The organism is Tepidimonas fonticaldi (assembly GCF_007556755.1).
Taxonomy (GTDB): domain Bacteria; phylum Pseudomonadota; class Gammaproteobacteria; order Burkholderiales; family Burkholderiaceae_C; genus Tepidimonas; species Tepidimonas fonticaldi.
The window spans coordinates 1-55,617 of record NZ_VJOO01000002.1 but is presented as its reverse complement, the minus strand read 5'-3'; the positions used below and the strand labels follow the sequence as shown (position 1 = coordinate 55,617).

General features: G+C 69.3%; 48 protein-coding genes and 1 pseudogene (1 of these 49 only partly in view). 33 read left to right on the top strand and 16 right to left on the bottom strand.

Annotated features, from left to right (window positions below; all coding sequences use genetic code 11):
* The 9 genes in view from nuoI to Tfont_RS01350 are tightly spaced (at most 36 nt apart) and all read left to right on the top strand, a layout consistent with a single transcriptional unit that may run on beyond the window.
* Positions 1-353, top strand: partial view of an NADH-quinone oxidoreductase subunit NuoI gene (nuoI, locus tag Tfont_RS01390; RefSeq protein ID WP_068609894.1) — the 3' portion only. 157 nt of this gene lie to the left of the window's left edge; only the last 353 of its 510 coding nucleotides appear in the window; its start codon lies off the left edge, out of view; the stop codon is at positions 351-353.
* Positions 354-377: 24 nt separating this feature from the next.
* Positions 378-1,019 carry an NADH-quinone oxidoreductase subunit J gene (locus tag Tfont_RS01385; protein ID WP_068609179.1) on the top strand — a complete coding sequence of 214 codons (642 nt, stop codon included), beginning with the start codon at positions 378-380 and terminating at the stop codon, positions 1,017-1,019.
* Positions 1,016-1,336, top strand: coding sequence for an NADH-quinone oxidoreductase subunit NuoK (nuoK, locus tag Tfont_RS01380; RefSeq protein ID WP_068609181.1), 321 nt, complete (start codon positions 1,016-1,018; stop codon positions 1,334-1,336). The genes Tfont_RS01385 and nuoK overlap by 4 nt, the downstream gene beginning before the upstream one ends.
* 31 nt (positions 1,337-1,367) lie before the next feature.
* A complete protein-coding gene (gene nuoL / locus Tfont_RS01375; protein WP_260682228.1) occupies positions 1,368-3,398 on the top strand; it encodes an NADH-quinone oxidoreductase subunit L in 2,031 nt (676 codons plus the stop codon).
* Between the two features lie 13 nt (positions 3,399-3,411).
* The gene (locus tag Tfont_RS01370; RefSeq protein ID WP_143968178.1) at positions 3,412-4,887 is read left to right on the top strand and encodes an NADH-quinone oxidoreductase subunit M; all 1,476 of its coding nucleotides are present in this window, start codon (positions 3,412-3,414) and stop codon (positions 4,885-4,887) included.
* Between the two features lie 36 nt (positions 4,888-4,923).
* A complete protein-coding gene (gene nuoN / locus Tfont_RS01365) occupies positions 4,924-6,405 on the top strand; it encodes an NADH-quinone oxidoreductase subunit NuoN (RefSeq protein ID WP_143968177.1) in 1,482 nt (493 codons plus the stop codon).
* Positions 6,406-6,424: 19 nt separating this feature from the next.
* Positions 6,425-6,724, top strand: a complete 300-nt coding sequence (locus tag Tfont_RS01360) for a DUF2818 family protein (RefSeq protein WP_068609189.1) — start codon at positions 6,425-6,427, stop codon at positions 6,722-6,724.
* 18 nt (positions 6,725-6,742) lie between these two features.
* Positions 6,743-7,384, top strand: coding sequence for an NUDIX domain-containing protein (locus Tfont_RS01355; protein WP_260682227.1), 642 nt, complete (start codon positions 6,743-6,745; stop codon positions 7,382-7,384).
* Positions 7,381-7,848: a DUF1178 family protein gene (locus Tfont_RS01350; RefSeq protein ID WP_068609192.1), complete on the top strand. Its 468-nt coding sequence runs from the start codon at positions 7,381-7,383 to the stop codon at positions 7,846-7,848. Before Tfont_RS01355 ends, Tfont_RS01350 begins: the two co-directional genes overlap by 4 nt.
* A 30-nt stretch (positions 7,849-7,878) precedes the next feature.
* Here the strand turns inward: Tfont_RS01350 and Tfont_RS01345 are convergent, their stop codons facing one another.
* On the bottom strand, positions 7,879-9,183 hold the full coding sequence (locus tag Tfont_RS01345) for a Glu/Leu/Phe/Val family dehydrogenase (protein WP_143968176.1): 1,305 nt from the start codon (positions 9,181-9,183) through the stop codon (positions 7,879-7,881).
* A gap of 114 nt (positions 9,184-9,297) precedes the next feature.
* Here Tfont_RS01345 and Tfont_RS01340 point away from each other — a divergent pair, with 114 nt between their 5' ends.
* A complete protein-coding gene (locus Tfont_RS01340) occupies positions 9,298-10,020 on the top strand; it encodes a CoA pyrophosphatase (RefSeq protein ID WP_068609201.1) in 723 nt (240 codons plus the stop codon).
* On the top strand, positions 10,017-10,943 hold the full coding sequence (locus Tfont_RS01335; RefSeq protein ID WP_143968175.1) for a CobD/CbiB family protein: 927 nt from the start codon (positions 10,017-10,019) through the stop codon (positions 10,941-10,943). Before Tfont_RS01340 ends, Tfont_RS01335 begins: the two co-directional genes overlap by 4 nt.
* A gap of 45 nt (positions 10,944-10,988) precedes the next feature.
* On the opposite strand, the gene rsgA is transcribed toward Tfont_RS01335, so the two are convergent.
* Entirely contained in the window at positions 10,989-11,933 is a 945-nt protein-coding gene (gene rsgA, locus Tfont_RS01330; RefSeq protein ID WP_143968174.1) for a ribosome small subunit-dependent GTPase A, read from the bottom strand.
* Positions 11,930-13,213, bottom strand: coding sequence for a M48 family metallopeptidase (locus Tfont_RS01325; protein WP_143968173.1), 1,284 nt, complete (start codon positions 13,211-13,213; stop codon positions 11,930-11,932). Before Tfont_RS01325 ends, rsgA begins: the two co-directional genes overlap by 4 nt.
* A 50-nt stretch (positions 13,214-13,263) precedes the next feature.
* On the opposite strand from Tfont_RS01325, the gene orn reads away from it, so the two are divergent.
* From orn to Tfont_RS01305, 4 genes are all read left to right on the top strand, one after another.
* On the top strand, positions 13,264-13,866 hold the full coding sequence (gene orn / locus Tfont_RS01320) for an oligoribonuclease (RefSeq protein WP_185974446.1): 603 nt from the start codon (positions 13,264-13,266) through the stop codon (positions 13,864-13,866).
* A gap of 63 nt (positions 13,867-13,929) precedes the next feature.
* Entirely contained in the window at positions 13,930-15,537 is a 1,608-nt protein-coding gene (locus Tfont_RS01315) for an inorganic phosphate transporter (protein ID WP_143968171.1), read from the top strand.
* Between the two features lie 135 nt (positions 15,538-15,672).
* A complete protein-coding gene (locus Tfont_RS01310) occupies positions 15,673-17,028 on the top strand; it encodes a DEAD/DEAH box helicase (protein ID WP_068609214.1) in 1,356 nt (451 codons plus the stop codon).
* A 92-nt stretch (positions 17,029-17,120) separates the two neighbouring features.
* Positions 17,121-17,987, top strand: coding sequence for an alpha/beta hydrolase (locus Tfont_RS01305; RefSeq protein ID WP_068609217.1), 867 nt, complete (start codon positions 17,121-17,123; stop codon positions 17,985-17,987).
* Positions 17,988-18,026: 39 nt separating this feature from the next.
* On the opposite strand, the gene Tfont_RS01300 is transcribed toward Tfont_RS01305, so the two are convergent.
* Positions 18,027-19,004 (bottom strand): GMP reductase, encoded by a 978-nt coding sequence (locus Tfont_RS01300; protein WP_068609219.1) that lies wholly within the window; start codon positions 19,002-19,004, stop codon positions 18,027-18,029.
* 228 nt (positions 19,005-19,232) lie between these two features.
* Here Tfont_RS01300 and Tfont_RS14945 point away from each other — a divergent pair.
* The 4 genes and pseudogenes from Tfont_RS14945 to Tfont_RS01280 form a co-directional block, all read left to right on the top strand.
* Positions 19,233-19,835, top strand: a pseudogene (locus tag Tfont_RS14945) (motility protein A); the annotation flags it as partial.
* A 295-nt stretch (positions 19,836-20,130) separates the two neighbouring features.
* Complete coding sequence (locus Tfont_RS14620; protein WP_260682226.1) at positions 20,131-20,877, top strand: OmpA/MotB family protein; 747 nt, start codon at positions 20,131-20,133, stop codon at positions 20,875-20,877.
* Between the two features lie 49 nt (positions 20,878-20,926).
* On the top strand, positions 20,927-23,356 hold the full coding sequence (locus Tfont_RS01285) for a UvrD-helicase domain-containing protein (protein WP_068609224.1): 2,430 nt from the start codon (positions 20,927-20,929) through the stop codon (positions 23,354-23,356).
* A 26-nt stretch (positions 23,357-23,382) separates the two neighbouring features.
* Positions 23,383-24,639, top strand: a complete 1,257-nt coding sequence (locus Tfont_RS01280; protein ID WP_082955457.1) for an NAD(P)/FAD-dependent oxidoreductase — start codon at positions 23,383-23,385, stop codon at positions 24,637-24,639.
* Positions 24,640-24,643: 4 nt separating this feature from the next.
* On the opposite strand, the gene Tfont_RS01275 is transcribed toward Tfont_RS01280, so the two are convergent.
* The 3 genes from Tfont_RS01275 to Tfont_RS01265 are packed head-to-tail and all read right to left on the bottom strand — an operon-like array spanning position 24,644 to position 26,753.
* Positions 24,644-25,414 (bottom strand): BPSS1780 family membrane protein, encoded by a 771-nt coding sequence (locus tag Tfont_RS01275; protein WP_068609226.1) that lies wholly within the window; start codon positions 25,412-25,414, stop codon positions 24,644-24,646.
* A gap of 16 nt (positions 25,415-25,430) precedes the next feature.
* A complete protein-coding gene (locus tag Tfont_RS01270) occupies positions 25,431-26,384 on the bottom strand; it encodes a homoserine kinase (protein ID WP_068609228.1) in 954 nt (317 codons plus the stop codon).
* A gap of 6 nt (positions 26,385-26,390) precedes the next feature.
* The gene (locus Tfont_RS01265) at positions 26,391-26,753 is read right to left on the bottom strand and encodes a hypothetical protein (RefSeq protein ID WP_082955458.1); all 363 of its coding nucleotides are present in this window, start codon (positions 26,751-26,753) and stop codon (positions 26,391-26,393) included.
* Between the two features lie 41 nt (positions 26,754-26,794).
* Between Tfont_RS01265 and polA the strand changes: the two genes are divergently transcribed.
* Positions 26,795-29,569, top strand: a complete 2,775-nt coding sequence (gene polA, locus Tfont_RS01260; protein WP_143968168.1) for a DNA polymerase I — start codon at positions 26,795-26,797, stop codon at positions 29,567-29,569.
* Between the two features lie 18 nt (positions 29,570-29,587).
* Here the strand turns inward: polA and Tfont_RS01255 are convergent, their stop codons facing one another.
* Together Tfont_RS01255 and Tfont_RS14940 are read right to left on the bottom strand one after the other, a co-directional pair.
* A complete protein-coding gene (locus tag Tfont_RS01255) occupies positions 29,588-30,358 on the bottom strand; it encodes a hypothetical protein (RefSeq protein ID WP_143968167.1) in 771 nt (256 codons plus the stop codon).
* A 40-nt stretch (positions 30,359-30,398) separates the two neighbouring features.
* Positions 30,399-31,982: a methyl-accepting chemotaxis protein gene (locus tag Tfont_RS14940; RefSeq protein ID WP_143968166.1), complete on the bottom strand. Its 1,584-nt coding sequence runs from the start codon at positions 31,980-31,982 to the stop codon at positions 30,399-30,401.
* Positions 31,983-32,172: 190 nt separating this feature from the next.
* Here Tfont_RS14940 and Tfont_RS01245 point away from each other — a divergent pair, with 190 nt between their 5' ends.
* Complete coding sequence (locus tag Tfont_RS01245) at positions 32,173-33,081, top strand: dienelactone hydrolase family protein (protein WP_143968165.1); 909 nt, start codon at positions 32,173-32,175, stop codon at positions 33,079-33,081.
* Between the two features lie 7 nt (positions 33,082-33,088).
* Positions 33,089-33,883: an EAL domain-containing protein gene (locus Tfont_RS01240; protein ID WP_260682225.1), complete on the top strand. Its 795-nt coding sequence runs from the start codon at positions 33,089-33,091 to the stop codon at positions 33,881-33,883.
* A gap of 34 nt (positions 33,884-33,917) precedes the next feature.
* Here Tfont_RS01240 and Tfont_RS01235 read toward each other — a convergent pair whose 3' ends face one another.
* The 3 genes from Tfont_RS01235 to Tfont_RS01225 form a co-directional block, all read right to left on the bottom strand.
* Positions 33,918-34,796, bottom strand: coding sequence for a sulfurtransferase (locus tag Tfont_RS01235; protein ID WP_143968164.1), 879 nt, complete (start codon positions 34,794-34,796; stop codon positions 33,918-33,920).
* Positions 34,793-35,671: a DMT family transporter gene (locus Tfont_RS01230; RefSeq protein ID WP_143968163.1), complete on the bottom strand. Its 879-nt coding sequence runs from the start codon at positions 35,669-35,671 to the stop codon at positions 34,793-34,795. Before Tfont_RS01230 ends, Tfont_RS01235 begins: the two co-directional genes overlap by 4 nt.
* A gap of 109 nt (positions 35,672-35,780) precedes the next feature.
* Positions 35,781-36,944, bottom strand: coding sequence for an aromatic ring-hydroxylating oxygenase subunit alpha (locus Tfont_RS01225; protein ID WP_143968162.1), 1,164 nt, complete (start codon positions 36,942-36,944; stop codon positions 35,781-35,783).
* A gap of 271 nt (positions 36,945-37,215) precedes the next feature.
* Here Tfont_RS01225 and xseB point away from each other — a divergent pair, with 271 nt between their 5' ends.
* The 7 genes from xseB (at position 37,216) to dut (ending at position 44,722) form a co-directional block, all read left to right on the top strand.
* Positions 37,216-37,482 carry an exodeoxyribonuclease VII small subunit gene (gene xseB / locus Tfont_RS01220; RefSeq protein WP_068609246.1) on the top strand — a complete coding sequence of 89 codons (267 nt, stop codon included), beginning with the start codon at positions 37,216-37,218 and terminating at the stop codon, positions 37,480-37,482.
* Entirely contained in the window at positions 37,479-38,411 is a 933-nt protein-coding gene (locus Tfont_RS01215) for a polyprenyl synthetase family protein (RefSeq protein ID WP_143968161.1), read from the top strand. Before xseB ends, Tfont_RS01215 begins: the two co-directional genes overlap by 4 nt.
* A gap of 22 nt (positions 38,412-38,433) precedes the next feature.
* Positions 38,434-40,338: a 1-deoxy-D-xylulose-5-phosphate synthase gene (gene dxs / locus Tfont_RS01210; RefSeq protein WP_143968160.1), complete on the top strand. Its 1,905-nt coding sequence runs from the start codon at positions 38,434-38,436 to the stop codon at positions 40,336-40,338.
* Positions 40,339-40,567: 229 nt separating this feature from the next.
* On the top strand, positions 40,568-41,647 hold the full coding sequence (locus tag Tfont_RS01205) for a TRAP transporter substrate-binding protein (protein WP_143968159.1): 1,080 nt from the start codon (positions 40,568-40,570) through the stop codon (positions 41,645-41,647).
* A gap of 159 nt (positions 41,648-41,806) precedes the next feature.
* The gene (locus tag Tfont_RS01200) at positions 41,807-42,424 is read left to right on the top strand and encodes a TRAP transporter small permease subunit (RefSeq protein WP_068609254.1); all 618 of its coding nucleotides are present in this window, start codon (positions 41,807-41,809) and stop codon (positions 42,422-42,424) included.
* A gap of 14 nt (positions 42,425-42,438) precedes the next feature.
* Positions 42,439-44,223 (top strand): TRAP transporter large permease, encoded by a 1,785-nt coding sequence (locus Tfont_RS01195; RefSeq protein ID WP_143968158.1) that lies wholly within the window; start codon positions 42,439-42,441, stop codon positions 44,221-44,223.
* A gap of 49 nt (positions 44,224-44,272) precedes the next feature.
* On the top strand, positions 44,273-44,722 hold the full coding sequence (gene dut / locus Tfont_RS01190) for a dUTP diphosphatase (RefSeq protein ID WP_068609258.1): 450 nt from the start codon (positions 44,273-44,275) through the stop codon (positions 44,720-44,722).
* Between the two features lie 58 nt (positions 44,723-44,780).
* Here the strand turns inward: dut and Tfont_RS01185 are convergent, their stop codons facing one another.
* Positions 44,781-45,278, bottom strand: a complete 498-nt coding sequence (locus Tfont_RS01185) for an FKBP-type peptidyl-prolyl cis-trans isomerase (protein ID WP_143968157.1) — start codon at positions 45,276-45,278, stop codon at positions 44,781-44,783.
* 14 nt (positions 45,279-45,292) lie between these two features.
* Between Tfont_RS01185 and Tfont_RS01180 the strand changes: the two genes are divergently transcribed.
* Both Tfont_RS01180 and Tfont_RS01175 read left to right on the top strand, forming a co-directional pair.
* Positions 45,293-46,486, top strand: a complete 1,194-nt coding sequence (locus tag Tfont_RS01180) for a JmjC domain-containing protein (protein WP_143968156.1) — start codon at positions 45,293-45,295, stop codon at positions 46,484-46,486.
* 201 nt (positions 46,487-46,687) lie between these two features.
* Entirely contained in the window at positions 46,688-46,912 is a 225-nt protein-coding gene (locus Tfont_RS01175; protein WP_143968155.1) for a hypothetical protein, read from the top strand.
* A 115-nt stretch (positions 46,913-47,027) separates the two neighbouring features.
* Here Tfont_RS01175 and Tfont_RS01170 read toward each other — a convergent pair whose 3' ends face one another.
* Positions 47,028-47,915 carry a LysR family transcriptional regulator gene (locus tag Tfont_RS01170; protein ID WP_068609264.1) on the bottom strand — a complete coding sequence of 296 codons (888 nt, stop codon included), beginning with the start codon at positions 47,913-47,915 and terminating at the stop codon, positions 47,028-47,030.
* A gap of 103 nt (positions 47,916-48,018) precedes the next feature.
* Between Tfont_RS01170 and Tfont_RS01165 the strand changes: the two genes are divergently transcribed.
* Positions 48,019-49,023 carry a TerC family protein gene (locus Tfont_RS01165; protein WP_143968154.1) on the top strand — a complete coding sequence of 335 codons (1,005 nt, stop codon included), beginning with the start codon at positions 48,019-48,021 and terminating at the stop codon, positions 49,021-49,023.
* Between the two features lie 15 nt (positions 49,024-49,038).
* Here the strand turns inward: Tfont_RS01165 and argA are convergent, their stop codons facing one another.
* Positions 49,039-50,388, bottom strand: coding sequence for an amino-acid N-acetyltransferase (gene argA / locus Tfont_RS01160; protein WP_143968153.1), 1,350 nt, complete (start codon positions 50,386-50,388; stop codon positions 49,039-49,041).
* A 68-nt stretch (positions 50,389-50,456) separates the two neighbouring features.
* Here argA and hrpA point away from each other — a divergent pair, with 68 nt between their 5' ends.
* Positions 50,457-54,398, top strand: coding sequence for an ATP-dependent RNA helicase HrpA (gene hrpA / locus Tfont_RS01155; RefSeq protein ID WP_143968152.1), 3,942 nt, complete (start codon positions 50,457-50,459; stop codon positions 54,396-54,398).
* Between the two features lie 12 nt (positions 54,399-54,410).
* Here hrpA and Tfont_RS01150 read toward each other — a convergent pair whose 3' ends face one another.
* On the bottom strand, positions 54,411-55,589 hold the full coding sequence (locus tag Tfont_RS01150; RefSeq protein ID WP_143968210.1) for a pyridoxal phosphate-dependent aminotransferase: 1,179 nt from the start codon (positions 55,587-55,589) through the stop codon (positions 54,411-54,413).
* Positions 55,590-55,617: the final 28 nt, after the last annotated feature.

Sequence of the window (55,617 nt, the reverse complement as noted above, 5' to 3'; positions counted from 1 at the left end):
GCTTTCGCGGGCTGCACGCGCAGCGCCGTTATGAGAACGGCGAAGAGCGCTGCATCGCATGCAAACTGTGCGAAGCGGTCTGCCCCGCGATGGCCATCACCATCGAATCGGCCCAGCGCGAGGACGGCACCCGCCGCACGACGCGCTACGACATCGACCTGACCAAGTGCATCTTCTGCGGCTTTTGCGAAGAGGCTTGCCCGGTCGATGCGATCGTCGAGACGCACATCTTCGAATACCACGGCGAGAAGCGCGGCGACCTGTACTTCACGAAGGACATGCTGCTGGCCGTCGGTGATCGCTACGAGAAGGAGATCGCGGCGGCCAAGGCGGCCGACGCGAAGTACCGCTGATCACCGCCACCGCACGAGCACATCATGGACTTCGTCTCCGGTTTCTTCTACTTCTTCTCGGCGGTGCTGCTGTTTGCCGGGTTTCGCGTCATCACGGCGCGCAACCCGGTGCATGCGGTGCTGTATCTGATGCTGGCCTTCTCGCAGGCGGCGGCGCTGTGGCTGCTGCTCAAGGCCGAGTTCCTGGGCATCGCGCTGGTGCTCGTGTACCTCGGCGCGGTGATGGTGCTGTTCCTCTTCGTCGTGATGATGCTCGACATCAATGTCGATGCCTTGCGCGCCGGCTTCTGGAAACACCTGCCGCTGGCACTGGTGCTGGGGGCGCTGGTCAGCGTCGAGCTGATCGCGGTGCTGTGGGCCGGCTTCCCCACCGCCACGGCCAGCCCGTCGGTCACCGGGGCCATGCATGCGGCGGACCACCGCAACACCTACGAGCTGGGGCGCCTGCTCTACAGCGAGTATCTGTATCCGATCCAGGCGGCGGCCGTCATCCTGCTGGTGGCGATGATCGCCGCCATCGCCTTGACCCTGCGCAGGCGCAAAGACACCAAGACCGTCGATCCGGGGGTGCAGGTGCGCGTGAAGGCCGCCGACCGCCTGCAGGTGCTCAACGTGCCCGCGACGCGCACGGCCGCGCCCGAGGCCGCCAAGGAGGAGCAAGCATGAACGCACTCGGATCCCTCGGGGTCGGGCACTTTCTGTCGGTGGGCGCGATTCTGTTCGCGCTGTCGGTGGTGGGCATCTTCCTCAACCGCAAGAACCTGATCGTGCTGCTGATGGCCATCGAGCTGATGCTGCTGGCCGTCAACACCAACTTCGTCGCGTTTGCGCACTACCTGGGCGATCTGCACGGGCAGGTGTTCGTGTTCTTCATCCTGACCGTGGCAGCGGCGGAGTCGGCCATTGGCCTGGCGATCCTGGTGCTGCTGTTCCGCAACAAGTCGTCGATCGACGTCGAGACGCTCAACACCCTCAAGGGTTGAGGCGCATCCCGGATACCACGCGACCCTCACCATGACGACACTCTCTGCAAGCATGCTGCTGGCCGTGCCGCTGGCCCCGTTGATCGGGGCGGCCGCCGCCGGCATTCTGGGCACGAAGTTTGGCGGCAACTGGATCGGCCGGCGCTGGTCGCACAGCTTGACCATTCTGGGTGTGCTGGTTTCGTTCATCCTCTCGGCGATCACGCTCAAGCGCGTGGCGCTGGACGGCGCCTACTTCGAGCAGACGATCTACGAGTGGATGGTCATCGGCGGCCTGAAGATGGAGGTCGGCTTCCTGGTCGACGGCCTGACCGCGATGATGATGTGCGTGGTGACCTTCGTGTCGCTGATGGTGCACATCTACACCATCGGCTACATGGAGGACGACCCGGGCTACAACCGCTTCTTCGCCTACATCTCGCTGTTCACCTTCTCGATGCTCATGCTGGTCATGAGCAACAACCTGCTGCAGCTGTTCTTCGGCTGGGAGGCGGTGGGCCTGGTGTCGTACCTGCTGATCGGCTTCTGGTTCAACAAGCCGACGGCCATCTTCGCCAACATGAAGGCCTTCCTCGTCAACCGGGTCGGCGACTTCGGCTTCATCCTCGGCATCGGGTTGCTGGCGGCCTACACCGGCACGCTGAACTACAACGAGATCTTCGACCAGGCGCCCAAGCTCGCGACGATCGAGTTCCCGTGGTATGTCTTCGGGCAGGAGGCGATGCTGGTGACGGTGATCGGCATCTGCCTGTTCATCGGCGCGATGGGCAAGAGCGCCCAGTTCCCGCTGCACGTCTGGCTGCCGGATTCGATGGAAGGCCCCACGCCGATCTCGGCGCTGATCCACGCCGCGACGATGGTGACGGCCGGCATCTTCATGGTCGCGCGCATGTCGCCGATCTACGAGCTGTCGGATGCGGCGCTGAACTTCATCCTCGTCATCGGCGCCATCACCGCGCTGTTCATGGGGTTCCTCGGCATCATCCAGAACGACATCAAGCGCGTGGTGGCGTACTCGACGCTGTCGCAGCTGGGCTACATGACGGTGGCGCTGGGCGCGTCGGCTTACTCGGTGGCGGTGTTCCACCTGATGACGCACGCGTTCTTCAAGGCGCTGCTGTTCCTGGCGGCCGGCTCGGTCATCATCGGCATGCACCACAACCAGGACATTCGCTGGATGGGCGGCGTGCGCAAGTACATGCCGATCACCTGGATCACCTTCCTGCTCGGCACGCTGGCGCTCATCGGCACGCCGCTGTTCTCCGGCTTCTACTCCAAGGACGCGATCATCGAGGCGGTGCATTTCAGCAACCTGCCGGCCTCGGGCTTCGCGTATTTCGCCGTGCTGGCCGGGGTGTTCGTGACGGCGTTCTACTCGTTCCGCGTGTACTTCCTGGTCTTCCACGGCGCCGAGCGCTACGACCAGAACCCGGACGCGCACCATGGCCACCATGGTGACCATGACGACCACGGCGACGGCAAGCCGCACGAGTCGCCGTGGGTGGTGACCGCGCCGCTGCTGCTGCTGGCGGTGCCGTCGGTGGTGATCGGTTACTTGACCATCCAGCCGATGCTGTTCGGCGAGTTCCTCGCCGCCTCGATCGAGGTGCACGCCGACAAGCACCCGGCGATGGCCAAGTTCGCGGAGATCTTCCACGGCCCGCTGGCGATGGCGCTGCACGCCTTCAGCACGCCGCCGTTCTACCTGGCGCTGGCCGGGGCGGTGTCGGCCTGGTACCTGTATATGGTGCGGCCCGAGCTGCCCGGCCGCATCGCGCAGGCGCTGCGGCCGCTGGTGGTGGTGCTGGAAAACAAGTACTACATGGACTGGATCAACGAGAACGTGATCGCGCGCGCGGCGCGCGGCATCGGGGTCGGCTTGTGGAAGGGGGGCGATCGCGGCGTGATCGAGGCCGGGATCGTCAATCTGAGCTGGAAGGTCGTCGGGGCGGTCGCGGGACTGGTGCGCCGTGTGCAGACCGGCTACCTGTACCACTACGCCTTCGTGATGATTCTTGGCGTCCTGGCCTTCATGACCTATTTCGTCTGGCTCGCCAAATAAGGAGAACGACAGCATGGGTTTGTTGAGCCTTGCGATTTGGACGCCGATCTTTTTTGGCGTCGTGCTGCTCGCGATCGGTCGCGATGAGCACGCCAACGCGGTGCGCTGGCTGGCGCTCGTCGGCGCGCTGTTGGGGCTGGCCGTGACCGTGCCGCTCTACACGGGCTTCGAGGTCGGCTCCGCCGCGATGCAGTTCGTCGAGAAGGCGCCGTGGATCGAGCGCTTCAATGTCCACTACCACCTGGGGGTGGACGGGATTTCGCTCTGGCTGATCCTGTTGACGGCTTTCATCACGGTTGTCGTCGTGATCGCGGGCTGGGAGGTGATCACCGAGCGCGTGAACCAGTACATGGGGGCGTTCCTGATCCTGTCCGGCCTGATGATCGGGGTGTTTGCGTCGCTGGATGCGATGCTGTTCTACATCTTCTTCGAGGCGACGCTGATCCCGATGTACATCATCATTGGCATCTGGGGCGGGCCGAACAAGATTTACGCGGCGTTCAAGTTCTTCCTTTACACGCTGCTGGGTTCGCTGCTGATGCTGGTGGCGTTGGTGTATCTGTACAACGCCTCGGGCGGCAGTTTCGATCTGGCGACTTGGCACAAGCTGCCGCTGGCCGGTGGTGTGCAGACGGCGCTGTTCTTTGCCTTCCTGGCGGCGTTTGCGGTCAAGGTGCCGATGTGGCCGGTGCACACCTGGCTGCCGGACGTGCACGTCGAGGCGCCCACCGGCGGCTCGGCCGTGCTGGCGGCGATCATGCTCAAGCTCGGCGCCTACGGCTTCCTGCGCTTTTCGCTGCCGATCACGCCGGATGCTGCCCACCAGTGGGCGGGTCTGATGATCGCGCTGTCCCTGGTCGCGGTCATCTACGTCGGCCTGGTGGCGATGGTGCAGCAGGACATGAAGAAACTCGTGGCCTATTCGTCGGTGGCGCACATGGGCTTCGTGACGCTGGGCTTTTTCGTCTTCAACGATCTGGGGCTGTCGGGCGCCATCGTGCAGATGATCGCCCACGGCTTCGTGTCGGCGGCGATGTTCCTGTGCATCGGCGTGTTGTACGACCGGGTGCATTCGCGCGAGATCAAGGACTATGGCGGCGTGCTCAACACCATGCCGGCCTTTGGGGCCTTCGCCCTGCTGTTCGTGATGGCCAACGCCGGCCTGCCGGGCACGGCCGGATTCGTCGGCGAGTGGATGGTGATCCTGGCGGCGGTCAAGGCCAATTTCTGGGTCGGGCTGCTGGCGGCGACGTCGCTGATCTTCGGGGCCGCCTACTCCCTGTGGATGTTCAAGCGGGTCTACATGGGCGCGCCCGTGCATGAGCACGTCAAGGCCCTGAAGGACATCAACGCGCGCGAGTTTCTGATGCTGGCCCTGCTGGCGATCATGGTGCTGTACTTCGGTATCCACCCCAAGCCGTTCACCGACGCGATGGATCCGGCGGTGCAGCAGCTTCTCCAGCACGTGGCCGTGTCCAAGTTGGGCTGACCGTGCTGGCCAACCATTCGAGAAAGCGTTCGTCACATGTTTGATGCTGTCAGCTGGGCCACGGCCACCCCCGAGCTGCTGTTGCTCGGGATGGCGTGTGTGATCGCCCTTTTCGATCTGTTCGTCGATACCCCGCTGCGCGATGCGACGTTCCGCCTCACGCAGCTCACGCTGGCCGTGGTCGCGGTGCTGGAGGGCTATCTGGCCCTGAGCGGGCAGACCCTCACGGGCTTTGGCGGGATGATCGTCAGCGACCCCATGGCCGCGTGGCTGAAGTGCTTTGCCACCGTGGCGCTGATGGTGACGCTGGTCTATGCGCGGCCCTACGCGGGGGCGCGCGACATGCTGCGCGGTGGCGAGCTGTTCACGCTGTCCATGTTTGCGCTGCTGGGCATGTTCATCATGATCAGCGGCCACCACTTCCTGGTGATCTATCTGGGCCTGGAGCTGTTGACGCTCTCCAGCTATGCGCTGGTGGCGTTGCGGCGCGACGATGTGCGGGCCACCGAAGCGGCGATGAAGTACTTCGTGCTCGGCGCGCTGGCCAGCGGCTTTTTGCTCTACGGTCTGTCGCTGGTGTATGGCGCCACGGGCAGCCTGGGCATTGCCGATGTGGCGCGTGCCGTCGAGGCGGGGGTGGCGCAGCCGCAGGTGCTGATGCTGGGCGTGGTGTTCGTGGTGGCGGGGCTGGCGTTCAAGCTGGGCGTGGTGCCTTTCCACATGTGGGTGCCGGACATCTACCACGGCGCGCCCACGTCGATCACGCTGTTGATCGGCGGTGCGCCGAAGCTGGCCGCGTTTGCCATCCTGGTGCGGCTGCTGGCCGAGGGCCTGCCCGCGGTGGCGGTCGATTGGCAGCAGATGCTGGCCTTCCTGGCCGTGGCGTCGCTGCTGGTGGGCAACCTGGCGGCGGTGGCGCAGCGCAACTTCAAGCGGATGCTGGCGTTTTCCACCATCGCGCAGATGGGCTTCATGCTGTTGGCGCTGGTCGGCGGCGTGGTCGGCGGGGACCGCACCGGCATGGGCGGGGCGTTCGGCGCCGCTATGTTCTATGTCGTGACCTACGTGCTGACGACGCTGGCGACCTTTGGCGTGATGCTGCTGCTGGCGCGCGAAGGTTTCGAGTCGGAGGAGATTGCCGACTTCGCCGGACTCAACCAGCGCAGCCCGCTGTATGCCGGGGTGCTGGCGGCGTGCATGTTCTCGCTGGCGGGGGTGCCGCCGCTGGTTGGCTTCTACGCCAAGCTGGCCGTGCTGCAGGCGCTGCTGGCGGCGGGGGGCGGGCTCTACGTCGGACTGGCGGTGTTTGCCGTGCTGGCGTCGCTGGTCGGCGCGTTCTACTACCTGCGCGTGGTCAAGGTGATGTATTTCGATGCGCCGGCGCAGACCGCACCGATCCAGGCACCGCTGCAGGTGCGCGCGGTGTTGTCCGTCAACGGGGCGTTGGTCCTGATCCTGGGCTTGCTGCCCGGGGGACTGATGACGCTGTGTATCCAGGCCGTGCGCGCGGTCTTCTGAGGCGCGCTAGAGTCCGCGCATGAGTTTGGATTTGGCCGTCGGCCTGGTGATCGCCCTGGCGCTCGTGGGCGCCAACCTGCCTTTCGTCAACGAGCGCTGGATGGCCGTATGGCCCGCCCGCGGCGGCGTCAAGCCGCTGTGGGGGCGGGTGGGTGAGCTGACGGTGCTGTATTTCGTCGTCGGCGCCGCGGCCCTGGGGCTGGAGCAGAACCTCGGGCAGATCTACCCGCAGGGCTGGGAGTTCTATGCCGTGACGGCATCGATGTTCCTGACCCTGGCCTTTCCGGGGTTCGTGTTCCGCTACCTGATGCGCCGCTGAGGGCTCTGGAGGGCCGCCGTGTCCGATGCCGCGCTCGTGCCCGAGCGACATCCTGCGCACCTGGTCGAAGTCTGCCGCGAGACATCGACCGTGTGGCAGGGGCACTTTCTGTCGCTGTGCCGGGACCGTGTCCAATTGCCCGATGGCCGCGAGGCTGGGCGTGAGTATCTGCGGCATCCGGGCGCAGTGCTGGTCGTGCCGATGCTGGCGGACGGGCGGCTGGTGCTCGAGCGGCAGTATCGCTATCCGGTGCGGCGCGCGATGATCGAGTTCCCCGCCGGCAAGCGGGATGCGGGGGAGCCGTCGTTTGTCTGTGCCGAGCGCGAGTTGCGCGAGGAAACGGGCTACCAAGCCGGTGAGTGGGCGCGCGCGGGCGTGCTGCATCCCGCCATCGGATATTCGGACGAGGTGATCGAGATCTGGTTTGCCCGCGCCCTGTGCGAGGGGGAGCGCCGGCTCGACGAGGGGGAGTTTTTGGACGTGTTGGCGGTTAGCCCCGCGGCGCTGCTGCAAGCGGTGTGGCGCGGCGAAGTCACCGACGGCAAGACGCTGGCCGCGCTGCTGTGGTGGCAGAATGTGACAATGGGTGCCTGCCCGCTGGAGTGGCGGGCGGCCGAGGCCTGGCGCGACGCGCAGGCGGTGGAGCAGGAGCGCCCATGAAGGTGCTCGATCTGGCCTGCGCCCATGGGCACCGCTTCGAGGGCTGGTTTGCGTCGGAAGAGGACTTTCGCGACCAGTCGGCGCGCGGCCTGCTCGAATGCCCGGTGTGCGGCGATCAGGCGATCGAAAAGCAACTGAGCGCGCCGTATGTGCAGACCCGGCGCGCCGAGTCGCCCGAGGGGCAGCGGCCCTCGCCCCCCCAAGTCGCGCCAGCGGAAGGATCGACGCCCCTGTCGCCCGAACAGCAGGCCCGCGTCTTGCGGGTGCTGCGCGCTTGGGTGCAGGACAGCGAGGACGTGGGCGAGCGTTTCGCCGCCGAGGCGCGGGCCATCCACCATGGCGAGGCCGAGGCGCGCAGCATCCGCGGTGTCGCGACGCCGGACGAGGCCGCGGCCTTGCTGGAGGAGGGCGTTCCCGTGCTGCCGCTGCCGGATCTGCCGCTGCTCAAGGGGCCGCTGCAGTAGCGCGGTCCCGGGCGGAGTGAGCAGGGGGTTTCAGGGGTAGAGCCCACGCAGATCGCGCGCGCGCAGGATGCGCTCGCACGCCACGATGAAGGTGGCGGTGCGCAGGCTCACGCCTTTGTCTTCGGCCACTTGCCACACGGCGTCCAGCGCGCCTTTCATGATGCGGATCAGGCGCTCGTTGATCTCTTCCTCGCTCCAGAAGTAGCTGGAGAAATCCTGCACCCACTCGAAGTAGCTGACCGTCACGCCCCCGGCGTTGGCGACCACGTCCGGCACGACGAGCACGCCCCGGTCGCGCAGGATGTCGTCGGCGTCCGGGGTGGTCGGGCCGTTGGCGCCTTCGATGATGAGGCGGGCCGTGATGCGGTGGGCGTTGGCGGCAGTGATTTGCTGCTCCAGGGCGGCCGGGATCAGGATGTCGCAGGGCACGTCCCAGAAGCGGTCGCGCTCCAGGGCCTCGGCCGCTTCGAAGCCGGCGACACTGCCCGTGCGCTTGACGTGGGCGAGCAGCGCCGGCACGTCCAGGCCGGATTCGCGGTACACGCAGCCGGCGTGGTCCTGCACGGCGACCACGCGGGCGCCGGCCTCGGCAAACAGCTTGGCCGCGATGCCGCCCACGTTGCCGAAGCCCTGGACCGCCACCCGCGCACCGGCCACGTCCAGCCCGATGCGCCGCGCCGACTCCGCCCCGACCGTGAAGACGCCGCGGCCGGTTGCCTCGTGGCGGCCGAGCGAGCCGCCCAGGCTGATCGGCTTGCCAGTGACGACCCCTGTGGCCGTCTCCCCCACGTTCATCGAGTAGGTGTCCATCATCCAGGCCATGACGCGTTCGTTGGTGTTCACGTCCGGCGCAGGGATGTCCTTGGTCGGGCCGATGATGAGACCGATCTCACTCGTGTAGCGGCGGGTCAGGCGCTCCAGCTCGCCCATGGACATCTGCTTGGGATCGACGCGCACCCCCCCTTTGGCGCCGCCAAAGGGCACGTTGACGGCGGCGTTCTTGATCGACATCCAGGCCGCGAGCGCCATCACCTCGGAGAGCGTGACGTCCTGGTGAAAGCGCACGCCCCCCTTGCCCGGCCCGCGTGAGGTGTTGTGCTGCACCCGATAGCCCTCGAAGTGCGCGATGGAGCCGTCGTCCATTTGGATCGGCACGTCCACGACCAGGATGCGCTTGGGGCGTTTGAGCGTTTCCACCCAGCGCGCGAGGTTGCCCAGGTGCGGGGTGACGCGATCCACCTGTTGCAAAAAGATGCCCCAGGGGCCCAGGTGGTGCGGATCCAGGTAGGACGGCAAGGCGTGCCGGGGGGCGGTGGTGTCGGGATGCAAGCTCATGTCATCCGGTGCAAGAGTTGAACATGGCGCGCAGCATAGGCGTGCCCGCCGGGCTTGTCCAAAGCCGGTTTCCCATGCGGCCATGCAATTCATGCATGAGCGGGCCGCGGCACAATGGGGCCCCCAACGGAGACGACCTTGACCCTCCCCGCGTTCGATCCTCGCCAGGTGCCCGTCGTTGCCCGGGACGACGGGTTGCCCCGCGTGCCCGTGGAGCGACTGGGTGAGCAGGACTTGCGCGGCTGGTTCGCCCGGCCGCCGGTGTGGACGCCCGAGATTCGCGCGGAGCCGCGCTGGGTCGATGGGCCGCCCAAGCCCGCGGCGGTGCTGGTGCCCCTGGTCTGGCGCGCGCGGCCGACGGTGCTGCTGACGCAGCGCACCGCGCACCTGCCCACGCACGCCGGACAGGTGGCCTTCCCGGGGGGCAAGCTGGATGCCGGCGATGCGGGCGACCCGGTGCGCTGCGCCTTGCGCGAGGCGGCGGAGGAGGTCGGCGTGGCCCCGGAGTGGGTGGAGCCGCTCGGCACCCTGCCGGTGTATGCGACCGGCTCGGGCTTCGAGATCACGCCAGTGGTCGGTCTGGTGCGCCCGAGCGGACCGTGGCGCCCGAATCCACAGGAGGTGGCCGAGGCCTTCGAGGTGCCGCTGGATTTTCTGATGGACCCCCGCCACCATCGCCACCACGAGGTCGATTGGGGCGGCGTGACGCGGCGCTGGCTGTCCATGCCCTACGACGATCCGCAGGGCCAGCGCTTCATCTGGGGCGCGACCGCGGGCATGCTGCGCAACCTGTATCGGTTCCTTCTGGCCGGGGCGGCCGCTATGATCCGCGCATGACATTTTTCGCGGTCCTGATCGCCCTCGTGCTCGACCAGGCGCGGCGCCCCGGGCCGCAGGCGCCGTGGCTGGGCGCCGCCGGGGCCTGGGCGGCGTGGGTGCAGCGCCAGTTCGACGCCGGGCATGCGGTGCATGGCTGGCTGGTCTGGACGGTGGCGCTGGGGGTGCCGGTGCTGGCGACCGCCCTCGTCCATGCTCTGTTGGCGCGGGCCAGCGGCTTGCTGGCGTTCGTGTGGACGGTGGCTGTGCTGTATGTCACCCTGGGCTTTCGTCAGTTCAGCCACCACTTCACGGCGATTCGCGCGGCGCTGGAGTCGGGCGACGAGGCGCGCGCGCGGGCCCTGTTCGCGCAGTGGCAAGGGGGCGATGCCGTCGAGTGGCCACGCGAGGAGTTGCTGCGGCGCGTCATCGCTCATGCCATCCTGTCGTCGCACCGACATGTGTTTGGGGTGTTCGTCTGGTTCGTGGTGCTGGCGGCATTCGGCCTGGGGCCGGCGGGGGCGGTGCTGTACCGCTTGGCCGCGTGGCTGGCACAGGCTTGGGGCGGCACGCGGCGTCCGGATGCCCCGGTGAGCGAGCCGGTGGCCCGGTTAGCCCAGCGGGCGTGGTGCTGGATCGACGCCGGGCCGGCGCGGGTGACCGTCCTGGGGTTTGCCGTCGTGGGCCACTTCGAGGATGCGCTGGAGCGTTGGCGGCAGCAGCGCCGGCCTTGGCAGGAGCCCAGCGACGACCTGCTGCTGTCGGTGGCCGAGGGCGCCATCCAGGTGCGCCTGTCCCGCGGCGTCGTGGGGGAGGAGCCCCTGACCGCCGATTTGCCCGAGCCGCAGCTCGCCCACCTGGCCAGTGTGGTGGGGCTGGTGTGGCGCAGTGTCGTGCTGTGGTTGCTGCTGCTGGCGCTTGCGCTGCTGGCACGCATCTTTTGACCTGCCGCCTGTCGGTTCAGGCGGTCAAGGGGCGGGGGCCAAGGGTCAGGGCGTGCGCGCCGCGGCCAATTCCTCGTACAGGTTATGGTACATCCGCCAGCGGTGCGGGGCGATCGGCCCGTGCGGGGCGATGGCCGCCTGAATCGCGCAGCCGGGTTCGCGCCGGTGGGTGCAGTTGTGAAAGCGGCACTGCCCGACGTAGGGGGCCAGGTCGGGCATCCATCGCGCCAGGGCCTCGGGGGCGATGTGGTGCAGCCCAAACTCGTGGAACCCCGGCGAGTCGATCAGGGCGCCGCCGTGCCCGTCATCCAGCCAGTACCAGCTCGTTCGGGTGGTCGTGTGCCGGCCGGTCCCCAGCGCGCGCGAAATGGCCTGGGTGTCGGCCTGCGCATGGGGCACCAGCCGGTTGACCAGGGTGCTCTTGCCCACGCCGGAGGCCCCCATCACGAGGGTCACCCGTCCGCGCAGCCGCTCGGTCAATGCGGCCAGGTCCGCGTCGGCACTCGCATCGTCCCCTTGCAGTTGCAGCGGCAGCACGGTTTCGCCCATGGCGCGGTAGGGCGCCAGACGCGCCCATGCCTCGGCGAAGGCGGGCTGCACATCGCGTTTGTTCAGGGCGATCAACGGCTCGATTCCGGCCTGCCGGGCTGCGATCAGCGCGCGGGCCAGCTGGGGTTCGGCAAACGTCGGCTCTGCCGCCAGCAGCACCAGCACCTGATCCAGGTTGGCGGCGAACACCTTGGTGCGCAGCGCGTCCTGGCGGAACAGCACGTTGCGGCGCGGCAGCACGGCATCGACGACGCCCTCGTCACCGGAGGGCGTCCAGCGCACCCGGTCGCCGACCACGGCCTCTTGCCGTTTGCCGCGCGGGTGGCAGCGCGTGCGGGTGCGGTCGTCTGCTTCGACCAGCAGGTGTCGGCCATAGGTGGCAACGACCAGGCCGTCGTGCGCACCTGGCAGGGGGGCGGTGGCGTCGCGGCGCCGGTTCATGCGGGCTCCCTGACCGGTCCCAGGCGCGCCAGCCGGTCCGCCGCCGGGGGGTGGGAATAAAAGAAGCGCACGAACCAGGGGTCCGGCGTCAACGTGCTGGCGTTGTCGCGGTACAGCGTGAGCAGGGCGCCCGCCAGCGCACTCGGGCCCGTCTGCTGCACGGCGTAGCGGTCGGCCTGGTATTCATCGCGGCGGGACAGGGCACTGAACAGCGGCGCGACGAACACCCCCGCCAGGGGCAACACCATCCCGAACAGCAACAGGGCCAGGGCGGCGTTGCTGCCGGTCAGGCTGGGCGTCACCCCCAGACCAAAGTAAAACCACAGCTGTTGCGACAGCCAGCCCAGCAGCGCCAGCGCGGCCCCGCTGCCCAGCCCCATCCACACCAGGCGCTTGAGCACATGCCGGTGGTGGGCATGCCCCAGCTCATGCGCGAGCACGGCATCGATCTGGGCCGCTTCCAGGCGTTGCAGCAGGGTGTCGAACAACACCACGCGCTTGGCGGGGCCAAACCCGGTGAAGTAGGCGTTGGCGTGCGCGCTGCGCCGGCTGCCGTCCATCACATACACCCCCGCGGCGCGAAAGCCGCAGCGGGCCAGCAGGGACTCGACGCGCTCGCGCAGGTGGGCGTCGGTCAGCGGCTCGAAGCGGTTGAACAGGGGCGCGATGACGCGGGGATAGAGCAGCAACAGCGTGGTGTTGAAGGCCATCCAGGCCAGCCAGGCCCACAGCCACCAGGTGGGGCCCGCGGCGTCGTAGAGCCACAGGACCAAAGCCGCCAGCGGCAGGCCCAGGGCCGCTGCCACGGCCGCGCCCTTGAGCCCGTCGGCCACCCACAGACCCGGCGTCATCTGGTTGAACCCGTGGGCGGCTTCCAGCCGGAAGGTGCGCCACCACGCTAGCGGCAGCTCCAGCAGCGCGCCGATGGCAAAGAAGGCCCCCACGAGCGCGACCTGCTGCGGCAGCCCGTCCCCCAGCCACTGCAACAGCGCCTGATTGAGCCGGTCGAGCCCGCCGAGCAGGGTCCAGCCAACCAGGATGGCTGCGCTCCAGACCGCCTCGGTCAACGCCAGCCGCGTCTTGTCGATCGTGTAGGCGGCGGCCTTGGCGTGCTGCTCGGCGCTGACGTGGGGCGCAAACGCTGCGGGCACCCGGTTGCGGTGGCGCGCGACGTGCCGGATTTGGCGGGCGTACAGCCAGCCCCGCAGCAGCAGGCCGGCCACCAGCAGGGCCACGAAAGTCCAGGTCCAGAGCAGGTGCGCGGGCAGGGCGGTGTCCATGCGCGCAGTCTAGCCAATGTCGTGCCCGCGCGTCGGCGACAATGGGCGCCATGACGAGCTCCAACACCCTGCCTGAACCGCTGTCCGCCGAGGCCCTGACCTTGCCCAAGAGCGACCAGAATCTGGTCTGGATCGACTGCGAGATGTCCGGCCTGGACCCCGAGGCCGAGCGCCTGCTGGAGGTGGCCGTGGTGGTCACCGGCCCGCACCTGCATCCGCGCATCGAGGGACCGGTGCTGGTGATCCACCAAAGCGACGCCGTGCTCGACGCCATGGACGCCTGGAACAAGGGCACGCACGGGCGCAGCGGCCTGATCGACAAGGTCAAGGCCAGCCGCGTGACCGAGGCGGAGGCCGAACAGCAGTTGCTCGACTTCATCGGGCGCTACGTGCCCAAGGGCGCATCGCCCATGTGCGGCAACAGCGTCGGGCAGGACCGCCGTTTTCTGGTCCGCTACATGCCCCGGCTGGAGGCCTATTTCCATTACCGCAATTTGGACGTGAGCACCCTCAAGGAACTGGCGCGGCGCTGGCGGCCGGAGGTCTATGGCGCGTTCAAGAAGCAGCAGCGCCACACGGCACTGGCCGACGTGCACGAATCCATCGACGAGCTGGCGCACTACCGCGAACACTTCCTGCGCCTGTCGGCCTGAGCGGGCGGGCCCGGCGGCCCGGTGTATGCTCGCGGAATTTTGACTATTCCGTGACACGTCATCATGTCCGCCATCCTGTCCCCCGTTACCCGGTCGGGCCGTGAGCAGCTCGAGCAGTCGCTGCGGCTGGCCGCGGCCGTCGCCGGTCTGGTTGCGGCCGGTTTGTACGCCGCCGTCTCGGTCAAAGCCGTGGCGGGGCTGTCCACCCAGGCCCTGTGGTTTTTGATCATCGCCGCGGCCATCGGCGCCTACATGGCGATGAACATCGGCGCCAACGACGTGGCCAACAACATGGGGCCGCCGGTCGGCTCCGGCGCCATTGGCCTCGGCGGGGCGATCCTCGTGGCGGCCCTGTTCGAGGCGCTGGGCGCCATCGTGGCGGGGGCCGACGTCGTCGGCACCATCAAGGGCGGCATCATCGATATGCGCTCCTTCGCCGAACCCCAGCGCTTCACCTGGCTGATGCTCGCCGCCTTGCTGGCGGGGGCGTTGTGGCTGAACCTGGCCACGGTGCTCGGCGCGCCGGTGTCGACCACCCATTCCATCATCGGGGCGGTGGCCGGCGCGGGGATCGCGGCCGGCGGCTGGACGGTCATCAACTGGGGCACCATCGGCGCCATCGTGGCGAGCTGGGTCATCTCGCCCCTGTTCGGTGGGGCCGTCGCGGCGGCCGTCCTGTACTTCATCAAGCGCTCGATCACCTACCAGGCCGACATGGCAACGGCGGCCGGGCGCCGCGTGCCGCTGCTGATTGCGGCCATGGCGTGGGCCTTTGCGACCTACATGCTGCTCAAGGGCCTCAACAACGTCATGAAGATCGGGTTCTGGCAGGCGGTGCTGGCCGGCTTCGTGGCCGCCGCGCTGACCTATGCGGTCATCCGCGGGCCCATCGCACGCCGTGCGGCCGCGCTGCCCGGGACCAAGTCCGCGGTCAACGAGCTGTTCACATGGCCGCTGGTGTTTGCCGCGGCGTTGCTGAGCTTTGCGCACGGCGCCAACGATGTGGCCAATGCGATCGGACCGCTGGCGGCGATTTACGAGGCGGTCCTGCACGGGGCCGTGGTGGCCACGGCGGCGACGCCGCTGTGGATCCTGGTGCTGGGGGCGCTGGGCCTGTCGCTCGGGCTGGCGCTGTACGGCGGCAAGTTGATCATGACCGTGGGCAAGGAGATCACCGAGCTGGACCGCATGCGCGCCTACGCTATCGCGATGGCGGCGACGTTGACGGTGATCGTCGCGTCCCAGCTCGGCATGCCCGTGTCCACCACCCATGTCTCGATCGGTGCGGTGTTCGGGGTGGGCTTTCTGCGGGAGTTGCTCAAGGTCAACTACGCCAAGATGGAGGCCGTCGTCCGCGCCGCCCACCAGGGCGAGGACCGCGAGGCGGTCGAGGCGTATCTGAACCGCTTCGAAGCCGCGCCCGTGGACGAGAAAAAGCGCATGTTGGCGGAGATGAAGCGCCGCGCCAAGGATCTGGAGCGCCGCGGCGAGCTGGCGCCGGACTGGTTCAGCAAGAAGGAGCGCAAGGCCTTCAAGAAGGCGTACAAGCAGGAGATCGTCAAGCGCTCGGTGGTGCTGCGCATCGTCGCGGCGTGGATCGTCACGGTGCCCGCGACGGCGATGCTGGCGGCGGTGCTGTTCCGGGTGGTGGAGCTGCTGCTGACCCGCTGACACCGAATCTGTGCCATAATGCGGTCATCCGGCGCTACTCGGCGCCGGTTTTTTGTTGCATCTGCTGCTTGCCGGTCCCGTGGAAGGATTGATTCGTTGGTAGTCGATGTGATGACAACCTGACGGATCCCAACCATGAACCCTTCGACCCCTGCAGCCACCGGCTGCGACGGCGGCTTTGCCGCGCTCGGCCTGGCCGAACCCCTGCTGCGTGCCGTGGCCGACCTCGGCTACGTTAAGCCCACCCCCGTACAACAGGCGGCCATCCCGCCAGCCCTGGCCCGCGATGCGGACGGTGCCGACCTGATGGTGTCCAGCCAGACCGGCAGCGGCAAGACCGCCGCTTATTTGCTTCCCGTGCTGGACGCCCTGTGCCGACAGGCCGTGGCCGAGCCCGTGCGCGAGTCCGCCCGCCGCGGCCGCGGACCGGGGCGCGGTCGCTTCGAGCCGGCGGCGCCGCAGGCGCTGGTGCTGTGCCCCACGCGGGAGCTGGCCCAACAGGTGGCGCACGACGCCGTGGACCTGCTGCGCCACACGCGCGGCCTGCGCGTGGCGACCGTGGTGGGCGGCATGCCCTATGCGGTGCAACTGCAGCGCCTGGCCGGCGCGGCCGTGGTGGTGGCGACCCCGGGGCGCCTGCTCGACCTGCACCGCGGCGGCCATCTGAGGCTGGATGCGGTGCAGCACGTCGTCCTCGACGAGGCCGACCGCATGCTGGACCTGGGCTTTGCCGAGGATCTGGCCGAGATCCACCGCCTGACCGAAGGCCGCCGCCAGACGCTGATGTTCAGCGCCACCTTCGCGCCGCGCATCCAGGCGCTGGCCGCGCGCATCATGCGCGAGCCGCAGCGCGTCGCGCTGGAGACGGCGCAGGACCGCCACACCCACATCGAGCAGCGCCTGTACTGGTGCGACAGCCCTTCGCACAAGCGCCGGGTGCTGGACCACTGGCTGCGTGACGAGGCGATCGAGCAGGCCATCGTGTTTGCCAGCACGCAAATCGAGTGCGATGAGCTGGCGCAAGATCTGCAGCATGCGGGCTTTGCCGCCGTGGCCCTGCACGGGGCCCTCAGCCAGGGGCTGCGCAACCGCCGGCTGCAGGCGCTGCGGCAAGGACAGGTGCAGATCCTGGTGGCCACCGATGTGGCTGCCCGCGGCATCGACGTGCCCACCATCACCCATGTCTTCAACTACGGCTTGCCGATGAAGGCCGAGGACTATGTGCACCGCATCGGGCGCACCGGTCGGGCCGGGCGCCGCGGTCTGGCCGTCACCATGGCCGAGCCGCGCGACCGCCGCCGCATTGGTGCCATCGAGGCCTTCAGCCGCCAGCCGATCCCGGCCCTGACGATCCCGGGCCTGGAGCCGCAGCGGCCCATCGACACGCCGCGCCACGCGCGCCGTCCCGACGGCCACCGCGGCTGGGGCGGGCGCCCCGGGGCGCCGCGCGGACGGCGCCCGGAATCGGCCCCGCGCCGCGCGCCGCGCTGAGCCGCTGCCGCGCAGTTTTGCGGCCGATCCGGAGGCCGGCGCCGCCGGGTGTGCGAACATTGCGGGCATCACCGCCCGCAAGAGGAGACACCATGGCGCGCCGAAGCCCCGAATGGCTGGACCGCATGTACAACAACCGGGCGCTGGTGCCCGAGCACGCGATGCACTTTGCGCGCTGGGCCGAGGCGTCCGAGGACGCCCGGGAGGCGCACCCCTGCGTGCTGGATGTGCCCTATGGCAGCGGCCCGCAGGAGACGCTGGACATCTTCCCCGCGCGCGCGGCCGGCTCCCCCGTGGTGGTTTTCATCCACGGGGGCTATTGGCGCTCGCTCGACAAATCCGAGCATTCGTTTCTGGCCGTGCCCTTTCGCAACCAGGGCGCATGCGTCGTGGTGCCCAACTACGCCCTGTGCCCCGCGGTGACGATCCCGGACATCGTGATGCAGATGGTGCGGGCCGTGGACTGGGTGCACGCCCATGCGGCCGAGCACGGGGGCGACCCCGCGCGGGTGTATCTGGTGGGCCACTCGGCCGGTGGCCATCTGGCCACACAGCTGATGCTGTGTGAGTGGCCGCGCGTGCGCCGCGGTCTGCCGGCGGATCTGGTCAAGGGCGCGTTGTCCATCTCCGGGTTGTACGACCTGGAGCCCGTGAGTCGGGTGCCGTTTTTGCAGGCGTCGCTGCGCCTGACCCCCGAGCAGGTCCAGCGGGTCAGCCCGGCCCGGCTGCCCGCGCCCGCCACCGGCACGCTCTACACTGTGGTCGGCGGGGACGAGAGTGCGGAGTTCCTGCGCCAAAACGGCGTGATGCGCAAGGCCTGGGGCGCGCGCCGCGTACCGGTGGTCGAGCGCATCGCGGGGCGCAACCACTTCAGCGTGCTGGAGGACCTGAGTCTGCCCGGCACCCGGCTGCACGCCCTGGCGATGCAGCTGGTCTTTGGCATCCCCGCCGGCGGTTGAGGGGCGGGGACGAGTGGGGGCGCGGCGCGCGCCCTGCCGTCACATCAGCAGGTGCTCGCCGGCGTTTTCGCCGCCGAGGATCACGTAGTTCACCTTGCGCAGATCGGCCAGGGTGCGCCCGCCGGCGTAGCTGATGGAGCTTTGCAGGTCCTCCTGCATCTCGCGCAGGGTGTCGGCGAGTTTGCCCTTGAGCGGCTCCAGGATGCGCTTGCCTTCGACGTGCTTGTACTCGCCCTTGTTGAAGTCGCTGGCCGAGCCGTAGTACTCCTTGTAGAGTTTGCCGTCCACCTCCACCGTCTGGCCGGGGGATTCCTCGTGGCCGGCGAAGAGCGAGCCGATCATCACCATCGCGGCGCCAAAGCGCACGCTTTTGGCGATGTCGCCATGGTGGCGGATGCCCCCGTCGGCGATGATGGGCTTGGTCGCCACCCGCGCGCACCACTTGAGCGCCGAGAGCTGCCAGCCGCCGGTGCCAAAGCCCGTCTTGAGCCGCGTGATGCACACCTTGCCTGGCCCGATGCCGACCTTGGTGGCGTCCGCGCCCCAGTTTTCCAGGTCGATCACGGCCTCGGGCGTGCCCACGTTGCCGGCAATCACGAAGGTCTGCGGCAGCTTGTGCTTGATGTGCTCGATCATCTTGCGCACGCTGTCCGCGTGGCCATGGGCGATGTCGATGGTGATGTAGTCGGCCCCCACGCCCTCGGCGGCGAGCCGGTCGATCACCGCGTAGTCGGCCGCCTTGACGCCGGAGCTGATGGAGACGAACAGGCCCTGCTCGCGCATGCGCTTGGCAAAGGCCACGCTGTCCAGGTCGAAGCGGTGCATGACGTAAAAGTAGCCGTTGGCGGCCAGGTATTCGCTGATGCGCTCGTCCAGCACCGTCTTCATGTTGGCCGGCACCACCGGCAGCTTGAAGCGCCGGCCGCCAAACTCCACCGAGGTGTCGCATTCGCTGCGGCTTTCCACGCGGCATTTGCGCGGCAGCAGCAGGACGTTGTCGTAGTCGAAGATTTCCATGGTCAAGGCTCCGGGGTTGCAGTGGGGGCGGGCGGCGCGTTGTGGCAGTGCGCGGCCCAATGGCTGCGAGCGCTTGATTTGGAGCCGGCCGGGTCCGAAGCCGCCAGCACGGGGCGGTGGACACAAAAACCGGGCTCCAACGTTTGGGCCCGGTGCTTGATTCTATGCCAGTTGGCTGGGGCACAATAGCCCGCATGGGGCGATGCCGCCCCCTTGGAGCGCGTGCGGATGAATCCCTCCACCCTGATCGGCATGGTCGCCAGCGTCGTCCTGCTGGGCGTCCTGATCCTGTTTGCGGCCGACGATCCCTGGCTGTTCATCGACTGGCCGAGCATCGGCATCGTCCTGGTGGGCACCATGGCCGCCACCTTCCTGAGCTACCCGATGGGCGAGGTGCTGCGGGTTTTCAAGCTCATTGGCACCGTCATGCGCAACGAGCGCCTGTACACCGAGCGCGACATCGAGGAGCTGGTGGACGTCTCGCGCCTGTGGATGCGCGACGACCCGGTGATGGTCGAGAAGGCGCTGCCGCGCATCTCCAATCCCTTCCTGCGCACGGGGGTGCAGCTGGTCATCGACCGCATCCCGGAAGAGGACATCCTGGACCTGCTGCAGTGGCGGATTTCGCGCATGAAAGCCAAGGAGGCGGCCGAGGCGCAGCTCTTTCGCGTCATGGCCAGCTACGCGCCCGCCTTCGGCATGATCGGCACCCTGGTCGGCCTGATCAACCTGATGGACGTGATCGCCAGCGGGGACCTGGTCGTGATCGGCAAACACCTGGCCGTGGCCCTGATGACGACGTTCTACGGCATTCTGTTGGCCAACCTGGTGTTCAAACCCGTGGCCGTCAAGCTGGAGCGCCGCACCGAGCAGCGCATCGTGCTCATGAATATGGTGCTGCAGGGCATTTCGATGATGTGCGCGCGCCGCAGCCCGTCGCTGATGCGCGAGACGCTCAACTCCTTCGTCGCGCACCGCGAGGATGAAATCCGCGACACCGCCTCCGGCCCGACAGTGCCCGGCGGCGGGGCCGGGGCGGGCGCCGGCCCCCGTGTCGGCTGCGCCCGCGAGGCCCGGCCCCCTGCAAAAAGGGCGCTACCAGCGCTGGCATGCCGACCCCGACCCCGTGCCGGAGGAGGAGACCTGGCTGCTCACCTATCTGGATGTGGTGACGCTGCTGCTCGTCATGCTCGTGGTGATGCTGGCGTTTTCCGAGCCGATCAAGCGCAAGCCGCCGCTGGGCCGGCCCGAGGCGCAGGGACAGGTGCCCGCCGTGGCCGGGCAGGTGCTGCCGGGCGGCGGGGGCAGCATCGTGCCGCCGGTCGAGCGACCATCGGCCACGCCTGGGCCGGGGACGCATCCCACCGAGCAACGCCAGCCCGATGCGCTCGAACCGCGGCCGGGCACCGATGCGCCGCCCGCGAGTGAGCCCGCGCCGTCCCCGTCCCTCGCCCTGGGGGACCTGGGCAAGGACATCCAGGTGCTGGTGCGCGACGAGGGGGTGAGCTTTCGCATCCCGTCCGAGGTGTTGTTCCCCTCCGGCGAGGCGGTGCTGACGCCGGCGGGGCAGGCCATCATCGACCGGCTGCTGCCCGCCTTCAACCGCGTGCCGGACTACACCATCGTGGTGGAGGGGCACACGGACAACGTCCCCATCCAGACCGCCCGTTTCCCCTCCAACTGGGAGCTGTCCGCCGCGCGGGCCAGCAGCGTCGTGCGCCAGCTTGAGGCCCGGGGCCTGAATCCGACGCGCCTGCGCGCGACCGGCCTGGCGGACACGCGGCCGCTTGCCTCCAACGACACCCCGCAGGGACGCGCGCAAAACCGGCGCGTGGAAATCACGCTGGAGCCGCCGCAGCGCCCGCGCAACTGAGGCCGCCGGCTGGGGGCGTTGGACTGGGGCCGCTGCCTACAATCGCCGCATGACCGATTTGTTCGCCGACGGGGCCACCCCCCACCGGGCCCCGCCGTCCCTGCCGCCCGATCATCCGCTGCTGCGCGCCCTCAACCCGGAACAGCTCGCCGCCGTCACGCTGCCGCCGGTGCATGCGCTGGTGCTGGCCGGCGCCGGCTCTGGCAAGACGCGGGTGCTGACCACCCGCATCGCGTGGCTGCTGGCCACGGGGCAGGCCTCGCCCGGCGCCATTCTGGCGGTGACCTTCACCAACAAGGCCGCCAAGGAGATGCTGGCGCGTCTGTCGGCCCTGCTGCCGCTCAACGTGCGCGGCATGTGGATCGGCACCTTCCACGGCCTGTGCCACCGGCTGCTGCGGGCCCACCATGCGTTGGCGGGTTTGCCGGCGACCTTCCAGATCCTGGACACGCAGGATCAGCTCAGCGCGATCAAGCGGCTGCTCAAGGCCCTGGGCGTCGATGAGGAACGCGTCAAACCCAAGGAGCTGCAGTGGTTCATCGCCGGCGCCAAGGAGGACGGGCTGCGCCCGCGGGACATGGCCGCGCGCGACGAGGACACGCGGCAGAAAATCGAGCTCTACCGCCGCTACGAGGAGCAGTGTCAGCGCGAGGGGGTGGTGGACTTCGGGGAGCTGATGCTGCGCTCCTACGAGCTGCTGCGCGACCACGAGCCTCTGCGGGTGCACTACCAGCGGCGCTTTCGCCACCTGCTGATCGACGAGTTCCAGGACACCAACCGGCTGCAGTACGCGTGGATCAAACTGCTGGCCGGTGACGAGTCGGGCGGGCGCTTCGTCCCATGCGGCAATGCGGTGATGGCGGTCGGCGACGACGACCAGAGCATCTACGCCTTTCGCGGTGCGCGCGTGGGCAATATGAGCGACTTCGTGCGCGAGTTTGGCATCGACGCGCCCATCAAGCTGGAGCAAAACTACCGCAGCGTCGGGCACATCCTGCACGCGGCCAACCACCTGATCGACCACAACCGCCAGCGCCTGGGCAAAAACCTGCGCACCGAGCAGGGCGAGGGCGACCGCCTGCGCGTCGTGGAGCTGCCCAGCGACTTCGAGGAGGCGCAGTGGGTGATCGACGAGATCCGCCAGCTCACCCGCCAGGACGGCTTGCCGCCGCAGGAGATTGCGCTGCTCTACCGCAGCAACGCCCAGAGCCGGGCGCTGGAGGGCGCGCTGTTCAACGCCGGCATTCCATATCGCGTTTATGGGGGGCTGCGCTTTTTCGAGCGGGCCGAGATCAAGCATGCGCTGGCCTACTTGCGCCTGCTGGAGAATCCGCACGACGACACCAGTTTTTTGCGCGTGGTCAACTTCCCGCCACGCGGCATCGGGGCGCGCACCATCGAGCAGCTGCAGCAGGCCGCGCGCGAGGGCGGCTGCTCGCTGCACGACGCCGTCACGGCCGTGGGGGGCAAGGGCGGCGCCCATCTGGTGGCGTTCGTTGCCAAGCTGGACGTGATGCGTGAGCGCAGCGTCGGCCGACCGCTGCGGGAGATCATCGAAGGCGTGCTGGCCGACAGCGGGTTGGTCGAGCACTACCGCGCCGAGCGCGAGGGGGCCGAGCGCATCGAAAACCTGGAAGAGCTGGTCAACGCCGCCGAGAGCTTCGTCAGCCAGGAGGGCTTTGGCCGCGAGGCCGTGGCGCTGCCGCTGGACGAGACCGGGCCGGCGGCGCCGGTGTCCGCCGGGGTGGAGACCGAGACGGGCGAGACCGTGAGCCCGCTGGTCGCCTTCCTGACCCATGCGGCGCTGGAGGCCGGGGACCACCAGGCGCAGGCCGGTCAGGCGGCGGTGCAGCTGATGACGGTGCATGCGGCCAAGGGGCTGGAGTTCGACGCTGTCTTCATCACCGGGCTGGAGGAGGGGCTGTTTCCACACGAGAACAGCCTGTCCAGCCTGGATGGGCTGGAAGAGGAGCGCCGGCTGATGTACGTCGCCATCACGCGGGCGCGCCGGCGGCTCTACCTCACGCATGCGCAGACCCGCATGCTGCACGGGCAGACCCGCTACCACATTCCCAGCCGGTTTCTGGACGAGTTGCCGGAAGACAGCCTGCAATGGCTCAGCCCGCGCCGCGCGCGCGCGGCGGGGGGCTGGGGCGGTGGCTGGGCCGCCGGGGGCGCCGGGGCCGCAGCGATGCCCGTCGCGCAGCCCGCCTGGGGCCGCAGCGCCCTGGGCGATGATCGGCCCGCCGGCATGGCGGGCATTCCGGTGGCGCGGGCGCCGGCCCGCAGCGAGCCGGCCGTCAGCGCCAGCGGGGCCGAGATCCGCACCGGCATGGCGGTCTTCCACACCAAGTTTGGCGAAGGCCGGGTGCTGGCCATCGAAGGGCAGGGGGCCGATGCCCGGGCCCAGGTGGATTTTCGGCGCCACGGCACCAAATGGCTGGCGCTGGCCGTCGCCAAGCTCACCCCCGTGGCCTGATCCCCCGATTACTGCCCACCGAATCCATGACGAACGCTGCTGCCGCCGACCGACAGGCCCTCGTGCTGGGGGCCGGCATGATTGGCACCTGCACCGCGCTGCATCTGCAGCAGCGCGGCTACGACGTCGTGCTGGTCGATCGCCGCGAGCCGGGGCAGGAGACGTCGCTGGGCAACGCCGGCCTGATCCAGCGCGAGGCGGTAGAGCCCTACCCATTCCCGCGCCAGTGGGGCAAGCTGCTGCAGGCTGCCCTGGGCCTGGGGGTGGATGTGCACTACCACCTGTCGGCGCTGCCGTCCCTGGTGCGCCCGCTGTGGCGCTATTTCGTCGACTCCGGGCCGGCGCGGTATCCGCGGCAGGTGCAGGCCTATGCCCGCTTGATCGAGCATTGCCTGGACGAGCACCGGCCGTTGATCGAGCAGGCCGGCGCGGCCGAGGCGGTCCGGCCGGTCGGCTACCTGGACGTGTACCGCACGGGGCGCGTGTGGGAGGCGGCCGCGCGCGACGCCGAGCGGCTGGCGCTGGCGTTTGGCCTGCGTTGTACTGTGCTCGATGCCGCCGGTCTGGCCCAGGCCGAGCCGGCGTTGCGCCACCCGCTGGCGGGGGCCGTGCATTGGCAGGATCCCTGGTCCGTGCGCGATCCAGCGGAGCTGGTCAGCGCCTACGCGCGGCTGTTCGTGCAGCGTGGCGGCCGTCTGGTCCGGGGCGACGCCACGGCCCTGACCCCGCATGGGCGGGGGTGGCGCCTGCCCTTGCCGGACGGGGCCATCGAGGCCCCGGTCGCCGTGGTGGCGCTCGGGCCGTGGTCCGACACCCTGTTGCAACGCTTGGGCTACCGGCTGCCGCTGTTCGTCAAACGCGGCTACCACCAGCACTACACCGGGGGCGGGGTCTTGCAGCGGCCGGCGCTGGACGCCGAGCGGGGCTTCGTCCTGGTGCCCATGCGCCGGGGACTGCGCCTGACCACGGGTGCCGAATTTGCCCACCGCGATGCGCCCGCCACGCCGGTTCAGGTGCGCCGGGCCGAGGCGGCCGCGCGCGAGCTCATGGATCTGGGCCGGGCGCTGGATGAACCGCCCTGGCTGGGGGCGCGCCCCTGCACGCCGGACATGCTCCCCATCATGGGGGCGGCGCCGCGCCACCCGGGCCTGTGGTTCAACTTCGGGCATTCGCACCAGGGCTTCACCTTGGGTCCGGTGGCCGGCCGGTTGCTGGCGGAGATGATCGCGGGCGAGCCGCCCTTCGTCGATCCGGCGCCGTACCGCCCCGAGCGGTGGGGCTGACGGTTCAGGCCGGGGGCTCGCCCTCGTCGGTCAGAAAGCTGTCGCGGAAGGTGAAATACAGCGACGTGAAGAACGCCGCGCTCAGCAGCGACGCGGCCGGGAACACCAGCACCTGCATCGCCGACGCCCCGCCCAGTGCGGACGCCAGCAGCACGAGCACGAGCGACACCCCAAAGAACACCGCCGACCAGCCGAGCATGAACACCAGCAGCGCCCCTTTGTTGGTCCAGCAGGCCACCAGACTGAAAAACAGGCTCTTGACCGGGTGGATGCCGTGCCAGTGGACCAGGGCCGGCGCATGCCAGAACAGCAGCCCCAGCGGAATGTAGAGGACCGCCTGCCAGGCCAGATTGCGCAGCACGGCCGGCTCGGTCAGCGCCGTCTCGGCCCCTTCGAGGGCCGCATCGGCCGGCGCGCCGGACAGCCACGCGGCCAGCGTCATCACGACGACCGACCCCAGGGCGTACAGCCCGCCGAGCAGCAGCATCGCCCGCACGCGCTCGCGCCCGGCGCGAAAGGCGCTCGCCAGCACCGTCGGCATCGGGAAGCGGCCGCTGTCGGCCTCTTTGGTCGCGGCCATCAGGCCCAGGGTGGCTGCCGGCAGCAGCGCCAGGGCCAGGGGCGCGCCCAGCACCGGTACCATGGCGAGCACACTCACCCCCATGATGAACAGGAAGAACAGCCCGGCCATGGCCAGGGGCTGGCGAAAAAAGGTGCGCAGGCCCAGCCGGACCCAGAGCAGGCCGGTGCGGGCGGGGACGCGGTGCAGCTTCATCGGGGGTGGGCGCGGGTCAACACTCGGCGAGGCGGGCGCGCAGCACCCGCTCGAAGTGGGTGGGGTCGTGCGGCTTGAGCACGGCCGCCTGCCGCGGCAGGTACCAGTCCCACAGGCGCGAGATCCAGAACCGCAGCGCACCGGCACGGCGCATCGCGGGCAGCAGCTCGCGCTCGGCGGCGGTCAGCGGGCGGACCGACTGGTAGGCGTCGAGCAGGGCCTGTGTGCGCACGGGGTCTGTCGCACCATCGGCCAGGTCGATGCACCAGTCGTTCAGACACACCGCAATGTCAAACAGCCAGGTGTCGCAGCCCGCGAAGTAAAAATCGAACAGACCGCTGAGGCGCCCGTCCTCGAACATGGCGTTGTCGCGGAACAGGTCGGCATGAATGGGGCCGCGCGGCAGTCCCTGGTACGCGGGGGTGGCGGCGATGTGGTTTTGATAGGCCAGCTCGGCCGTCAGCAGCGCCGTTTGCTCCGGGGCCAGGTGGGGCAGGATCACGGGCACCGTCTCGTTCCACCACGCCAGCCCGCGCAGATTGGGCTGCTCGCGGTCGTAGTCCCGCCCCGCCAGGTGCATGCGCGCCAGCATCGCGCCGAGCTGGGCGCAGTGCTCGGGGCCGGGGGCCAGCTCGTGGTGGCCGCGCAGCCGGTTGACCACGGCGGCGGGCTTGCCCCGCACCGTGTGCAGGATGGCGCCGCTCGCATCGGCCTGCGGATCGGGCACGGGGATGCCTTTGCCGGCCAGATGCTTCATCAGGTACAGATAGAAGGGGAGCTGTTGCGCGGTCAGCCGCTCGAACAGGGTCAGCACCCATTCGTGCCGCTGGCCGTCGCGCTCGGTGCTGACGAAGTAGTTGGTGTTTTCGATGCCCCCGGCGCAGCCCGCCATGTCGACCAGGCGGCCCAGGCCGAGCCGCTGCATCAGGTCCGCGGCCTCGTCGCGGCCCACCTCGGTGAAGACGGCCATGGCGGATCAGAACGCAAGCACGCGCCAGCGGCGCGATCCGGCCCCCGAGCGCTCATCCCCGACGCCGGGGTCGATCGGCCGCACCTCGTAGCCCGGCAGGGCGGAGCGGGTGCGCACGTCGATCGTGCGGGTCTGGCCGCCCACGCGCAGTTCCTCGATGCGGCTGTGGCCGTCCTGATGCACCAGGCGTTCGACCTTGGGCTCCGGCGCCGTGGCGGCCGCCGGGGCGCTGTCGGCGGGTTGAGCCGTGGCCGAGCAGGCGAACAGCACGGCGGCCACGCCGAGGGCGTGGCGCAGGGGCTGGGCGTATCCGGCGGCCGCGGCGTGGCGCCGGCCGTCGCGGGCGGTGGGGCGGGGCGGTTGGAGCATGACGCCCCGATTGTAGGCAATCGGCCATGCACAATAGCGCGATGACCGACCGCGACCCCGACGCCCCGCTGCTCGTGCTGGTGGATGGCTCCAGCTACCTGTACCGCGCCTACCACGCCATGCCCGACCTGAGGGCTGTGCCTGGCGATCCCACCAGCCCCGCGACCGGGGCGATCCGCGGCATGATCAACATGCTGCAGGCGCTGCAGAAGGAGCATCCCTCCGACCACATCGCCGTCGTATTTGACGCGGCCGGGCCGACGTTTCGCGACGCCCTGTATCCGGAGTACAAGGCGCACCGCTCGCCGATGCCGGACGACCTGCGCGCCCAGATCGCCCCCATCCACGAGGTCATCCGGCTGCTCGGCCTGCCCGTGCTCGACGTGCCCGAGGTGGAGGCCGACGACGTGATCGGCACCCTGGCGAAGACGGCCGCGTCCCAGGGCTGGCGCGTGATCGTCTCCAGCGGCGACAAGGACCTGAGCCAACTGGTGGACGAGCGCATCACCATCATCGACACGATGACGGGCAAGGTGCGCGACGTCGCCGGGGTGGAGGCGGAGTTTGGCGTGCCGCCCCGGCTGATGGTGGATTTTCAGACCCTGGTCGGCGACGCGATCGACAACGTGCCCGGCGTGGACAAGGTCGGCCCCAAGACGGCCGCCAAGTGGCTGCAGACCTATGGCTCGCTGGATGCCATCGTGGCGCGCGCCCACGAAATCAAGGGGGCGGCCGGCGACCATCTGCGGCGTGCCCTGGACTGGCTGCCCACCGGCCGTCAACTGCTGACGATACGCACCGACTGCGACCTGGATGGCCATGTGCCCGGCCTGCCCTCGCTGGAGGCGTTGCGCAAGCGAGCCCCCGACACCGAGGCGCTGCGGGCGTTCTATCAGCGCTATGGCTTCAAGGGGCTGGCCCGGGCGCTGGGCGGCGAAGGCGACGCGGCCGCCGCCCCCACCCCCGCGGCGGCGGCGCAGGGCACGCTGTTTGGCGATCCGCCGCCCGCGCCCGCCCTGCGCTACGAGACGGTGCTCGACTGGGCCACGCTCGATGCGTGGCTGGCCCGCCTGCGCACTGCGCCCCTGGTGGCGCTGGACACCGAAACGACCTCGCTGGATGCGATGCGCGCCCGCCTCGTGGGCCTGTCGGTCAGCGTCGCACCCGGGGAGGCGGCGTACATCCCCCTCGCCCACGACTATCCGGGCGCGCCGGCGCAGTTGCCCCTCGACGCGGTGCTGGAGCGGCTGCGGCCCTGGCTGGAGGATGCCGCCGCTCCCAAGTGCGGCCAGCATGTCAAGTACGACCGGCATGTGTGGGCCAACCACGGCATCGCCGTGCGCGGCTACGTCCACGACACACTGCTGCAGAGCTATGTGTTGGAGGTGCACAAGCCCCACAACCTGGAAAGCCTGGCCGAACGCCATCTGGGGCGCCGCGGCCTGAGCTACGAGGATCTGTGCGGCAAGGGGGCGGCGCAAATCCCGTTTGCGCAGGTGCCGCTGGAGCGCGCCGCCCCCTACGCCTGCGAGGATGCGGAAATGTGCCTGGCCGTGCATCAGGTGCTGTGGCCCCGGCTGCAGGCCGAGCCGGCCTTGCAGCGCATCTACGAGTTGGAGGTGGCCGTCTCCGACGTGCTGTTCCGCATGGAGCGCCAGGGCGTGCTGATCGATGCCGAGGCGCTGCGACGGCAAAGCCAAGTCCTGGGTGAGCGCATCGCCGCGCTGGAGGCCGAGGCGCACGCGCTGGCGGGCCAGCCCTTCAACCTGGGTTCGCCCAAACAAATCGGCGAGATTTTCTTTGGCAAGCTGGGCCTGCCCGTGGTCAAAAAGACCGCCACCGGCGCGCCAAGCACCGACGAGGAGGTCCTGGAAAAACTGGCCGAGGACTATCCGCTGCCGGCGCGCATCCTGGAGCATCGCAGCCTCTCCAAGCTCAAGGGCACCTACACCGACAAGCTGCCCGGCATGATCCACCCCGTCACGGGGCGGGTGCACACCCACTATGCGCAGGCCGTCGCCGTCACCGGGCGGCTGGCCAGCAACGATCCCAATCTGCAGAACATCCCCATCCGCACGCCCGAGGGGCGGCGCATTCGCGAGGCCTTCGTGGCGCCCCCGGGCTGGTCCATCGCCAGCGCCGACTATTCGCAGATCGAGCTGCGCATCATGGCCCACCTGAGCGAGGACGCGGCCTTGCTGCGCGCGTTTGCCGAAGGGCAGGATGTGCACCGCGCCACGGCGGCCGAGGTGTTTGGCCTGCCGCCGGAGCTGGTCAGTCCCGAGCAGCGCCGCTATGCCAAGGTGATCAACTTTGGCCTCATTTATGGCATGAGCGCCTACGGCTTGGCCAAGGCGCTGGGCATCGACGCGACGGCGGCCAAGAACTACATCGAGCGCTATTTCGAGCGGTTTGCCGGGGTGCGCCACTACATGGACCGCACGCGGGCCCAGGCCAAGGCGCGCGGCTATGTGGAGACCGTGTTCGGCCGCCGCCTGGTGCTGCCCGAAATCAATTCCCCCAACGGGCCGCGGCGGGCTGCAGCGGAGCGCGCGGCCATCAACGCGCCGATGCAGGGCACGGCCGCCGACCTGATCAAGATGAGCATGGTCGCGGTGCAGCGCGCGTTGGACGAGCAGCAGCGCCGCACGCGCATGGTGCTGCAGGTGCACGACGAACTGGTGTTCGAGGTGCCGCCGGAAGAGATCGACTGGGTGCGCACCGAGGTGCCGCGCCTGATGGCCGGCGTCGCGACCCTGCGCGTGCCGCTGGTGGCCGAGGTGGGCGTCGGCGCCAACTGGGAGCAGGCGCACTGAAGGCGCGCTGCCCACGGGTCAGGGCAGGCTGCCGCCCGGCCCGGTGGCCAACCCGATCAGCCGGGCCTGCTGTGGCCCGTACGCCTCGGCGCTGCGGCAGTCGGCCGCCAGCAGCTTCTGGTACACGGCGGTCGCGGTCGGTGGCGGCAGCATGGCGCGCAGGTAGCGCGTCAGCGTCAACTGCTGCGCGCGGCTGAGTTCGGTGGCGCAAGTCTGGTGGCCAAAGTCCGCGTCGGGCGGAATCTGGCTGAACACCACCCGCGCCGGCGTCGGGCCATCGGCCATGTGCCTCTGGGCGCCGGCGGCAAACACCAGCCAGCAGGGGGAGCGGCACAGACCCCCGGGCGCAATCGCCGTGTCCCAGCCCCGGTTGCGCACCATCGCGCCGATGGTGATGGCTTCGCCCACGGCCCCGTCCACGGCGCCGAGCACGAGCGTGCGGCGTTCGCAGCGCTGCCGGTCCACCGCATCCAGAGCCTGGCGCAACCGGGGCACGGCGCCGGCATGGAGCGCACCCTGCCAGCGCAGCTCGCAGGCCGCACCCGTCTGCGTGGCCGTCACCGACCCTCCGTCGTAGCCGAAGTCGCGGTCCGACGTGGCCGGTGCCGAGGCGGCGCCGGGGCGCGGTGCCGGCGTGCCACAGCCCGCCAGCGCGGCGAGCACCGCCAAGCCCGCCCCCCAAACCGACCACCGCCACCACGGGCGAAGGGCGGTACGGGCGGCGAACCGCCCGTCCGTGAGGGGCGGCGGGGCGGACGCGCGGACCGGGCGCGGCTGTTGCAGGGACATGGCGCCAGCCTACCAGATCCCGACCCGCATCCGTCCCCTCTCAACGCAGGCGGAAGCGCCCCACCTGCTGCGTCAGTTGCTGCGCTTGCTCGCGCAGGGCAGCCGCGGCGGCCGATGCCTCTTCCACCAAGGCGGCGTTTTGCTGCGTCACCCCGTCCATGAGCGCGACGGCCTGGTTGATTTGCCCCAGCCCATCCGCCTGCTCGGCGCTGGAGGTGGCGATCTGGCGCATCAGCTCCGTGACGCGCTCGATGCTGTGGACGATCTCGGCCATCGTCGCGCCGGCGGCATCGACCTGGTCCTTGCCTGTCCCCACCTTGGTCACCGAGTCGCTGATCAAGGCCTTGATTTCGCGCGCGGCCTCGGCGCTGCGGCTGGCCAGATTGCGCACCTCGGAGGCCACGACGGCAAAGCCGCGCCCGGCCTCGCCGGCGCGCGCGGCTTCCACCGCGGCGTTGAGCGCCAGGATGTTGGTCTGGAACGCGATGCCGTCGATCACGCCGATGATGTTGGCGATGCGCTGCGACGACTCGTTGATGTCGTTCATGGTCTGCACCACCTGGCGTACCACGTCCCCGCCGCGCTCGGCGATGGCCGACGCCTTTTCGGCCATGTCGTCCGCCTGCCGCGCATTGGCCGCGTTCTGGTGCACGGTGCTGTTGAGCTGCTCGGTGGCCGACGCGGTCTGCTCCAGCGAGCTGGCCTGCTGCTCGGTGCGCTGCGACAGGTCCAGTGTGCCGCTGGCGACCTGGCTGGCGGCACTGGCGATGCTGTCCGCGGCCGACACCACATTGCCGATCAGTTCGCGCAGCCCCTGGCGCATCTGCTCCAGTTGTTGCAGCACATGGGCGATCTCGTCGCGGCCGTCGGGGACGATGGCGCGCGACAGGTCGCCCGCCGCGATTGCGGTGGCCGTCTCGTCGGCGATGCGAAAACCCTTGGACATGCGCCGCTGGGTCGCCACCATCAGCACCGTCATGGGCAGCGCACCCAGCAACAGCACCGCCACCACCAGCGCCAGGTTGAAGTGGTAGCGCCGCTCGGCGGCATTCGCTTCCTCGTCGGCGCGCCGGTGCTGCAGATCGCGGAGCTTTTGCATCGCGGCTTCGAACGCCGCGCCTTCGGTGCGGCCGGCCACCAGAAAGGCCTGCATGACCTCGGCGCCAAAGTTCTCGGCCCGAAGGGCCTCCAGCGCCTGGTCGCGCTTGGCCTGCCAGGCCTTGCGCGCGTCCATCACGGCTTGATAGAGGCGCTGCTCCTCGTCGTCCATCTGCGGCAGCATCGATTCGATGGTTTTCAGCGCCTGGTTGTTCGATTCACGTTGCTGTTTCACCACGTCCAAGTGCATCGACGTGGGATGGTCATGCAGCGCGCGGGTTGGGCTGTCCGGCGCGTGCTGGAACGCCAAGAGGATGTGCAAGCGGTTGTCGTAGTAGTTGCGCAGCAGCGTGGCCAGTGCTTCGCTGATCGCCATGCGGTGGGCATGCACCTCGCGCAGGCTGGTCTTGGCCGTGTACAGCCCCCACAGCCCGGCACTGACCACGAGGGCGAGCACGACCAGATAGCCGACGATGACGGCAAAGACCCGCTGGGTCAGGCGCAGACGGTTCAGCAAAGCGTTCATGGATGGGTGAGTCAGGGGGAGGCCGAGCCGGATGGGCCGCAAAACCCGCTTTGCACCCGGGTTATCCCCCGTGCGCCGATGCGTGGCGGCCAGACCAGACAATAGCACTGTCAGGATATCGAAGGCCCAGGCGCCGATTCTGACCTGCGTCAAACCCTCGCGCCGCACGTATCGTTTTGGAGGCCATGCCATGCCCGTCACCGACACCCCTGCCGACCACGAACGCGATCTGCGTGCCCTGCTCGACGCCCGTCCCGGCGCGGGTGTGCCACGGCGGGCCGTCCTGCGCGGTGCGCTGGGCGTGGGGTATGCCGCGGCCGCGGCCCCCATCGTCGCGTCGGCTGCCATCAAGACGCCGGCCGACGGGCTGGTGGCCGGTGAGGTGCAGGTGCCGGTGGGTGGCGAGCACATTCCCGTCTACCGCGCCGCACCCGCCGGGCGCACGGGCCTGCCCGTCGTGCTGGTGCTGTCCGAGATTTTTGGCGTCCACGAGTACATTGCCGACACGGCCCGGCGCTTTGCGCGGGCGGGCTACCTGGCGCTGGCGCCGGAGCTGTTCGTGCGCCAGGGGGACCCCCAGAGCTATGGCGAGATGGCGCGGCTGATCGCCGAGGTCGTCTCCCAGGTGCCCGATGCGCAGGTGGCGCGCGACCTGGACGCCTGTCTGGTGTGGGCGGGCGCCCATGGCGGAGATCTGTCGAAGGCTGCCGTCACCGGGTTTTGCTGGGGCGGGCGCCAGACGTGGCTGTATGCCGCGCACAGCCCGCGCCTGAAGGCCGCCGTGGCCTGGTACGGCCGCCTGGAGGGCGAGCGCACGCCCCTGCAGCCCCAGCATCCGATCGATCGGGTGGGGGAGCTGAAAGCGCCCGTGCTCGGGCTCTACGGCGGGGCCGACACGGGTATCCCGCTGGCTTCGGTCGAGCGCATGCAGGCCGCCCTGGCGCAGGGCAGCCCGGCGGCGCGGGCCTCCACCTTCGTGGTCTATCCCGATGCGCCGCACGCCTTCCACGCCGACTACCGCCCCAGCTACCGCCAGGCAGCCGCCGAGGATGGCTGGAAGCGCTGCCTCGATTGGTTGGCGCGACACGGCGTCGTATGATGCCCCCATGCATGCCGAAACCTACCTTCAGCGGTTCTTTCAGGGGGCGCCGGGCGACGTCGCGGGCTGCGTGCGGTGCCGGGGCTCTGGCGAATACGCGGGCGAGCTGCGCATGGCGTTTCAGCCGATCGTCGACGTGGCGCGGCGCGAAGTTTTTGCCTACGAGGCCCTGGTCCGGGGGGCCGATGGGCGTTCTGCCGGGCAGGTGTTGGCCAACGTCGGGCCCGACCAGATGTACGGGTTCGATCAGACCTGCCGGGTGCTGGCGATCGACACCGCCCAGCGCCTGGGCATGCAAACGCGCCTGTCGATCAATTTTTTGCCCAACGCGGTTTACGAGCCGGCCACCTGCATCCGGCTGACGCTGGCCGCGGCGCACAAGGTCGGCTTCGACCCCCAGCGCCTCATTTTCGAGATGACGGAGGCGGAGAAAATCCGCGATCCGCAGCACGCGCTGTCCATCGTGCGCGATTACCAGGACCGGGGCTTTTTGACGGCCATCGACGACTTCGGCGCCGGCTACTCGGGGCTGAATCTGCTGGCGGAGTTCCAGCCCCAGTTGGTCAAGCTGGACATGGCGCTGGTGCGCGGCATCGACCGCAACCGGGCCCGGCAGGCCATCGTCGGCGGCGTGCTGGGCACCTGTGCCGCCCTGGGGGTGCAGGTGATTGCCGAGGGGGTGGAAACCCGCGCGGAGTACGACCAGCTCCGCGCCATGGGCGTGGCGCTGTTCCAGGGTTATCTGATCGCGCGGCCCGAGGCCGAAGCGCTGCCCGAGCCGGACTGGGCCGCGTTGGGCTGACGGCCCAGCGTCCCCGCGCCTGGGGCCGCGTCCTTCAGCACGACCGGGCGCAGGGCAGGCCCGGCGTGTTGCACCACTCGCTCCAACTGCCGGCAAACAGGGGCGGCGTGCCCAGTCCCGCGATCGTCATCGCCAGCACATTCGGGACGGCACTGACCCCACTGCCGCAGTGGTGCACCACCGTGGCCGGATCGCGCCCCGCCAGCAAGGCGTCGAATTCCGCCCGCAGACGGTCGGGGGCTTTGTAGCGGCCGTCGGCGTCGAAGTTTTCGGTGAACGGCCGGTTCAGCGCCCCCGGGATGTGGCCCGCCACGGGGTCCAGCGGCTCCACCTCCCCGCGGTGGCGCGGCGTGGCGCGGGCATCGATCAGCGTCTGCCCGGGCGTGCCGAGGGCGGCCGCCACCTCGTCGGCGCGGCGCAGAGCCACCAACTCTGGGCCGAGGGCAAAGTCCCCGGCCGTTGTAGGGGCGGCGTCGCCGGTTTCGACGGCACCGCCCGCCGCCACCCAGGCCGCCCAGCCCCCGTCCAGCACGGCGACCGGCGCATGCCCGCACCAGCGCAGCATCCACCACAAGCGCCCGCACACCATGCCGCCCTGGCGGTCGTAGACCACCACGGCCTCGTCCCGGTTCAGGCCCCAGGCGCGCAGTCGCCGGGCGAACACCTCGCGCGCGGGCAGGGGGTGGCGCCCGCCGCTGGCGGCAGGCGCCTCGTCGTCCGCTCTGGCGCTCAGGTCGTCGTCCAGGTGCACATACCGCGCCCCGGGGATGTGCCCGGCCCGGTACTGGGCTCGCCCCGCCGTCGGGTCGGCCAGGTCGAAGCTGCAGTCGAACACCCGCGTCGTGGGGCCGTGCGCCAGCCGCTCGCGCAGGGTGGCGGCATCGATGAGGGGGAAGGGCAGATCGGTGGTCATGCGTGTTCCTCGGCCGGCAGCTTGGGGACGGCGCGTTCGCGCAAAAAGGTGGCCGCAATGCCGCTCGCGACGATCAGCGCCATGCCCAGCCAGCCGGTCAGCGGCAGGCGGTCGCCAAACACCGCCAAGCCGTACAGTGCGGCAAAGGCAATGCCAAAGTATTGCAGGTTGGCCACGACCAGCGTCGCCCCGCTGGCGTAGGCGCGCGTCATGCACAACTGCCCCAGCACCGCCAGCAGCCCGATGGGTATCAGCCACAGGGCCTGGGGCGTGGCGAGCGGGCTGGGCCCGATCACGGCCGTGCCCGCAAAGCCGACCAGCGTCGCCCCCACCGAGAAGTAGAACACCGTCCGGCTCTCCGGCTCGCCCGCGCGGGACAAGGCGGCGACCTGCAGATAGGCCAGCGCCGACGTCAGCCCGGACAGCAAGCCGGACAGGCCCCCCAGTGCCGCCGTCCCGTCGAAGGTGGGCCGCAGCACCAGCGCCACCCCGCCAAAACCCACCAGCACTGTCAGGAACAGCGGCGTCTGGTCCCGCAGCGGCTGGCTGCCGCGCTGCAGCAGCAATGCGCCGCCGAGCAGGAAGGCCGCCACCCACACGCTGCTCATGTAGTTGAGCGTCATCGCGGTGGCCAGCGGCAATTGCGCGATGGCGTAGAACCACGCCAGCAGCGAGGCGGTGCCGACGATGGTGCGCCACAGGTGCATCATCGGCACGCGCGTCGCGAGCGACACCCCGCGCGAACGCGTCAGCACCAGCAAAAAGAGCATGCCGATCAGGCCTCGGTAGCCCACCACCTCGAAGCTGTGGAAGTGGCTGGACGCGAACTTGATGCACACCCCCATGGAGGCGAACAGGAACGCGCCCACGACCATCCACAGGGCCTGGGCGGGGCGCTCGCGGCGCGGGGGCGCGGCCGGGGGGGAGCCGACCGTCGTGGTCCTGGCGGCCCCGGCGGCCTTGGCGGAATCGTGGCGCAGGGGGTCAGCCTCCGGCGCCGCCGACCGGCATCCCCATGCGGGCCCGGTACCACTCGTGGAAGTGCTGCATGCCGTCTTCCATCGGGCTCTGGTAGGGGCCGACCTCGCTGGTGCCGCGCTGCAGCAGCGCCTTGCGGCCGGCGTCCATGCGCTCGGCGATTTCGTCGTCTTCGATGGCCGTCTCCATGTAGGCGGCGCGCTGCGCTTCCATGAACTCGGGCTCGAAGGCGGCGATCTCTTCCGGATAGTAGAACTCCACCAGGTTGAGCGTCTTGTCCACCGCGATCGGGTGCAGCGTGGAGACCGTCAGCACGTGCGGATACCACTCGACCATGATGTGCGGGTAGTAGGTCAGCCACACCGCGCCGTGCTCGGGCAGGCGGCCCTCGCGGTGGCGCATCAGCACCTCGTGCCAGCGTTCGTACACCGGGCTGCCGGCCTTCGCGGCCAGGTTTTGCACGCCCACGGTCTGCACCGAAAACTCGGGTGCAAACTGCCAGCGCAGATCGTCGCAGGTGACGAAATTGCCCAGCCCCGGGTGGAAAGGCACGACGTGGTAGTCCTCCAGATAGACCTCGATGAAGGTCTTCCAGTTGTAGTTGCACTCGTGCAGCTCGACGTGGCCGAGCACCATGCCGTCGAAGTTGAACACATCGGCCACCTGCATCGCGCGCAGGTCGGCGGCGATGTCGCGGCCGTTGTCCTCGAACAGCAGGCCGTTCCATTCGCGCAGCTTCCAGCGCTGCAGGTTCAGGCACGGATCCTGCGCGAAGTGGGGCGCCCCGATCAGCGTGCCCGTGGGCAGGTTCTGGCCCAGGCCGCCGCTGTAGGTCCAGCGGTGCAGCGGGCAGACGATGTGCCCGCCCGCGTGCGCCTGGCCCTCGTGGTTGAGGTTGCCGCGGCCTTTGAGCATCACGGCCTGCCGGTGGCGGCAGACGTTGCTGACCAGCTCCACGCCGCGCTCGGTGCGCACCAGCGCGCGGCCCTCACCCTCCTGCGGCAGCGCAAAATAATCCCCGACGTTTGGAACCGCATTGGCGTGCCCCACGTAGCGGGGCCCGGACTGAAAGATCGTCTCCAGCTCGCGCCGGAACAGCGCCTCGTCGAAATACACGGACACCGGCAGTTGGCTTTTCGCCTGCTGCAATGGAAGACTCAAATCGGACATGATGATCCTGACCTCAGACTCCCCCGATGACGGGGCGTACAAGCGCTACAGAAACGTGGGGACGGTTCGGCGCGGGGTTGGGGAAACACACCTCCTTGTGGGGTGAAAGCACTGTCCCCCGCCAGTCTGGACATATCCAGGCCGCGGGGGACGGCGGATTCTACCCCCACCCCCGTCGGCGGGGCAACCCACTACAATGATTGGCTTTTTGAGCCGGATCAAAAAACGGCGTCACTCCCCCATGACGCGCCCCGACGCAACGGATCCCGATATGCCACGCGCCAAATCCTCCCCCGCCGTTGCCGACAGCGACGCGGCCCCCGAGCCGCTGCCCAGCACCTACGAGGCGGCGGTGCAGGAGCTCGAAGCCCTGCTGGCGCGGCTGGAGTCCGGGCAAATGCCGCTGGACGATTTGCTCGGGGCGTACCAGCGCGCCTCGGCCCTGCTGGCGTATTGCCGCTCGCGGCTGGAGGCGGTCGAGCAACAGATCCGCGTGGTGGATGGCCAGCAGACCCGGCCGTGGGAGCCCGGGGCATGACGGACGTGGCGCTGCCGGCCGCGCCCGCGGCCGGATTGGGGGAGTGGATGGCGCGGCGCCTGGAGCAGATGGAGGCGTTTTTGGACGCGCACCTGCCCGCCGATGCGCCGGCCGGGCTCGGCGATGCCATGCGGTATGCCGTGCTGGACGGGGGCAAGCGGTTGCGCCCGCTGCTGGCCCTGGCGGCCTGGGAGGCGGTGTCCGGCGATGTCGACCCGGCGGTGGACGCCCCCGTGTGGTCGGTGGCGGGGGCGGTCGAGCTCATCCACGCCTATTCGCTGGTGCACGACGACCTGCCTTGCATGGACGACGATGTCCTGCGGCGGGGCAAGCCGACCGTCCATGTGCGCTACGGCGAGGCCCAGGCCTTGCTGGCGGGGGATGCGCTGCAGGCGCTGGCCTTCGAGTGGCTGGTCGCGCCGCCCTGGGCGCAGGCACGGCCCGCGCTGGCCGTGGCGCTGACGCGGGAGCTGGCCGTGGCGTCCGGCGCGGCGGGCATGGCGGGCGGGCAGGCCATCGATCTGGCCGGGGTCGGGCAGCGCCTGGACCAGCCGGCGCTGGAGGACATGCACCGCCGCAAGACGGGTGCGCTGTTGCTGGCCAGCGTGCGCATGGGGGCGTTGGCGGCCGGGGGGGCAGGCGCCGTGCTGGCGGCGCTGGACCGCTATGGCCGGGCACTCGGCCTGGCCTTCCAGGTGATCGACGATGTGCTCGATGCCACGGCCGACTCCGCCACGCTGGGCAAGACGGCGGGCAAGGACGCCGCCGCCGATAAACCCACGTTCGTTTCGCTGCTGGGCGTCGAGCCGGCGCGGGCCTATGCGCAGGCGCTGCTGGCGCAGGCCCTGCAGGCCTTGCACGACATGCCGGCACAGCCGACGCAACGCCTGGCGGCGCTGGCGCGGTGGGTGGCGCAGCGCCGGTATTGACGGCTTCGACAGGGGGATAGCCATGAACGGATTGCTCTCGTCCATCGACTCGCCGGCCGATCTGCGCCGGCTGGCGCGTCCCCAGTTGCGACCGCTGGCCGATGAGCTGCGCGAGTTTCTGGTGCAAAGCGTGGCGCGCACCGGCGGGCACTTCAGCTCCAACCTGGGGACGGTGGAGCTGACGGTCGCGCTGCACTATGTGTTCGACACGCCGCACGACCGGCTGGTGTGGGATGTCGGCCACCAGACCTATCCGCACAAGATTTTGACCCGCCGGCGCGAGCGCATGCACACCCTGCGCCAGCTCGGCGGCATCAGCGGTTTTCCGGTGCGCAGCGAAAGCGAGTACGACGCCTTCGGCACCGCGCACTCGTCCACCAGCATCTCCGCCGCGCTGGGTATGGCGCTGGCCGCCCAGGCCAAGGGCGAGCGCCGGCGCGCGGTGGCGGTGATCGGCGACGGGGCCATGACCGCCGGCATGGCGTTCGAGGCGCTCAACAACGCGGGCGTCACCAAGGCCCCGCTGCTGGTCGTGCTCAACGACAACGACATGTCGATCAGCCCGCCGGTCGGTGCGCTCAACCGGTATCTGGCGCAGCTCATGAGCGGGCGGTTTTACGCGGCGGCGCGCAGCGTCGGTCGGCAGGTGCTCAGCGTGGCCCCGCCGCTGCTGGAGTTTGCCCGCCGTTTCGAGGAGCACGCCAAGGGCATGGTCGTGCCCGCGACGCTGTTCGAGAAGTTCGGCTTCAACTACATCGGCCCCATCGACGGGCACGACCTCGAATCGCTGGTGCCCACGCTGGAGAACATCCGCCGCCTGCTCGACGACGGCGCGGGCCCGCAGTTCCTGCACGTGGTCACCAAGAAGGGGCAGGGCTACAAGCTGGCCGAGGCCGACCCGATCACCTACCACGGCCCGGGCAAGTTCGACCCGCAGGTCGGCGTCGTCCCCCCGGCGCAGCCGCCCAAGCCCACCTTCAGCGCCGTGTTCGGCCAGTGGCTGTGCGACATGGCCGAGCGCGACAAGCGGCTCATCGGCATCACGCCCGCGATGCGCGAGGGCTCGGGCATGGTGGAGTTCCACCGGCGTTTTCCGGACCGTTATTACGACGTCGGCATTGCCGAGCAGCATGCGGTGACCTTTGCCGCAGGGCTGGCCTGCGAGGGCCTCAAGCCCGTGGTGGCGATCTATTCCACCTTTTTGCAGCGCGCCTACGACCAGGCCATCCACGACGTGGCGCTGCAAAATTTGCCCGTCGTGTTTGCGCTGGACCGTGCCGGCATCGTCGGTGCCGACGGTCCGACCCACTGCGGCGCGTACGACATTCCGTTCCTGCGCTGCATCCCCAACGTCGCCATCGCGTGTCCGTCGGACGAGGCGGAGTGCTACCAGCTGCTGACCACGGCCTACGAACAGCCGCATCCCGTGGCGGTGCGCTACCCGCGCGGCGCGGGCGTGGGCGCGGCCCTGCCGCGCGAGCCGCAGGCACTGCCCTACGGCCGGGGCGAGGTGCGCCGACGGGGCCGGGGGGTGGCGATCCTGGCCTTCGGGACCCTGCTGCACCCGGCGCTGCAGGCAGCCGAGGCGCTGGGCGCGACGGTGGCCAACATGCGCTGGGCCAAACCCCTGGACCGCGACCTGGTGTTGGCGTTGGCGCGCGACCACGAGGCGCTGGTCACGGTGGAGGAGGGCGCCATCGCCGGCGGTGCCGGGGCCGCGGTGATGGAGCTGCTCGCCGCCGAAGGCGTGCTGCGGCCGGTGTTGCCGCTCGGCCTGCCCGATCGCTTCATCGAGCACGGCGACCCGGCGCTGTTGCTGGCGCGGCTGGGGCTGGATGCGGCCGGGATCGAGCGCAGCGTGCGCGACCGTTTCGGTGCGCATCTGGTGGCCCGGCCGGTGCTCGAAGTGGTGCATCCCGCCGCCTGAACGGCCAATGTGCGGCCCGTGTGCACAAGCGTGGGGCGTGAGACGATTTGTTTGACGTTTGAAATAAATTCAAAATTCCCCGCGAAAACCCCGCTCTCAGGGTAAACACCCCCGTCGTCGCCGGTGGGCCTCCACTATATTCCTGTCCGCAGTGCTGACCGGTTCCGAATCTCCCGTGAGTCCCGTGAGCTGGTGGCGGCATCAACCCATTCACAAGGAGTCTCCCTACATGGATCGTCGTTCCGTCATCAAGCACGCCGGCGTGGCCGGCATCCTGGCGGCCGCCGCAGCCCCCGCGGTGCATGCCCAGGCCACGATCCGCTGGCGCCTGACCTCCAGCTTTCCCAAGTCGCTGGACACCATCCACGGCGCGGCCGACGTGTTCGCCAAGAAGATCGGCGAGATGTCCGGTGGCAAGTTCCAGGTGACGGTGCATGCTCCGGGTGAACTGGTGCCCGCCTTGGGCGTGGTGGACGCGGTGCAGCAAGGCACGGTGGAGGCGGGTCACACGTGCGCGTATTACTACTTTGGCAAAGATGACACTTTCGCCATCGGCACAGCCATTCCGTTCGGCCTGAACAGCCGTCAGCTGACCGCCTGGTACTACGAAGGCAACGGCCTGAAGCTGTTCCGTGAGTTCTACGACCAGTACAACATCGTCAACTTCCCTGGCGGCAACACCGGTGCCCAGATGGGCGGGTGGTTCCGCAAGGAAATCAAAGGCCCCGCCGACTTCAAGGGCCTGAAGTTCCGCATGGGCGGCTTCGCGGGCAAGGTGCTGGGCCGCATGGGCGCCGTGTCGCAAAACATTCCGGGTGGCGAGATCTACCAAGCGCTGGAAAAGGGCACGATCGACGCCTGCGAATGGATCGGGCCGTACGACGACGAGAAGCTGGGTTTCAACAAAGTCGCCAAGAACTACTACTACCCGGGCTTCTGGGAGGGCGGCGCCCAGGTCGACTTCTACATCAACAAGAAGGCCTACAACGACCTGTCGGCCGAATACAAGGCCATGGTCGAGTCGGCGGCGGCCTATGCCCACGCCGAAATGCAGGCCCGCTACGACGTGCGCAACCCGGCGGCCCTCAAGCGTCTGGTCGCGGCTGGCACCAAAGTGGCGCCGTTCCCGAAGACGGTGATGGACGAGGCCTTCAAGCAGGCCATGGCGCTGTACGACGAGCTGAGCAACTCCAACCCCAACTGGAAGAAGATCTACAGCGACTACGCGGCTTTCCGTCGCGACCAGAACCTGTGGTTCCGCCTGCCGGAAGCGGCGTTCGACCGCTACATGCAGGGCACCAAGCTGTAATCGACGAGGGCGGTCATCCCCAGCCCCGCGCAAGCGGGGTTTTTTGTGGGTGACCGTTGGGTGTGGTGCCGGGCGGCACCGGCACGCCCTGCGGGCCGTGCCGGTTGGTCGGTATACTGCCCGGCTTTCTCGTTCGGGACCCTGAACCAGGGGATAGGAATGCAAGCGCTGCTCACCTTCTCTCGGCTGATCGATGCCATCAGCGACCGCATCGGCAAGCTCGGCATGTGGCTGATCCTCTTGACCACGTTGATCAGTGCCGCCAATGCCGTCTCGCGCAAGGCGTTCGACCTCAGCTCCAACGCCTTCCTCGAGATCCAGTGGTATCTGTTCGCGGCGGTCTTTCTGCTCGGTGGCGGGTACGCGTTTTTGCGCAATGCCCATGTGCGCATCGACTTCGTGTCCAGCCGCTTTTCCGACCGTGCCCGCAACTGGGTCGACATCGTCGGCATCCTCGTCTTCGTCCTGCCGCTGTGCTACATGATGGTGGTGCTGGGCTGGCCGCTGTTCGAGCGCGCCTGGCAGTCCGGTGAGATGTCGTCCAACGCCGGGGGGCTGATTCGCTGGCCGGTCTATCTGCTCATCCCGGTGGGCTTCGTCATCCTGTTTCTGCAGAGCGTGAGCGAGTTGATCAAGCGCATCGCCTTCCTCACCGGGCACGGCCCCGACGTGCTGGCGCATACGGGCCCGAGCGAGGCGCAGCAGCTCGCCAAGGACATCGCCGAGGCCGAGAAGCGCCATGAAGAAGAGGTCGCCGCCGCGGCCCGCCAACACTGAGCGACGAGACGACCATGGTCGAATTCCTCACCAACAACTTCGTCCCGGTGATGTTCGCCGGGCTGCTGGTCTTTCTGCTGAGCGGCTTCCCCGTGGCCTTCGGGCTGGCGGCGACAGGGCTGTTCTTCGGCTTTATTGGCATGGAGATCGGCCTGTTTGCGGACACGCTGTTTCAGGCGCTGCCGCTGCGCGTGTTCGGCATCATGCAAAACGACACGCTGCTGGCCATCCCGTTCTTCACGCTCATGGGCATCATCCTGGAGCGCAGCGGCATGGCCGAGGATCTGCTGGAGACCGTCGGACAGGTGTTTGGCCCGGTGCGCGGCGGGCTGGCGGTGGCCGTGGTGCTGGTCGGTGCCCTGCTGGCAGCCACCACCGGCGTCGTGGCCGCGGCCGTCATCTCGATGGGCTTGATCTCCCTGCCCATCATGCTGCGCTACGGCTACAACCGCACCATCGCCACCGGCACCATCACCGCCTCGGGCACGCTGGCGCAGGCCATTCCGCCGTCGCTGGTGCTGATCGTGTTGGCCGACCAACTGGGCCGCTCGGTCGGGGACATGTATGCCGGCGCGCTGATCCCGGGCCTGCTACTGGTCGGGTTGTATCTGGTGTTCATCGCCGGTGTGGCCATCGTGCGGCCGTCGTGGGTGCCGCCGCTGCCGCCCGAGGCGCGTGTCTACAACGAGCCCAACGGCGCCAGCGGTCACCGCTCGCTGTTTGCCCTGCTGGCCCTCTCGGCCGTGGCCGGCTATCTCTGGTGGCAGAACCACGAGGCGGTCGTCAATCCCTTGACGGGCCGTGACGGACCTGCACCGGGCGATGAGCGGGTGATTTTCACCATCGCCATCGCGTCGTTCTTCGCGTTGGCTGCGGCGATCGTCAACCGCGTGGCGCGGCTGGGTCTGCTGTCGCGGTTGGCGCAGCAGTTCACCTTCGTGCTGATTCCGCCGCTGATCCTGATCTTCCTGGTGTTGGGGACCATCTTCCTGGGTATTGCCACGCCGACGGAAGGCGGTGCGATGGGCGCGGTCGGCGCACTGATCATGGCGGCTTCGCGCGGTCGCTTGTCGATGTCGCTGCTGAAGCAGGCGATGGAGAACGCCACCAAGCTGACCATCTTCGTGATGTTCATCCTGATCGGCTCCACGGTGTTCAGTTTCACTTTCAACGCGGCCGACGGTCACATCTGGGTCGAGCACCTGTTCGACAAGCTGCCGGGTGGCGCGCTCGGGTTCCTGATCGTCGTGAACCTGCTGGTGTTCATCCTCGGCATGTTCATCGACTTCTTCGAGATCGCCTTCATCGTGATCCCGCTGCTGGCGCCGGTGGCCGACAAGATGGGCATCGACCTGATCTGGTTCGGTGTGATCATCGCGATGAACCTGCAGACCTCGTTCCTGACGCCGCCGTTCGGTTTCGCACTGTTCTACCTGCGCAGTGTCGCCGCACGCGAGGACTACACGGACCGCGTGACCAAGCAGCGCATCCCCGCGGTGACCACGGCGCAGATCTACAAGGGCTCGATCGCCTTCATCGTGCTGCAGCTCATCATGGTGGCCGCCATCATGGCTTTCCCCGGGCTGGTCATCGACCACCTGGGCCCCAAGACGGGGGTGGACGACGCCGCCGTGATGGAAAAGCTCGACCAGCTGGGTGGCGATGGCGCCTCGCCCTGGGGCGATGACGAAGAGGCCAACCCCGACGAGGGGCAGGAGGAATCCGCCCCGAGCGATCAGGGCGAGGAGATCGACCCCATCAAGGCGCTCGAGGAAGCCGCCAAGAAGGCCCAGCAGTGACCCCGCCGGGGCGGCCCGAGGCCGGTGCCGCCCCGCGCATGCCATCCCCATGCACGTCGACGTCAAGATCCTCGATCCCCGGCTGCACGCACAGCCGCCCGCCTACGCCACACCGGGCAGCGCCGGGCTGGACCTGCGCGCCTGCTTGGATGCCCCGCTGACGCTGGCGCCCAACGCCTGGCAACTGGTGCCCACGGGGCTGGCCATCCATTTGGCCGACCCCGGCTACGCGGCGCTGATCCTGCCGCGCTCCGGTCTGGGCCACAAACACGGTCTGGTGCTGGGCAATCTGGTCGGGCTGATCGACAGCGACTACCAGGGGCAGCTCATGGTCAGCGCCTGGAACCGCAGTCCCGTGCCGTTCACCATCGAGCCGTTGGAGCGCATTGCGCAGCTCGTCATCGTGCCGGTGGTGCAGGCGCAGTTCCGTGTGGTCGAGGCATTTGCCGAGGCGACGGCGCGCGGCGAGGGCGGCTACGGCTCCACCGGCCGCGCGTGATCGTTCCCCGTTCCGGGCCCGGGGTGCAGGGCGTTCAGCCGCGCAGTGGATTGCGCCGTCAGTCGCGCAAATGCACCTGGAAAAAGCCCGTGCCGGTGCTGCCGCGGCCGACCTCGTCCACCGTCGCCTCGCGCACGTCGTGCACCCGCAGCGTCAGCCGCAGGGCCATGCCCGCCAGGGGGTGGTTGGCGTCCAGCACCACGTGCTCGGGGTAGATTTCGCTGACGAAATACAGCCGGTCGCGCGGTGCGTCCGGCGTGCAACCCGGGGGCAGCCCCTCGAAGGCCATGCCCACCTCCAGCTCGGCCGGGAAGGCCGAGCGCGGCTCCAGATAGATCAACTGGTCGTCGAAGTCGCCAAAGGCGTCCTTCGGCTCCAGGTGCAGCTCCACGCGGTCGCCCGGGCCACGGCCGACCAGGGCCTGCTTGATGCTGGCCAGCAGGTCGCGGCCGCCGACCAAAAACTCCACCGGCTCGTCCGAGGCGTCGAGCACGTCGCCCAAGGTGTCCTTCAGGGTCCAGCTCAGGCTGGCCACGCAGGGGGGTGCGATTTTCATCGGACAATTGTCCCATGAGACGACCCACGCCCTCCAGCGCCTTTCCGTTCCCCCGGCCCCAGCCGTCCGAGCCGACCCCGCTGCTCGGCGGGCTGACGCCCGAGCAGTTCATGCAGCGCCACTGGCAGCGCCGCCCGCTGCTGATCCGGCAGGCGGTGGCGGGCTTCCGCCCGCTGCTGTCGCGCGCCGAGCTGTTTGCGCTGGCCGCGCGCGAGGACGTGGAGTCGCGCGTGGTCGAACAGCACCCCGACGCCGGCGACCCAGCCCACACCTGGCGGCTGCGGCACGGGCCGTTCGATCCCCGTGCGCGGCGGGGCGAGCGCGCGCTGCCGCCGCTGCGGCGCCCGGGCTGGACGCTGCTGGTGCAGGGCGTGGACCTGCACCACGACGGGGTGCATGCGCTGATGCAGCGCTTTCGCTTCGTGCCCGACGTCCGGCTGGACGATGTGATGATCTCCTGGGCCAGCGACGGCGGCGGGGTGGGGCCGCACTACGACAGCTACGACGTCTTTTTGCTGCAGGCCAGCGGGCGGCGCCGCTGGCGCATCGGCCGGCAGCGGGATCTGGCGTTGCGGCCCGATCTGCCGTGCAAGATTCTGCAGCGCTTCGAGCCCGAACAGGAGTGGGTGCTGGAGCCCGGTGACATGCTCTATCTGCCGCCGCGCTGGGCCCACGACGGGGTGGCCGAGGGCGACGACTGCATGACGTATTCCATCGGATTCCGGGTGCCGCAGCGCGGAGGGCTGGCGGCCGAGCTGGTGCAGCGGCTGGCCGACGAGCACGAGGACGAGGCCCTGTACCGCGACCCCCGCCAGCCCGCTACGACCGAGCCCGCGCGCATCCCGGCGGCCCTGCAGGCTTTTGCGCGCGAGGGGTTGCAGCGCCTGGTGGCGGACGAGCGGGCGCTGGCCTGCGCCCTGGGCGAGGTGTTGACCGAACCCAAGCCGCGCGTGTGGTTCGAGCCGGCCGAAGTCCCGTGGACGCCGGGCGCCGTCGTGCTGGACCGGCGCACCCGCATGGCGTACGACGAGCACCATGTCTTCATCAATGGCGAGGCGCTGATCGCACGCGGGCGCGACGCCCGCTTGATGCGCCGGCTGGCCGATGCGCGCGAGCTGCCGGCCGACGAGGTGCGGCGCGCCAGCGACGATGCCCGCGCCGTGCTGGCGCAGTGGTTCGAGGCCGGCTGGCTGCATGCGGTGTCCTGATGGGCGCGGCAGACAACTTCGGTAGCAAACGTTACGATTGCTTACAAGGGTAAACCCTGGGTTGGTTACATAATGAATACGTTTGGTGCACAGCCGCTCGCGCGGTTGGCGCACACGGACCACAGGTCGTCCCCGTGCCGGCGGGGCGACGGTTGTGCAACACGGACTCCCGGTGTCCCCCCGATTCGGAATCGACCTCACATGAACAAGACCGCTCTGATCGCTGCTTTGATCGCCGCCACCAGCCTGGCTGCCTGCGGCAAGAAGGAAGAAGCTCCTGCACCCGCGCCCGCCCCGGCGGCCGCTCCGGCCCCGGCCCCCGCTGCGGCGCCCGCCGACAACGCCCAGCAGCCCGCTGGCGACCAGGCTCAGCAACCCGCGCAGCAGCCCGCTGGCGAGGAAAAGCCGGCCGAGCAGAAGCAGTGATGTCGTCGCGCGTCGGCAAGCATGCCGGCGCCTGAGCGATCGGGCACGCCGGGCCGTAACCCGGCTGCCACCGAGCCGCCTCCCACGGAGGCGGTTTCGTTTTTTCGGGATGCCGTTAAGGGGGGCTGGCGGCATGCTGCAGCAGCCGTTGCACCAGCGGGTGCTGGCGCATGCGCCGGCTCAGGATGGCGTGGATGTCTTCCCGCACGCCCGCGCACGCGCCCAGCGGCAGCAGTCCGGGCAGCGGCCCGTCGCTGTCCAGGCCCAGGCGGCTGGCGGGAAAGACCCCCAGCCCGCGCGCGGCAAACACGGCCATCAGGGCGCTGTCCTCGAACTCCCCGGCCACCCGGGGGCACAGGCCGTGCTCGTCCAGCCAGCGATCCAGCAGCGGGCGCAGCGGCGAATGCGCGGTCGGCAGCAGCACGGGCAGCCCCTGCAGCGCGTGGGGAAAGCCGCGCCGGGCGTCGGGCGTGACCAGCGTCGCCGGACCGTACCAGTCCACGGGTGAGCTGGCCAGGCGCTCGCTGTCCACGGCAAAGGTGGGCAACGGCGTCGCTGGCTGGCCGGTCAGCACCAGGTCCAGGCGGTGCAGCGCCAGTTCCGCGAGTAAGGCGGCAGGTTCGCCTTCGTGGCAGACGAGGTGCAGATCGGGCGCATCCAGCAGCGGCTGCAACAGCGCGTGCGCCGCCAGTTTGGACAGGCCGTCGGACAGCCCCACGGCCAGGCGCAGCGCCGGGCGGCTGGCTGCTTCGCGCACGGCCTGGGGCAGGCTGCTGCCGATGCGAAAAATCTCGTCCGCCCGCGCAAAGGCGGCCCGGCCGGCGTCGGTCAGGGCCACGGTGCGGCCGGCCGGGCGCAGGAGCTGGTGGCCCAGCGCCCGTTCCAGCTCGCGCACCTGGGCGCTGACCGTCTGCACCGCCATGTCCAGGCGCTCGGCCGCGCGGGCAAAGCCGCCTTCGCGCGCGACCATCCAAAAGTAGTACAGGTGGCGGTAGTTGAGCATCTGACGTTTCGGTTTTTTCGAACCGATTATCCGTATCGTCGGTATTTTTTTCGGACGTCGGTGTCCGCATAATCGAGGCTTTTCAGGAATATCCGACCACCGTATGGACGCTTTGCTTGCTTTTGGGGCCGCCGATTTCATGGGCAAACCCGCCTGGATCTGGGCGGTGTTCATCGGCATCGTCATCGCCTTGCTGGTCTTTGACCTGGGCGTGCTGCATCGCGAGCAGCGCGAGATTGGCGTGCGCGAAAGCCTGCTGCTGTCGGCGGGTTACATCACCGCGGGCCTGCTGTTCGGCACCTGGGTGTGGTGGTACCTGGGTGCCGACAGCGGCATGGCGTACTACACCGGCTTTTTGATCGAGAAGTCGCTGTCCATGGACAACGTCTTCGTGATCGCGCTGATCTTTGGCTTTCTGGGCATTCCGCGCCTGTACCAGCACCGGGTGCTGTTCTGGGGCATTTTGGGCGTGATCGTTCTGCGTGCGCTGATGATCGGTCTGGGCGCGGCGCTGGTCCAGGAGTTCGCGTGGATCCTGTACGTGTTCGGCGGCTTTTTGGTCATCACGGGTGTGAAGATGTGGTTTGCGGCGGATGAGGAGCCGGACATCGCCAACAACCCGTTGCTGAAGTTTCTGCGCCGGCGCATGCGCGTGACGGATGGCCTGCGCGGCAACGCCTTCGTGGTGCGCGAGCCGCACCCCGCGACGGGGCAGCCCGTGCTGTGGGCGACGCCGCTGTTGCTGGCGCTGGTGCTGGTGGAGACGGCCGACCTGATCTTCGCCGTCGACTCGGTGCCGGCCATCTTTGCCATCACCACCGACCCGTTCATCGTCTACACCAGCAACATCTTTGCGATCCTGGGCCTGCGGGCGCTGTACTTTGCGCTGGCGGCGATGATCCACCGCTTCTACTACCTCAAGTACGCGCTGGCGCTGGTGCTGGTGTTCATCGGGGCGAAGATTTTCCTGGTCGGCATCGTGGGCAAGATCCCGGCGGTGGTTTCGCTGTCGGTGACCTTGGGCCTGATCGCCGGAGGCGTGCTGTACTCGCTGTGGAAGACGCGCCAGGACGAGGCCGCCCGCGGCGGCCCGCACCGCGTCATGTGACGGGCGGGGGCCGCCTCAACCCAGGCGCTTGACCAGCACCTGGCTGCGCCGGTCCCAGTTGTATTTGCGCTTGCGCGCCTCGGGCAGCCAATCGGGCGGCACGGGCTGAAAGCCCCGTTTGAGGAACCAGTGCATGGTGCGGGTGGTGAGCACGAAGATGCTCTCCAGCCCCATCAGCCGCGCGCGCTGCTCGATGCGCTTGAGCAGTTTTTCGCCGTCGCCCTGGCCCTGCGCCTGCGGCGAGACGGTCAGCGAAGCCATCTCGCCGGTGCGGGCCTCGGGGTAGGGGTAGAGTGCCGCGCAGCCAAAGATCACGCCATCGTGCTCGATGATGGTGTAGTTGGCGATGTCGCGTTCGATCTCGGTGCGGCTGCGCTTGACCAGCGTGCCGTCTTTCTCGAACGGTTCGATCAGTTGCAGGATGCCGCCCACGTCGTCGGCGTTGGCCTCGCGCAGGCTCTCCAGCTTCTCGTCCACGACCATGGTGCCGATGCCGTCGTGCACATACACCTCCAGCAGCAGCGAGCCGTCCACGGCAAAGGGGATGATGTGGCTGCGCTCCACGCCCCCCTTGCAGGCCCGCACGCAGTACTGCAGATAAAAGCCCGGGTCGGTGGGCTGCGCGGGCTGCGGCCCCTCGGCCAGGATGCGCTCGGCGTCGGCCAGCGGCAGCTCGGTGTCGATGGGGTTGTCGTCGCCTGGCGGATCGAACGGCCGCACGCGGATGCCGGGGATCTCGGTGACGAAGATGAGCTTGTCGGCCTGCAGCGCCACCGCGACGCTGGTGGCCACCTCCTCCATGCTGAGGTTGAACGCCTCGCCCGTGGGCGAGAAGCCGAAGGGCGACAGCAGCACCAGCGCCCCCATGTCCAGCGCGCGCACGATGCCGACGGCGTCCACCTTGCGCACCAGCCCCGAGTGCTGAAAATCGATGCCATCGACGATGCCCACCGGCCGCGCGGTGATGAAGTTGCCCGAGATGACGCGCACGGTGGCGCCCGCCATGGGCGTGTTGGGCAGCCCCATGCTGAAGGCGGCCTCGATCTCGTAGCGCAGTTGGCCCGCGGCCTCTTGGGCGCTGTCCAGTGCCACCGAGTCGGTGATGCGGATGCCGCGGTGGTAGCGGGCTTCGTGCCCCTTGGCGCGCAACTGCTCGTTGACCTGCGGGCGAAAGCCGTGCACCAGCACGATGCGCACGCCCATGCTCTGGATGAGCGCGAGGTCCTGCACCAGGTTGGGCAGCTTGCCGGCGGCGATGGCCTCGCCCGGCACGCCGACCACGAAGGTCTGGTTGCGGAACTTGTGGATGTACGGTGCCACCGACCGGAACCAGGGCACGAAGGTGAAATTGAAGACGGTGGACATCGGGTGGGCAGCAGGCGGCCGCCGGTGGCGGCGTGGGGAGCGGTCGGGATCGGGATAATCGCGCGGTCATGCCGCAAAACGAAGTGTGCCACCAGCCGGCGCGGGCGCCGGTGATCGCGTTTCCGGAATCGCTGCCGGTGTCCGCCCGGCGCGACGAGATCGAGGCCGCGCTGCGCGCGCACCCGGTCGTCATCGTCAGCGGGGAGACCGGCTCGGGCAAGACGACGCAGCTGCCCAAGATCGCGCTGGCGATGGGGCGTGGCGGCGGCGTGGACTGGCGCGCGGGGGACGGGGCGACGCGGCGGCGGCGACCGCTGATCGGCCACACCCAGCCGCGACGGCTGGCGGCCACGTCGGTCGCGGCGCGCATCGCGGAAGAGACGCAGACCGAGCTCGGCGCGCTGGTCGGCTATCAGATCCGCTTCCACGACCGGCTGCAGCCGGGCGCGGCGATCAAGCTGATGACCGACGGCATCCTGCTGGCCGAGACGCAGCGCGACCCCCTGCTGCGCGCCTACGACACGCTGATCATCGACGAGGCGCACGAGCGCAGCCTCAACATCGATTTCCTGCTCGGGTATCTGAAGCAGCTGCTGCCCAAGCGCCCGGACCTCAAGGTCATCATCACCTCGGCGACGATCGACGCCGAACGCTTCGCGCAGCATTTTGCCGGGCCCAACGGGCCCGCACCGGTCATCCAGGTCAGCGGACGCACCTACCCGGTGGAAATCCGCTGGCGCCCGTTCGAGGAAAGCCGCGACTACGGCTTGAATGAGGCGATCGCCGACGCGGTGGACGAACTGTGGCGCGGCGGCGCGCACGATGGCGACATCCTGGTCTTTCTGCCCGGCGAGCGCGAGATCCGCGACGCCGCCGACCATCTGCGCCGCCACCTGAGCCACCAGCCGGCGCTGCGCGGCACCGAGGTGCTGCCGCTGTACGCGCGCTTGAGCGCGGCGGAGCAGAGCCGCATCTTCCACCCGAGCGGGGCGCGGCGCATCGTGCTGGCCACCAACGTGGCCGAGACGTCGCTCACCGTCCCGGGCATCCGCTACGTGATCGACTCCGGGCTGGCGCGCGTCAAGCGCTACAGCCTGCGCAGCAAGGTCGAGCAGCTGCTGGTGGAGCCGATCAGCCAGGCCGCGGCCAACCAGCGCGCGGGCCGCTGCGGCCGCGTCGCCGAGGGCATTTGCATCCGTCTGTTCGATGAGCGGGATTTTGCCGCGCGGCCGCGCTATACCGACCCGGAGATCCTGCGCTCGTCGCTGGCCGGCGTCATTCTGCGCATGAAGTCGCTGGGATTGGGTGACGTGGAGGCGTTTCCGTTTCTGGAAGCGCCGTCGCGCCGCGCCATCACCGACGGCTACCAACTGCTGCAGGAGCTGGGCGCGCTGGACGACGGCCTGGCGCTGACCCCCTTGGGACGCGAGCTGGCCCGGCTGCCGTTGGACCCGCGCGTGGGGCGCATGATCCTGGCGGCGCGCGACCGCGGGGCCTTGGCGGAGGTGCTGGTCATCGCCAGCGCCCTGAGCGTGCAGGACGTGCGCGAGCGGCCCCTGGAGGCGCAGGCCAAGGCCGACCAGGCGCACGCGGTCTTCGACGACGAGCGCAGCGAATTCGTCGGCATCCTCAAGCTCTGGGACTGGCTGGAGAAGGCGCGCGGCGGCGTGCATGCGCCGGGCGAGGCCCCGACGCACCGGCTGTCCAACCGGCAGTACGAGGCGCTGCTGCGCGAGCGCTTCATCCACCTGCGCCGCCTGCGCGAATGGCGCGACATCCACCAGCAGCTGCACACCGTGGCCGCGGAGCACGGCTGGAAGCCCAACACCCAGCCCGCCACCTACGAGCAGATCCACCTGAGCCTGCTGGCGGGGCTGCTGGGCAACGTGGGCTGCAAGCACGAGTCGGAGGACGTCTATCTGGGCGCGCGCGGCATCAAGTTCGTGCCGCACCCGGGGGTGCGGCTGAAAAAGCGCCCCGGCCGCTGGATCCTCTGCGCCGAGCTGGTGGAAACCACGCGCCTGTACGGCCGCGGGCTGGCGACGATCGAGCCGCAGTGGCTGGAGCAGGTGGGCGCGCATCTGATCAAGCGCCAAGTGGGCGATCCCCACTGGGAAAAGCGCAGCGCCGAGGTCGTCGCCCACGAGCGCGGCACCCTCTACGGCCTGACGGTGTACAGCCAGCGCCGTGTGTCGTATGGCCGCATCGACCCCGCGGCCGCGCGCGAGGTCTTCATCCGCGAGGCGCTGGTCGCCGGGCTGACCGAGGACACCTGGGACACCCGGCTGCCCTTCTGGTCGCACAACCGCCGCGTGCTGCGCGAGGTGCAGGCGCTGGAGCACAAGGCCCGGCGCCAGGATGTGCTGGTGGACGATGCGCTGATCTACGCCTTCTACGACAGCCAGATCCCGGCCGGCATCTGCACGGGCCGCGATCTGGAGCGCTGGTGGCGCGAGGCGTCGCGCACCCAGCCGCGGCTGCTGATGCTCAGCCGCGATGAGCTGATGCGCCACGAGGCGGCAGGCATCACCACGCAGGCCTTTCCGCCCGTGGTGCGCCTGGGCGGGGTGGATTGCCGGGCGCATTACCTGCACGAGCCGGGCGACCCGCGCGACGGCGTGACGGTGGATGTGCCCTTGTTCGCCCTCAACCAGGTGTCGGCCGAGCGCGCCGAGTGGCTGGTGCCGGGAATGTTGCGGGACAAGGTGCTGGCCTTGCTCAAGAGCCTGCCGCAAAAGCCCCGCGCACGGCTGGTGCCGCTGCCCGAGACGGCGCAGAGCCTGACCGAGGCGCTGCTCGCGGCCGCGCGCTGGGCCCAGGGCAGCCTGCTCGATGCCGTGCTGGCCGCGGTGCGCGAGCGCACGGGTCTGCCGGTGCAGCGTACCGACTTCAAGCTCGAGACGGTGCCGGCCCATTTGTTCTTGAACATCCGGGTCGTGGATGAGCATGGCCGCCAGCTCGCCATGGGGCGCAACCTGCCGGCCCTCAAGGCGGAGTGGGGGGGGCAGGCGCGGGGCGCCTTCCAGGCGCTCGCGGCGCTCAAACTCGGCGCCGCCGTCCCCGCCGAGTCCGCCTCGTCGTCTGCCGCCCAGCCCTCCGTGCAGGCCGCCGACCGGGCCCCGGAGCGCCAGGCTGCACCCGCGCAGCCGGATCTGCCCGACGCCAGCACCCGCCACACCCGCTGGACCTTCGGCCCCTGGCCGGAGATGATGGAAATCCGCCAGGGCCGCCAGACACTGATTGGCTACCCGGCGCTGCTGGACGCGGGCGACGCCGTGACGCTGGCCGTCTACGACGAGCCCGAGCTGGCCGCGCGCCACCATCGTCTGGGGCTGCGGCGGCTGTTTGCGCTGCAGTTGCGCGACACGCTCAAGGCGCTGGACAAAAACCTGCCGGATTGGCAGAAGATGGCCGTGCTGTACATGCCGCTGGGTACGCAGGACGAGTTGCGCACCCAGATCGTGGAGGTGGCCATCGAGCGCGCCTTTTTGCAGGCGCCGTTGCCGCACGATGGCGAGTCCTTCGAGCGCCGCTTGCAGGAGGGGCGGGGGCGTCTGGTGCTGATCGCCCACGAGGTCGCGCGGCTGGCCGCGCAGGTGCTCACCGAGTGGGCCGCCGCCCAGCGCAAGTTGCGCGACGGCAAGCCCCCGGCCGCCACGGCGGCAGACGAGCAACAGCACCTGCAGCGGTTGGTGGGCAAGCGGTTTTTGCATGACACGCCGTGGGAGGCGCTGACCCATCTGCCGCGCTATCTGAAGGCGGTGCAGTTGCGGCTGGACAAGTGCCGCGCCGATCCGGCGCGCGATGCCGCGCGGCTGGCCGAGCTGCGCCCGCACGAGCAGCGCTTCTGGCGTCTGGTGGCCGAACGCAAGGGCCAGCTCGACGAGCGCCTGCAGGAACTGCGCTGGATGCTCGAGGAGCTGCGCGTCAGCCTGTTCGCGCAGGAGCTGCGCACCCCCTACCCGGTCAGCCTCAAGCGGCTGGACAAGGTCTGGGCGCAGATCGGCTGAGGGAAGGTCCCGTCACAGCCGGGCCAGCCGCTCCAGCGCGGTGTCCAGGGTGGCGTCGCGCTTGGCAAAGCAAAAGCGCACCACCCGCTGATCGAACCCGTCGCCATAGAAGGCCGACAGCGGGATCGCGGCCACGCCCACCTCGCGCGTCAGCCATTCGCAGAAAGCGGCTTCGGGCAGGTCGCGCTCAGGGACTGCCAGCGCGCTGTAGTCCACGCACTGGAAATAGGTGCCCTCGCACGGCAGCAGGCGGAACCGGGTGCGCGCCAGCCCGGCGCGGAAGCGGTCGCGCTTGGCCTGGTAGAAGGCGCTCAGCCCCAGGTAGGGGGCCGGGTCGGCCAGATAGGCCGCCAGCCCGTGCTGCATCGGCGTGTTGACCGTAAAGACGTTGAACTGGTGCACCTTGCGGAACTCGGCCATCATCGCCGCCGGGGCCAGTACATAGCCCACCTTCCAGCCGGTCACATGGTAGGTCTTGCCAAAGCTGCTGACGATCAGCGCGCGCGCCGCCAGTCCGGGGTGCGTGGCCAGACTCTGGTGCGTCTGGCCGTCGTAGACCATGTGCTCATAGACCTCGTCGCCGATCAGCCAGACGTCCGTGCTGGCCACCAGGTCGTACAGGCGCTGCAGGTCGCCGGCGCCCCAGACCGTCCCGCTCGGGTTGTGCGGGGTGTTGATCAGGATGGCGCGCGTGCGCGGGCTCAGGGCGGCGGCCAGGCGGTCGAAGTCCGGGCGGAAGGTGCCGGGCACGAGCGGCACGCGCACCACCGTACCGCCGGCCAGCTCGATGTTGGGTACATAGCTGTCGTAGCACGGCTCCAGCACGATCACCTCGTCCCCGGGGTGGACCAGCGCCAGGATGGCGGTCAGGATGGCCTGGGTGGCGCCTGCCGTGACCGTGATCTCGGTGCCGGGGTCGTAGCGGCGGCCGTACAGCGCCTCGACCTTGCGCGCGATGCCCTCGCGCAGCGCCGGCACGCCCGCCATCGGCGGATACTGGTTGTGCCCGGCCTGCATGGCCGCGGTCACCGCCTGGGGCAGCCGGGGGTCGCAGTCGAAGTCGGGAAAGCCCTGCCCCAGGTTGACGGCACCGGTCTCCTGCGCCAGGGTGGACATGACGGTGAAGATGGTCGTGCCGACGTGGGGCAGCCGACTGGTCAGCGCGGGCGTGCCGGCGCTGCGCGAGGGCATCGCGCGCAAGGTCGAGGCGCTGTACGGC

What these genes read in the sequence shown, in the direction of transcription:
- Tfont_RS01200 (WP_068609254.1), top strand. Translation starts at nt 41,807, where the DNA reads ATGCAAGCGCTGCTCACCTTCTCTCGGCTGATCGATGCCATCAGCGAC.
- Tfont_RS01235 (WP_143968164.1), bottom strand. Translation starts at nt 34,796, where the DNA reads ATGACCACCGATCTGCCCTTCCCCCTCATCGATGCCGCCACCCTGCGC.
- hrpA (WP_143968152.1), top strand. Translation starts at nt 50,457, where the DNA reads ATGCCGCAAAACGAAGTGTGCCACCAGCCGGCGCGGGCGCCGGTGATC.
- Tfont_RS01180 (WP_143968156.1), top strand. Translation starts at nt 45,293, where the DNA reads ATGAGACGACCCACGCCCTCCAGCGCCTTTCCGTTCCCCCGGCCCCAG.
- Tfont_RS01150 (WP_143968210.1), bottom strand. Translation starts at nt 55,589, where the DNA reads ATGCCCTCGCGCAGCGCCGGCACGCCCGCGCTGACCAGTCGGCTGCCC.
- nuoN (WP_143968177.1), top strand. Translation starts at nt 4,924, where the DNA reads ATGTTTGATGCTGTCAGCTGGGCCACGGCCACCCCCGAGCTGCTGTTG.
- Tfont_RS01165 (WP_143968154.1), top strand. Translation starts at nt 48,019, where the DNA reads ATGGACGCTTTGCTTGCTTTTGGGGCCGCCGATTTCATGGGCAAACCC.
- polA (WP_143968168.1), top strand. Translation starts at nt 26,795, where the DNA reads ATGACCGACCGCGACCCCGACGCCCCGCTGCTCGTGCTGGTGGATGGC.
- Tfont_RS01305 (WP_068609217.1), top strand. Translation starts at nt 17,121, where the DNA reads ATGGCGCGCCGAAGCCCCGAATGGCTGGACCGCATGTACAACAACCGG.
- dxs (WP_143968160.1), top strand. Translation starts at nt 38,434, where the DNA reads ATGAACGGATTGCTCTCGTCCATCGACTCGCCGGCCGATCTGCGCCGG.
- Tfont_RS01345 (WP_143968176.1), bottom strand. Translation starts at nt 9,183, where the DNA reads ATGAGCTTGCATCCCGACACCACCGCCCCCCGGCACGCCTTGCCGTCC.
- Tfont_RS01205 (WP_143968159.1), top strand. Translation starts at nt 40,568, where the DNA reads ATGGATCGTCGTTCCGTCATCAAGCACGCCGGCGTGGCCGGCATCCTG.
- Tfont_RS01225 (WP_143968162.1), bottom strand. Translation starts at nt 36,944, where the DNA reads ATGTCCGATTTGAGTCTTCCATTGCAGCAGGCGAAAAGCCAACTGCCG.
- Tfont_RS01170 (WP_068609264.1), bottom strand. Translation starts at nt 47,915, where the DNA reads ATGCTCAACTACCGCCACCTGTACTACTTTTGGATGGTCGCGCGCGAA.
- Tfont_RS01370 (WP_143968178.1), top strand. Translation starts at nt 3,412, where the DNA reads ATGGGTTTGTTGAGCCTTGCGATTTGGACGCCGATCTTTTTTGGCGTC.
- Tfont_RS01360 (WP_068609189.1), top strand. Translation starts at nt 6,425, where the DNA reads ATGAGTTTGGATTTGGCCGTCGGCCTGGTGATCGCCCTGGCGCTCGTG.
- Tfont_RS01255 (WP_143968167.1), bottom strand. Translation starts at nt 30,358, where the DNA reads ATGTCCCTGCAACAGCCGCGCCCGGTCCGCGCGTCCGCCCCGCCGCCC.
- Tfont_RS01340 (WP_068609201.1), top strand. Translation starts at nt 9,298, where the DNA reads ATGGGGCCCCCAACGGAGACGACCTTGACCCTCCCCGCGTTCGATCCT.
- Tfont_RS01265 (WP_082955458.1), bottom strand. Translation starts at nt 26,753, where the DNA reads ATGCTCCAACCGCCCCGCCCCACCGCCCGCGACGGCCGGCGCCACGCC.
- Tfont_RS01195 (WP_143968158.1), top strand. Translation starts at nt 42,439, where the DNA reads ATGGTCGAATTCCTCACCAACAACTTCGTCCCGGTGATGTTCGCCGGG.
- nuoL (WP_260682228.1), top strand. Translation starts at nt 1,368, where the DNA reads ATGACGACACTCTCTGCAAGCATGCTGCTGGCCGTGCCGCTGGCCCCG.
- Tfont_RS01185 (WP_143968157.1), bottom strand. Translation starts at nt 45,278, where the DNA reads ATGAAAATCGCACCCCCCTGCGTGGCCAGCCTGAGCTGGACCCTGAAG.
- Tfont_RS01215 (WP_143968161.1), top strand. Translation starts at nt 37,479, where the DNA reads ATGACGGACGTGGCGCTGCCGGCCGCGCCCGCGGCCGGATTGGGGGAG.
- Tfont_RS01350 (WP_068609192.1), top strand. Translation starts at nt 7,381, where the DNA reads ATGAAGGTGCTCGATCTGGCCTGCGCCCATGGGCACCGCTTCGAGGGC.
- Tfont_RS01285 (WP_068609224.1), top strand. Translation starts at nt 20,927, where the DNA reads ATGACCGATTTGTTCGCCGACGGGGCCACCCCCCACCGGGCCCCGCCG.
- Tfont_RS01175 (WP_143968155.1), top strand. Translation starts at nt 46,688, where the DNA reads ATGAACAAGACCGCTCTGATCGCTGCTTTGATCGCCGCCACCAGCCTG.
- Tfont_RS01315 (WP_143968171.1), top strand. Translation starts at nt 13,930, where the DNA reads ATGTCCGCCATCCTGTCCCCCGTTACCCGGTCGGGCCGTGAGCAGCTC.
- Tfont_RS01240 (WP_260682225.1), top strand. Translation starts at nt 33,089, where the DNA reads ATGCATGCCGAAACCTACCTTCAGCGGTTCTTTCAGGGGGCGCCGGGC.
- dut (WP_068609258.1), top strand. Translation starts at nt 44,273, where the DNA reads ATGCACGTCGACGTCAAGATCCTCGATCCCCGGCTGCACGCACAGCCG.
- Tfont_RS01245 (WP_143968165.1), top strand. Translation starts at nt 32,173, where the DNA reads ATGCCCGTCACCGACACCCCTGCCGACCACGAACGCGATCTGCGTGCC.
- Tfont_RS01230 (WP_143968163.1), bottom strand. Translation starts at nt 35,671, where the DNA reads ATGGTCGTGGGCGCGTTCCTGTTCGCCTCCATGGGGGTGTGCATCAAG.
- Tfont_RS01310 (WP_068609214.1), top strand. Translation starts at nt 15,673, where the DNA reads ATGAACCCTTCGACCCCTGCAGCCACCGGCTGCGACGGCGGCTTTGCC.
- Tfont_RS01280 (WP_082955457.1), top strand. Translation starts at nt 23,383, where the DNA reads ATGACGAACGCTGCTGCCGCCGACCGACAGGCCCTCGTGCTGGGGGCC.
- nuoK (WP_068609181.1), top strand. Translation starts at nt 1,016, where the DNA reads ATGAACGCACTCGGATCCCTCGGGGTCGGGCACTTTCTGTCGGTGGGC.
- xseB (WP_068609246.1), top strand. Translation starts at nt 37,216, where the DNA reads ATGCCACGCGCCAAATCCTCCCCCGCCGTTGCCGACAGCGACGCGGCC.
- argA (WP_143968153.1), bottom strand. Translation starts at nt 50,388, where the DNA reads ATGTCCACCGTCTTCAATTTCACCTTCGTGCCCTGGTTCCGGTCGGTG.
- Tfont_RS01300 (WP_068609219.1), bottom strand. Translation starts at nt 19,004, where the DNA reads ATGGAAATCTTCGACTACGACAACGTCCTGCTGCTGCCGCGCAAATGC.
- Tfont_RS01275 (WP_068609226.1), bottom strand. Translation starts at nt 25,414, where the DNA reads ATGAAGCTGCACCGCGTCCCCGCCCGCACCGGCCTGCTCTGGGTCCGG.
- rsgA (WP_143968174.1), bottom strand. Translation starts at nt 11,933, where the DNA reads ATGAACCGGCGCCGCGACGCCACCGCCCCCCTGCCAGGTGCGCACGAC.
- Tfont_RS01385 (WP_068609179.1), top strand. Translation starts at nt 378, where the DNA reads ATGGACTTCGTCTCCGGTTTCTTCTACTTCTTCTCGGCGGTGCTGCTG.
- orn (WP_185974446.1), top strand. Translation starts at nt 13,264, where the DNA reads ATGACGAGCTCCAACACCCTGCCTGAACCGCTGTCCGCCGAGGCCCTG.
- Tfont_RS01325 (WP_143968173.1), bottom strand. Translation starts at nt 13,213, where the DNA reads ATGGACACCGCCCTGCCCGCGCACCTGCTCTGGACCTGGACTTTCGTG.
- Tfont_RS01335 (WP_143968175.1), top strand. Translation starts at nt 10,017, where the DNA reads ATGACATTTTTCGCGGTCCTGATCGCCCTCGTGCTCGACCAGGCGCGG.
- Tfont_RS01270 (WP_068609228.1), bottom strand. Translation starts at nt 26,384, where the DNA reads ATGGCCGTCTTCACCGAGGTGGGCCGCGACGAGGCCGCGGACCTGATG.
- Tfont_RS14940 (WP_143968166.1), bottom strand. Translation starts at nt 31,982, where the DNA reads ATGAACGCTTTGCTGAACCGTCTGCGCCTGACCCAGCGGGTCTTTGCC.